Raw genomic sequence first — 57,079 nt, forward strand, 5'->3', positions numbered from 1 at the left:
CTTCAAGAGAAATTGGAGGATTAATGATGCGCCTACTGCTCATTGAAGATGACACCGAACTCATCGATCAATTAAAACCCCAATTGCAAAAAGCGGGCTTTGCAGTGGAGGTGGCCCGAGATGGAGTAGATGGCGAGTTTCTTGCTCAAGAAGAGTCATTTGACGGCATTATTCTCGACCTGGGGTTGCCTAAACGCCCAGGAATTGAGGTGCTATCTAACCTGAGAGGTGCGGGTATTGATACCCCCATTGTGATTCTTACGGCTCGCGACTCCTGGCAAGAGAAGGTGGATGGTCTTAAGCATGGTGCAGATGACTACCTTACTAAGCCTTTCCATTTTGAAGAGCTCCAAGCGCGTATAGAAGCGGTGATGCGCCGTAATCAAGGGCGTGCAGATAACACTTTAGTCTGTCAGGGCGTTTCTTTAAACGTTGATACCCAACAGGCAATTGATGCGTTAGGGCAGAGTATTTCATTGACCGGCAAAGAGTTTCGATTGCTGCGTTATCTGATTACTCATGCAGGAAAAATCGTATCTAAGACAGAGCTGAGTGAACATGTCTATGAAGAGGAGATGCTCAAAGATAGCAACGTGATCGAGGTCTACATCAACCGTCTTCGCCAATATTTTGGGAAAGAGTTCATTGAGACCAAACGTGGCCAGGGATACATCGTTCAGTTGGATGTGAGCGAATAAGATGTTTAAGCAGGGATACTCAATTGAGGCGCATCTCCAGTCTCGCTTAACTAAACTTCTGCTGCTTCTTGCTGTTCTGCTGTTAGTGCCCTTACATCTTACTGTTCGCTCGTTTGTTGATGACATTATCGAACAACGCCTTGGTCATGATGCAGAGACGATTATCACCGCTTTGAGTTTGGATACAAACAGTCAGTGGCAACTGCAACAAGAGCGTATCTCCTCTATTTATCAACGCGTAGAGTCTGGCCACTATTTCAAACTTCAGTCCGAGCAGTTTCAGGCACTCTCTCGCTCTCTTTGGGATCGCGAGCTTAATGTATCGTCAGTTGCCCCTGGCATTGTTGATATTGCGGTGATTATTAATGATGACCAGCGCTGGATGATTCTTACTCAAGGATTTAAAAAATCAGATGTCAATTTTACGCTTGCGGTTGCTGAGGATGTAACGGAGCTCTATCACAATCAGTGGCTGCTAGAACTGCTGCTATTTCTAATCATGGTGGTTGTTTTTGGGGTGGTCGTTTGGCTACAAAGGCGAATGGTTAAATCAGGTTTTGCTAGCCTAGAGCCAGTTCGGCAAGCGATTGAGGCTGGTGACATCAGTTCATCGATTCAATTTCCGAATCAACTTCCTCGAGAGATAGCGCCTTTAGCCTCTGCGCTCAATCGATTATTGGCTCGCTCAGCTGCGCAAATAGAGAGATCACGCACAGGTTTAGGCAATCTAGCTCATGAGCTGAAGCGGCCTATTCAGAAGTTGCGCTGGCTCTCCTCTGAACTAGATTCAAATGAAAACTCTGCCAAGTTAATAGCTCTTAGTGAAGAGTTTCAGCATTTGATGGACCGCGAACTTCGACGAGCTCGTATTTCAGGAACACCAACGCCCGGCAAACTGTTTGCTCCTGACGCTGACTTGACCCCTATGGTTGAGCTCTTTAAACGAATTTACCCCAGTAAGGAGTTACACCTAAAACAACTGCCCCGATATGAACTCCCCTATGATCGAGATGATATGCTCGAGCTTATTGGCAATTTGCTAGATAACGCCCTAAGGTATGCGACTTCAAAAGCTGAGTTATCGATAACCTACTCACGTGAAAATCACCGTTGGATTCTTTTAATAGAGGATGATGGAACAGGGGTGTCGCAAGAGAATATGATTCGACTAACTCAACGAGGCGTTCGTTTAGACGAAGATTCTGCAGTGTCAGGTTCAGGCCTTGGTATCGCCATCAGTAAAGCGGTAGTAGAGAGCTATTCGGGTAATTTAAGCTTTAGTGACGGATTGCTTGGTGGGCTTGGCGTTAAAGTCGAATTACCCATTTAAACGGATTGGTTTTGCTTGGTGAAGGTAGAGATGGCGCGCCCGGGATTACTCGGTCAATCCTGACCTCGGCCTTTCAGGCCCGCACTGGCGTGCGTTCAAAATTGTTCCCGACAATTTTGTCGAACCCCCTTCTTAGAGTCTCAACACTCTCCAATAAACCAAAAGGCCCCGCATACTGCAGTATGCGGGGCCTTTTGGTTTATATGGCGCGCCTAGAGGGATTCGAACCCCCGACCAACAGGATCGGAACCTGCTACTCTATCCAGCTGAGCTATAGACGCTAAACTTCTACTTAATTTTATTAAACCCCCGACCAACGGGGTCGGAACCTGCTGCTTTATCCAGCCGGCCGGCGCTCCGGTGAGCTACGGGCGCGTTGTGTTGTTGAATTGTATATTGCTATCCATCGCCGGGATAGACTCGTTGAATCGCTTAAGCGATTCAACGCCCCTTAGAGCGGGCGCTTTAACTTGAGGCGTGAATCTTACTGATACCGCCTCGCTTTGCAAGTGAGTTCTAGCTTTTCAGCTTCCACTGAACCTCACTTCCGGCCATGAATGGGATGATGGGGCGGCCATTCGGTAGGGTGATGCTCTCTGGTAGTGTCCAGGACTCTTTCACCAGTGTGATGGTGCCAGTGTTCTCGGGTAGATCGTAAAACTTCGGGCCGTGGAGGCTCGCAAAACCTTCCAGTTTATCCAGTGCCCCTAACTCATCAAATACTTGGGTGTATAGCTCAATGGCTGCCCAGGCGCTGTAACAGCCTGCACAGCCACAGGCGGTCTCTTTTTTAGCCTGTTCATGCGGTGCTGAGTCGGTACCTAAGAAGAATTTGTCAGAGCCTGATGCAACGACATCACGTAGCGCTTGCTGGTGGATATTGCGCTTTAAGACCGGCAAGCAGTAGTTGTGTGGGCGAATACCACCGACCAGAAGATCATTACGGTTCAGCATCAAATGTTGCGGTGTAATGGTGGCACCAATGTTACCGCCCGCTGCAAGCACAAACTCAGCAGCGTCTTTGGTGGTGATGTGTTCAAAGACAATTTTAAGGGTTGGGTACTTCTGAGTAATTGGGCCCATGCGTTGATCGATGAACTCTTTTTCGCGATCAAAAATATCAATATGCGAATCAGTGACCTCACCATGGACCAGTAGAAGCATGTTGTTCGCTTCCAGCGCAGCGAACACATCGGCTAAGCCATCGATGTTTGTTACTGCAGCATCCGAGTTTGTGGTCGCACCGGCAGGGTAAAGCTTAACGGCTTTAATGCCCGCTTTAGCCGCTTCATTGATATCTTCAGCGGTGGTTCTGTCGGTGAGGTAAAGCGTCATTAATGGCTCAAAGTTCGAACCCGCTGGTCGTGCAGCAAGGATGCGCTGTTTGTAGGCCTCTGCGTCAGCAGCGTTACGAACCGGTGGTGCAAGATTAGGCATGACAATCGCACGATCAAAACAGCGAGCGGTAGCTGCTACTGTCTCAGCAAGGATATCGCCATCACGAAAGTGAAGGTGCCAATCATCGGGTGTTTTGATGGTGATTTCGTTCATGGGATCGCCCACTCCTTAAAAATTTTCGATCTGAATATTTTACACGGTTTGGTTAGAGGTCGCTGTGCATTTTATAAATTAGTTGCTTGTTTAATTAGTAAAAACTAATATATCGATATTGGTTCTAGTTGAACCACTTAATTTCAATTTTGAGAGGGACGGAACATGTCTGTAGAACGTATGGTATTTGCCTTTGCTGGCTTTATGGTTTTGTTGAGCTTGGCACTGGGCGTAGCGGCTAGCCCACTGTTTGTCAGTGAGTACTGGTTGTGGTTCACAGCCTTTGTTGGTGCGAACCTATTCCAAACAGCCTTTACTGGATTCTGCCCATTGGCAATTATCCTGAAGAAGCTAGGCGGTAAAGCGGGTACAGCGTTTTAAGTTCCGCTAAGTGATTGAAGAGCCGCTCTATTAAGCGGCTTTTTTGTTGCGTTCAAAACCTGCAATCAGTGACCCACCGACAATAGCCAGACAGGCCCAGGCAAGAGTCCAGCTCGGTTCCGCTAATCCAAACAGAACCAACAGCACGACCGAGATCAACGGTGCCGAATAGGCTAGTACCCCCAGCAGTTGAATATTGCCGTGCTTTACCCCGTAATCCCAGGTGAAAAAGGCAATGCCAACAGGCCCTAGACCTAGACCAATCACTCCTATCCATTGAATCAGGTTGGCTGGCATAACAGTCGTCTCCCAAGCTAGATGACAGAAAAAGGCCAATACGGCTGTGGCACCACAAAACCAGCCCGCTGCATCGGTCGGTACATTGGCGGCCAAGCGGCTGGTGACAGAAAAGGTAGACCAGATTAGAGCGCAGGCTAGGGCGATTAGATAACCTGACGTGTATTGCGGTTCGAAGGCATCACTACCCCCTCCAATCAATAACCAACAACCCGTTAGGGCTGATAGAGCACCGACTAGATGCGCCCATCTAAAACGGTGGCCAGGCAGAAGGGTTGAGAACAGAACAATCAGTAGGGGCCAAAGGTAGGCTAATAGACTGACCTGCACAGCCGGTGCTTTCGACATCGCTAGAAAATAGCAGAAGTGGTAACCAAAATAGCCACTCACGCCTAATAGCCAGACAGACTTTTTCTGTTTTGCGTAGCGGACACCCCAGTGACCCTCTTTACGCCATTTGGTTAGCATCAGTAGAAATGCAATGGCGAAGGTCATCGACATTAATTGAAAGGGTGGGATCTGGTTGTCCGTTAACCGAGTTAATAGAGCCAAGGCACCCCATAGCGCTATGGCTGAAAAACCAATCAGTGTCGCGTTACTTCTGTTCATATGAGTCCAGCGTTGAAGAGATCGTATTTAGTTGTTCTTCCAAACTCAGGTTTGGGTCCATTTGGACAGTGGGTATGTTCATTGAACTAAGTTGCTTAATGCATTCATCAGGCAGCAGTTCAGCTCTTTGGTTGAATGTAACCACAGCTTGTACATGATGTCTTTGAGCCAGTGCTTCTATTTCGCTTGGGTATCGAAGCGTGGCTCCAAGCATCTCGGTTTTATGGCTCCATGGCTCATCATCGATAAAGGCTATTATTTTTCCACCTCTCTCAATTAGTGCTTGGGCGAGTTGGTGTTCTACAAAATCGATACCCACGATAATGAAACTTGAGCCTCGCCATTTTGAATTGCGAAATGCATTCAGGATTTTGTCGAGCACTTAGCTCCTCTTTTTACTTGTTGTCGCGTTGGCTAAAGATCACAATAGTGGACCTAATTGAAACGCTATTCTCACTTTTTCCGTCCCATAAGGAAACCTCTGTTGTTTGGTCGTAATAAGCTATTTTGGCAAGGCGCTAGGCGTGGTTTTATCTCGTCGCTCCCTTTCTATATTGTCATGGTTCCATTTGGCACGCTGTTTGGGCTGTTAGCCACTGAAGCAGGTTTAAATGTGCTTCAAGTGATGGGGTTTAGCTTTGCGGTCTTGGCAGGCGCTGCGCAAATTACAGCCGTGACACTTATGGAGGAGAATGCCCCTACCGTCATTATTCTAGCCACCTCGCTTGCCGTGAACCTGAGGATGGGCATGTACTCAGCTGCCCTAGTGCCACTGATTGGGAAAGCGAAACTCTGGCAGCGAGTCCTAGCAAGCTATTGGATTTTTGATCAGTCGTACGCTGTGACAGCGCTAGAGCACAATAAAAACCCCGATCTTTCGTTGGATGAGCGGTTAGGTGTCTTTTTTGGGGTCGCGATTCCGGTATCCTCTCTATGGTATCTCGGCACTTATCTTGGCGCGGTGGTGGGCAATCAAATTCCGTCCGAGTTAGGGCTAGAATTTGCGGTCCCCGTCACCTTTTTAGCCTTGGTTGCACCACTTTTAAGAAGTATTCCACACCTACTTGCAGCATTTACCTCAGTCCTGTTTACCTTGTTATTTGCAGATTTCCCATTCAGTTCAGGACTTTTGGTGGCCGGAGTCATGGCGTTGGCGGTGGGCTATCTATCGGAAGTTTGGCTTGAAAAGCGCCGTTCGAAGGAGGCTGTATGATTCACTCTGATCTGTATGTTTGGATGATCATAGCGGGCTTAAGTCTGGGCAGCTTTGCGATTCGTTTCTCTTTCTTAGGGCTAATTGGTGATCGTCAACTTCCCAAACCGGTTGAGCGAGCTTTGGGCTATACATCGGTGGCTATTTTGCCGGGTATAGCTATGCCTATGGTGTTAAGTAGCAGCAGCGGAGAGTTAGAGCCGACTCGACTGATCGCTGCGTGTTTAACCTTGTTGGTTGGCGCTTGGACGCGAAGCCTACTCTACTCATTACTAGCAGGAATACTCAGCTACTCCCTTCTGATGGCGGTTTTGTAGAACAGATGCCTAATTGGTTTCGCCCGCTATCTTTAGATCGATACAGCGCTTTGTCTGCCTGATTTAAAAGCTCTTCGCCACTCATGAATTCTGTATCAGGTGTCCAGGTGCAACAGCCCAAACTCACCGTGACACAACCAATGGGTGATGCACGATGCGGAATGTTTTTCGATTCAATCTCTTTACGCAGTTTTTCAGCAAGCGCTTGTGCCGCTGGTGCAGGCGTGTCGAAAAGGAGAGCAACAAACTCTTCTCCACCGTAACGAGCGACGGTATCAGTAGAGCGATGAAATATATGACTCATCGCTTGGGTGACACGTTGAATACAGGTATCGCCCGCCTGATGGCCGTAGGTATCGTTGTACGCTTTGAAGTAATCGATATCTAAGATAATAACCGATAGTGGAAGGGCGCTGCGTCGGGCACGATTAAAGTTTTCGACCAAGCTTGCATCGAGGAAGCGTCGGTTATAGATCTGCGTAAGTCCATCTTTTACTGATAGATCTTTTAATCGGTGATTCGCTTTCTCGAGCTCTTTGGTTCGTTGTTTGACCTTCTCATCGAGTTGCGAACTGAGCTCTTGGTACTTATCGAGCAACTTCTGTGTGTTTTCGTTGGCCTCCCTAAATGCCTCTGCTGAAACAGCCAGGGCCGCTATCTCGTCTTTAGAGTGGTAAGTTGGGATGGGTACTTTTCGCTCGCCATTGGATAGTTGATCAAAAATCTCTCTCAGTCTGGCAATGGGTCTCTCTATACTTCTGCCGACGACCATTCCGATAATGACCGTCATCAAGATGAAGAGAATGCAGAGTGCAATTAGCTGCTGTGATAAAGAACTGACTATGCTTGAAGATTGTTCTTGAGTGCTGCTTAGGGCCTGCCTGAACTCTTGAGTTAATTTCTCAGAAAGATATTTAATTTCATAACTCTCGGCCGCCATGACAACATTAATTAAAAAGAGATAGTTTCGGGTGGTTTGAACACCCTCATTGAATGTTGAGTAACCACGAGCCAATGAGTCATGGATGATATCTAAACGGGTGATTTGTGGGGGGTAGCTCTCTAGAATGTAGAGATCTTCTATCAACCCCATTACGTGTTGATAGTACTCATCCACCAGTTCCAGCTCGGCTGGGTTGAGTGACTCAAAATATTGCCCCATGTGTTTTTCGATGATTAATAGGTCTCGCCAAATATTGTTGCTAATCGCTAAAGAGCCGGCCGATATGGTCTGCTTTTGATAGGCTTCGATTAGAGCGCCCCAGCTATTCGTGACACTGGGAAGTGTTGTCTTTACAAGCTGTTGTCGGCGCGATCGCTGAGTTTTAGCTGCCTTAAACGCCTTTTGAAAAGTATGAAGATGTTCATCCACTCGTTTTATGATCGGTTTGGCTGTTTCGCTCTCTAATGACGAGAGCGTTGATAGCTCGTACAGTGCAGATCGGTAGGCATTGTCGACAGAGTCGGCTGCTTGGGTCTGACCAACTCTTAAAAAGGTTTCAGCGCGGCTCTGCATCTCGGCTGCATGAAAACCTAATTGCGTTGCATGTTTTAAATTGCTCGATAGATCGTTTTGTTGATCAAACTGTTTGTTAAGGGTTGTGAGCCCGATAAAAGCAATAATCCCCAGCGCAAGGGTAATCAGCCCCATTAAAAAATAACCGGTGTAAATTCGAGTGGTAAAAGGAACTCTTTGAGCAGGCATTCAACTCCCCTAACTCAGCACAAATTCTTTCCATTTGGGCAGTGTATAGTCATAGGTGTCCATGACACTGTTCCAAACGGCAACATTGCTGAAGCGTTGTTCGTAGGATCCGCCCGTTCTTATGGAACCTTCCGCTACTGAAATCGAGCCATCTGTCCCTTTTAGCGATGTAGCGGCGGGTTTGCCCGCGTACCAATAGTCCCACTCCTCTGGGCTCATAAACTGTTTAGAGCGTTCTGGGTTGGAGATGTAATACCCCTGCCTTGCAATAAAGGCTCCTGGGTAACCCGATAACCACCAATTCATAAATTGGTAAGCTGCGTCCTCTTGCTCGCCCCGCGTTTGGCTGGAGAGACACATGACCCCATGCCATGCTCGATAGCCCTCTTTCGGCGCAGCGTAAATGCACGGGATCCCTTGCCCTTGGAGTGCAGAAGCACCGGGACTGAACATGCTCTCAATGATGACTTCGTTGTTCGCCATCAACTCAACGGAGTGGGGGACGGATGACCATACCCCCCTGAAATGGCCGCGTTTTTTGTAATCAATTGCGATCTCAAACAGCTGATCGATCTCACTGATACTCATGTTACCTATGTCATTAAAGGTCATAAGTCCTTTTGCTTGAGCGGCTAAGGCTAAATCAAATATGCCGATCGTGGGTTCGTTCACAATGGCGACCTTACCGGAATAGTTATCGTTTAAGAGCCAGCCCCAGCTCTCTGTGATGTAGGGTTCGCCAACATCAATGTAGCGTGAGTCATAGCCAAAGGAGTCGGTGTTGTGCACATAGGGTAGGAAACTAACGTTTTGGCTAGGCTCACGGCCTAAAGTTTTATCCTTCTGTACATAGAGAATACGGTGTGGTGCATCGCCGCGGCCGATCTTGGCGCCCTCCGAAATCTGACCGTTTTTCGAGAGGTTATTGATCTCATTCCAGTACTGAATTCGTTGTGTATCGATTGATTGAATCGCACCGGCATTCCATAGAACTCTTATGGAGTTTGACCAATGCTCATACAGATCAAATGAGGAGGGGTTGGTTGTTGCGCGCATGAGTACTTCAGCACTACCGCCTGGGTAGAACTGAATATTAATCCCGAGCTCTTTTTCGGCACGCAGACGTAGCTCTTCCTGCAGGGTAACGTGAGTTCCCATGACACGAATAGTCGGGCGAGCATTCTCTGCTTTTAAAATCGCAGGGAAGCCCCCAATTGCTGCAGGCAGTGCAATACCCGCAGCGTTTTTAATAAATTGCCTACGTCGCAATTTACAACTCCTGAATTCAGTAACTTAACTCTATCTCCTTCAATATAGACCTATTTTTTGAAAGTGGTATTAAATATGGCTAAAAAATATACAGATAAAGGCTGAGTATTTTTCACCAATCGTTGCTATAAAAAGCTACGTGATTGGGGATTTATGAGCTATGGTTCGCCCCATTAAATGGAGAACATTATGGACAAACTGATCGTTGGTTCTGAGGAGTGGTGTGGCCTTCCTCTATTGGGCCTGCCCGCTGTTAAAGCTCGTGTCGATTCGGGGGCAAAAACCTCATCACTGCATGCGTTTAACATTCGTAAATTCACTCGTAATCGAGACACTTGGGTCTCTTTCGAGATCCACCCTCTGCAAAAAAATGATGAGCTAGTTGTTCGTTGTGAAGCTCAGGTAGTTGATCGCCGTACTGTAAAGTCATCAAGCGGAACAGCCGAGAGACGTTACGTTGTAAAAACCAACATTACCCTGGCAGATCAAACGTTTGAGGCTGAGTTAACACTCACTAACCGTGATTCTATGGGTTATAGAATGTTGCTGGGTCGTGAAGCGATGTCAGGTCGCATGATCGTTGATCCTGAAGGTAGTTGTCTGCAGGGTGAGCGCACCATTACTGAGTGTAATCAGATGTACGGTGTGAACCCAACAGCTCGCACTGCTCTGAAAATTGGTGTGTTGGCTAGCAATCCGGATCTCTACTCAAACCGTCGTTTGATTGAGGCGGGTGAGGCGCGCGGACATGAGATGGTCTTCTTGAACATCAAACAGTGTTACATGAAGATGGATGCTGATAATCCAGAGGTTCACTACCGTGGTGGCGCTATCCTGAACGATTTTGATGCCATCATTCCTAGAATTAGACCTTCAATGACGTTTTATGGCTGTGCACTGGCTCGTCACTTTGAGAGTCTTGGCGTCTATGTTCAGAATACGGCAGAGGCGATCACAAGTTCGCGTGACAAACTCTTCTCGCTGCAACTGCTGCAGAAGTCGGGTTTGGATATTCCTACAACAGGCTTTGCCAATTCACCGATGGATACCAATGACCTCATTGAGATGGTCGGCGGTGCACCTTTGATCGTAAAGCTACTCGAAGGCTCGCAAGGTCGTGGAGTTGTGTTGGCCGAAACGGGTAAAGCAGCTGAGTCGGTAATCAACGCGTTTAAAGCGCTTCGAGCTAACTTGTTGGTACAAGAGTTTGTCAAAGAGGCGGATGGCAAAGATCTACGCTGTTTTGTCATTGACGGCAAAGTAGTCGCTTCGATTATGCGTACTGCGGCACCAGGCGAGTTCCGTGCAAACATACACCAAGGCGGTTCGGCCTCTTCGGTTCGCATTTCAGCAGAAGAGCGCAAGCTAGCGATTAAAGCGGCTAAAACCCTAGGTCTGAAGGTGGCGGGTGTTGATATCATCCGTTCTCGCAAAGGCCCTCTTCTATTGGAGGTTAACTCATCCCCAGGTTTAGAGGGTATTGAGGGGGCTTCCGGTAAGGATGTTGCGGGCGCTATGATCACCGCTATTGAGAAACGTTTTGCACGACGTTTAAAAGGGTAAAACCAATAAATAAAAGGGAGAGGTGATGGCTGACCGACAGACGGCTGAGGTACTGGTTGATTCGATGAGTTTGAGAGAGCAAATCTCTCTACTGTCCGGTGAAGATGTTTGGTCAGTTAATGCTATCCCTAGACTAGGAATCCATAAGCTGCGTGTCACTGATGGACCTAATGGTGCACGTGGTGGTGGTTCTCTATTTGGCGGTGTGACGGCAGCCTGCTTCCCCGTTGGTATTGCCTTAGGCGCAACCTGGAACCGAGCCCTGCTTGCGAAGGTGGGTGGCGCTATTGCTGATGAAGTTAAATCTAAATCGGCACACGTGCTGCTTGGTCCGACCATCAATATTCAACGATCTGTGACTAATGGCCGTAACTTTGAGTGCTATTCAGAAGATCCTGAGCTAACCGCTGCACTGGCGGTCTCATACATCCGAGGGCTTCAAAGCGCAGGGGTTGCTGCCACACCCAAGCATTTCATCGGAAATGAATCTGAAATTGAGCGCACAACGGTCAGTTCCGATATTGATGAGCGCACACTGCGCGAGATCTACCTTCGCCCCTTTGAAGCTGCCATTAAAGAGGCGGGTACTTGGGCTATTATGGGCTCATACAACAAGATTAATGGTACCTATGCCGCCGAAAATCACTGGTTATTGACAGAAATTCTTCGCAACGAGTGGGGCTATGACGGCATTGTGATGTCCGATTGGTTTGGTTCTAGAACAACGGCACCAACCATTAATGCGGGTTTAGATTTAGAGATGCCAGGGCCAACCCGAGACCGCGGTGACACATTGCTCAACGCCGTGGATCGCGGTGAAGTGCCTGTTGAACAGGTTCGTCAGCTGGCCGTTAACATGGTTCAGTTGATGGAGCGTTGCGGTGCTATTAATGATGCTTCGCCGTTCAAAGAGATTGCCGATAATCGCCCTGAACACCAGCAGCTGATCAGACGTGCCGGTGTTGAGGCTAGTGTGCTGCTTAAGAACACTGGCTTGCTACCCCTGTCTACTGACCTAAAGAGCGTTGCGGTAATTGGGCCTAATGCCATCGAGGCTCAGATCATGGGCGGTGGCTCCTCGATGCTTAATCCCCACTATTCAGTTTCACCTATGCAGGGATTAACAAACCTTCTGGGTGGCGATGCTATTCATTATGCACAGGGGTGTACTAATCATCGCTGGGAGCCCCTGGTCAACCAAAAGATACGAGTCGATTACTTCGCTAATCGAGATCTTTCGGGTGAGGTGGTTTTCACTGAAGAGGTTGATGAGAGCCAGAGTTTCATTCTGCCCCCTGTTGCGAATGGACTGGTCGATCAACACGCATTTTCTCTGCGAGCGAGTGTTGATTATATAGCAACGGTGACGGGCGATTTTAATATTGGCCTTCACAGTGCAGGCCTTGCCAAGTTCTATGTGAATGGCGAGTTGGTGATCAATGTGTGGGATCACTGGCAGAAAGGTCGAACCTTCTTCGAGGAGGGATGTGATGAGGTCGTTGCCAGTTATCGATTCGAGGAAGGTAAAACCTATACCCTTGAGATGGAGTTTGCTACCAAGGATACGGACAATCTCGACCTTGCCGCTTGGCGCTTTGGTCTATCAAAACCCTTAGGGGATGAGGCAATACAAGCTGCGGTAGAACTAGCAAAAAGTGCCGAAGTAGCCATCCTGTTTGTTGGTCGATCCGGTCAATGGGATACGGAAGGAAGTGACCTTGAAGGCATTAAACTCCCTGGACGTCAGGATGAGTTGGTCGCAGCCGTGGCCAGTGCTAACCCTAACACCCTAGTGGTATTGCAAACGGGTGGACCGGTTGAAATGCCTTGGGTAGATCAAGTATCTGGCATATTGCAGGCTTGGTACCCAGGACAGGAGTGTGGCAATGCGATTGCCGATGTTTTATTCGGCAAACAAGATCCCTCCGGCCGTTTGCCTCAGACCTTCCCAGTCAAGTTGGAAGATAATCCTACCTACACCGATGACCCACTGGTCTACCCTGGACGAGATGGCCATGTGCTTTATCGTGAAGGCGTGTTTATCGGCTATCGTCACTATCAGGCCAACAAGATTGAGCCGCTATTCCCCTTCGGATTTGGCCTCAGTTACAGTGATTACCAACTCGAAAATCTAAGTTGTCGAAAGGTGGCTAATGATTATGTCGAATTGAAGGTGAGTGTTAACAATATTGGTCAGCGACAGGGTCAGACCGTTGTTCAGATTTACTGTGGTGAAGTTAACTCTGACATTGAACGTCCAGAACTCGAGTTGGCCGACTTTGAGAAGCTGGAACTGAAAGCTGGAGAGAGTGCTGATCTAACATTTCATCTACCTCTTCGTCGTTTTGCATACTTTGATATCAAAACAGGGTTGTGGACGGTTGCGGAAGGTGACTATCGAGTGCGGGCTAGTTTCCATGCCAAGGACCCAGGTTGTGAAGCGGTGATTAATTTGTCAGCCAAGACGCTCTGTCCATCAGCCTGATGCACTAACGTTATAGAGAGACTTTTATTTGTGGCAAAAGAGTCTAAATGAATCACTGAGTTTTACAGGTTGTGTCGTTACAATGCAGCCAATTGATAATTTTAAGAGTAGGGTTTAATGATGCGTGCCTTAATGACCTCGTTGGTTACGATTTTATTCACATTTAATATGTCTGCTGCGGTTGCCAACGAAGAGGCGATTGAAGCGATGAACGACTACATGGCTTTTCAAGAGTATGAGTCGGGTATTATGGTCCCTCAGCAGATTGATCAAGTCGTATTTGAAGCATCAACCTTTATCGATACTCGTGATGCAGAGCAGTTCGCAGAAGCGACTATTCCGGGTGCGATCAACATTGAGTGGCGCCAGGTGTTGGATCGCATCGACGAAATTCCAGAGACTGGCAAGGTGATTCTGTTCTGTAATACAGGTTCTCTCTCAGCACAGGCTACTTTTGCACTGCGTGTCGCGGGACGAGAAAATGTTGTGGTTCTGCAGTCTGGTTTTATTGGCTGGCAACAAAACGCCGCCTATAAACCCTAGTCAGTAAATCAAAAATAAAAACGGCGCTTTTGAACGCCGTTTTTGATTCTTAGGGTGTGGCTCTTGTGATTAACCGAACTCAGGCAAGTTCTGGGTCACAACCGGCTTACCTGCCTCTACCCATCCGTCGTAACCGCCGGCAATGGATGTGACATTCAGGTAGCCCATCTCGGCAAGAGATGCAGCGGCAAGAGCAGCACGACCACTGGTCTTACAGTAGATTACGATGTTGGTGTCACGCGACTCTAGAGCCGGCATGCCACCGATTTTAAACTCGAGAAGACCACGCGGAATATTGATAGCACCACTTAGATGGCCCTGTTCATATTCGGCCGGTTCACGCACATCAATAACGATCTCAGCGTCGTGAATGGCACCATCGGCATCTGCAACGCTGACCTCTTTAATGGTCGCCTTTGCGGCCATGACTAGATCTTGTGCTGTCTTCATTGGAACTCCTTTAGCTGTTCGCTATTTCCTGCAGAGCATCTCTGTCAGATATCGTTAACAAGTTCTTTGATTCGCTAATAATGCCTTGGCGTTTCCACTCCGCGGTATGGCGTGAAATGGTCTCGATGGTTAAGCCGAGATACTGAGCGAGATCTCTTCGACTGATCGGGAAGCTGACCGCTTCTGCAGTCTCACCCACCCATTGAAGCAGGAACCAAGCCAAACGAGGTTTGGATTTGAGTAGACCTACCTGGGTTAGGTGATCTTCTGTTTTCATCACCTGCTGCAGTGCACGTTCAATAATGGCTTGGTTGATGGCGCCACTCTGATCACGCAGGTGGTTCAACTTCTCAACCGAAAGCTGGCAGAGCTCGATCGGTTCCAGCGCCTCGGCTGTGTGCATATAGGTGCCACTGCTGATCAGCTTTTCATAGCCAAAGAGATCGCCAGGACGAACTAAGCGAACAATCTGAGCATTGCCCTCATTGTTGAATTTAGTCAGTTTGATATGGCCGGCTCGAAGAGTGTAGATCAGTCCGAGACTCTCGCCCTCATTGTAGATAATGTCGCCCGTCTCAAATTTAATGACACGCGTCTGAAAATCTTCAATCAGCGAAAGCTCGGACTCTTTTAGACATCCAAACAGACTCGACGGCCTAATCGGGCAGGTTAAACAGTGCCCTTGACCAACCAGTGTTCCCATACTCAACGCTCTTATAGTTAATTAGTTCCACTATAATAGTTGGCTAATGAGTCAATTTCACTACTTGTGAGTCTTTGACTTGCTTGTCGCATGACAGAATAGAGATCAGAGTCACGATCACCACTGCGATACATCTCTAACGCACGCTTCAAAGTCTCGGCAGTTTGGCCCGCAATAGCAGGGGTTCCCTTAATACCACCTTGGCCGCTAAGGCCATGACAAGAGGCACAGGCAGTAATCAGTCGATCTTTATCACCCTCGGTTACCAGTGCCGGTGCTGACTGTTGCGCTAGGGTCGGTGCGGGTAGCGATGCGTAGTAGGCTGCAATATCTGACATATCCTGTTCTGACATTAGGTCAGCGACGGCCGTCATGATGTTAGCTCGGTTATCCTCGCTTCGCGCGCCGGACTGATAGTCCAACAGCATCTTGTAAGTGTAGCTCTCCAGCTGTCCTGCAACGGCTGGCCAACGGTTAGTCGGTGGTAGCCCCTCTTTACCGTGACAGGAGCTGCACATCATAGAGTCATTCAGCGCCTTACCACGAGATATATCACCAGTAGGTCTTGAGCTTGTTGCCAAGCGAAGCGAATGAGAAGTCCACTCAGTTGCTTGTGTGACCTGATCTGATGCATAACTTGTTGTGGCTGCTAAAAGAAGGCCTGAAAGTATTAACTTTTTCATGCGAAAGAGTCCTCCGTGAAGGATTTCATCCATGCTTGCTGGTAAACAGCAGCAAGACGATGTTTTGTCTCACTGACATCCAGTGTTTGGAAACCAGGTCTCGGCAGGTTAGCTATCTTTCCATCACGCATTCCGTAGACGCCGATTACCATGAATCCATAATCTTTACCGGCTAGTGCGTAACAGGTGTTTTCCCAAGAGGGCTCCTCAACTGGACGCCCTGCAAATAGATTGATGATGGCATACGCTGCGACTTTGGCCTCATTGTTGGCTGCAAAGCCAGATTTAGGGAGAGGGCTAGCGGATGCTGAATCCCCTAGCACGTGGATATTGGCCACTAGCTTAGATTCAAAAGTATAAGGGTCTACGGGGCACCATCCTGATTGATCGGTTAGTCCGAAAGTTGTGGCAATCTTGCCCGCTTTCATCGGCGGCACAACATTGATGACATCAGCTTTAATGAAGCCTTGCTCTGTTTCAACTTGCATCTTTGCTGCGTCAATCGACAGTGGTCGACCACCGTCAACTTCACGAATCCAATCGATCATGCCAGCTTCACTGTGCTGTTTGAGTGTTGGCATACCCGCTTGAAGATCTTCAGGGACGTTGTAACCATACATTCGGTTCCAGCCTAGACGCATGTCAGGGCCCGTTACGAAATCATTTTTTGGATCGGTAATGATTACTTTTCCGGTTGGATTGTATTTCTGCATCCACTCTGCAACCAGCGCGCCTCGCTCATATGGCCCAGGTGGACAACGATAAGGGTTAGGCGGAGCTACGATCAGAAAGGTGCCACCCTGACGCATGTTTTTGATCTGGTCACGTAACAGAGCAGTCTGTGATCCCGGAATCCAGCCAGAAGGTGCTTTAGTCTCTGCTATCTCCCGAGAATAGCCGTCTAGGCGCTCGTACAGCAGCTCTATACCAGGTGAGACAACTAAACGATCATATGGGAAGTTTGCTCCCGAAGCGGTTGTGACAATGCGTTTATCGGCATCCAGTCCAACTGCTTTATCGATCACAACGTTGACGCCGTATTTGATTCTTAAAGCATCATAGCTGACCTCGAGATCAGACATATCAATGTGTCCATTGAGCACTTCAGAGGATCCGTACGGGCGAATGTAAATTGGATTTTGCTCAATTATGGTGACCTCAATTTGAGGTGCCTTCATCTTCATATATTTAGCGAAGGTTGCACCGCCGACACCGCCACCAATAACGACAACTTTTCCGGTTGCAGCGTGCGCATTTAGTGGCAGCAGACCTGCTGCACCAGCAGTCAAAGCCATGCCAAGGAAGTCTCTACGTGAAATCATTGTTCACCTCCAACTTCAAGTGATTCAAAGTATTTACCCATTGCTGCGATCTCATCGTCACTGTATGCAAGAGCAAGACCTCTCATCAGAGTAGAGTCGCGTTCACCTGTCCGGAAATCCAACATGGTTTTAACAAAGGTCTCGGCACTCATTCCTGCTAACGGCATGAACGCTGAATTTTCAACCTGTCCATTGGTGCCGTGGCACACAGCGCAGGGGTTCGCCATAATTTCCGCTCGCTCATCGGCAAAAGCTGAAGTGGATAGGAGTAGGGCGCTTAAAATCATTACTTTTTTCATCGTCATCTCCTTACTGTGCCCATACCCAGAATCCGACGGCAAAGTAGTGCACGATCCAGATTAAGATGATGTAAATGGTCCAGTTACCCAGGCGAGAGATAGCCACAGATGGTGTGTAGGTGCCTTCTGTTTGTCCCGCCTGCCATGCAACCGTGATTAGGTAGGTGCAGGCCATGCCACCGACAACTGCGAAAGTCGCGAAGAACAGAATGGTGCTGTACCAATCCATGTTAATTGGGTAGTCCATTGGGTTGTAGCCAGACTCAACGACTAGGGCAACCCAGCGAATGATTTCACGATCAACCGCGACCAGTGCGATCACTACAAAGGCGACCGCTACTAACCAGTAGGCGGTGTAGCCGTTGTTAATTTTGCTGCCAAACAGAGTCGGCACCATCGCTAAAGCGATCAATGCTAGGGCTGTGATGTAGAGCATCGGGTTGGTTAAAAACTCAATTTGGTTCTCTGGCAGGCTAACCATCCAGATTGCACCAATAAGAATCGATACCACAGAGCCTTGAGCAAGCAGTTTACGCGCCAGATTATGAACAAACTCAAGGTAACCCGAGTCGCTACCAGGACGAACGCTGATGTAGTGGCGGTAGCCGTAAAGCCAAGCGCCGGTCACAGGTGCTGCGAGAGCGATCATAAAGATGAAACGAGCCCAGTTGATGGAGTGTAACTGAGTGCCGCTGGCATCGATTTGACCCTGTGGTGCGTACCACTCCATCCACTGATCAGGGGATAGCATCTGGTTGGTAAGGGTGTGCATGATCAGACCCACAACAATGAACAGCGCGAGCGATAGAATCATGCTGCCGGGGCATTTTGTCTTATTCAGAGTCAGATCTTCATTTTTAAAGTAGAAGAGGTAGATCAACAGATAAGCGACCGACAGTATGATGATGAATCCAATGACCCACCAAGCGGACAGCACATTAGAGGTGTACCAGAAAGGATCATAGATCACCTGCACAAACAGCAGAGGCGCAACGCCGATAACCACGGCAACCGACACCGCAATCTTTGCGGTCGATAGCATGGCATTTGCAAGCTGGCGCCAGTAGCTATCTTGGCTCAATGCTCCACGAATGGTTAGCGCTGCACCGCCCAACATAACGTGAACCGCAAACATATGAAGAGCAAAGGTGACGACACCTAACACTAAAAATAGAATCGGATGTGAGGGAACCCCAGCCACATCACGAAGTGCGTATAAAGAGTCTACATTCATCGTGATACTCCTTAGTGAGACTGAGACACAGTGATCGGATTACCCTGATCAGCCGCGACAGCAATAGATCGATCTTTCAACTGACGAATAAAGCTAGCCAAGGCCACTGCTTCATCTTGTTGAAGTGGAATTTGTGGCATATAGAGCGTTGTACCACTCGACAGTGCCGCTCTTAAGTAGGCCGCAATATCCGACTCGCTAGAGTCGTCACCAAAGTAATTTGCCAGTGGGCGAATCCCTGTATCGGTCAGTGAGTGGCAGTTTGAACAGGTGTTCAACGCCAGAGCTTGACCAACCGCCTCTTTATTAGAGTCAGTCACCGTGCGCAGCTCCTCGGGAAGGAAGATCAGAGCGTTAGTGAAGCCATGCTCTTCAATGGTTGGGATTTCACTTTGAATGCCAAGCCCCGGAACATCACGACCAATAACCTGGTTAGAGTAGACGTATCCACCTGCAACATAAGGCTTACGAATCGACTCACGCGCAACCTCTTCTGGCCAAAGTCCGAACACCAAAATGACGACCGTCATGACGCCCGCAATGGCTGGTTTTAGCAGCTTTGGTGCGGCCAGAGTGGCTGCGAAATAGGCCATGATGCCGCCCATTACAGAGATTAGAGCGGGTGTGAAGTACTCCGGTAGACGATTCTCCATCACCAATTCAGCGGTCGCTGGAATCGTTGATAGGTACCATTTGAATAGACCAAGACCGGCTGCAGTCGCAACCAAACCTAGAATCGCCAGACGACGAACCATCTCTTTGCGGAAATCGATATCTTTAATTGAAGAGGCAACAATGCCTCCGACTACCGCTGTCATGGTGAACATAAACGCCGTTCGCATAGCCAATTGCGCAAAGGTGTTGGCGCCATAGAAACCGTTCAAGTAACCGCCTTCGGTGTACCAGTTTTCATTACCAGGCATCAGCATGAACGACAGAATACCGATAATGATTAGCATGGTGGTGTAAGAGGCTAGGCCAAAGATGATACTGATGCGCAGGTGTGTTTTCTGATCCACCTTATTCACCAAGTAGACGATCATGTAGACACCGATGACCTCGATGACAAAGAAGACCCACTCGGTTGCCCACTTCCAGACAAAGCTATGAATCAGTGCAGAGATACCACGCGGACTGCCGACCGTAGTTGAGAACCAGATGCCTGGTCCGGTAATCGAACCTAAGACATAAGAGAAGACCAAAAGAAACAGGCCGTAACGACGAATGTAGTCGAGAAGCTCTGGGCGGTTCTTACGGTAAGCGACCACCGCAAGGTAAGAGAAGACCAGTGCTGCACCCACAGATGTGTGTGAAAACAGAACGTGTATGGTCGCAATGATACCGATGATCCAACCTGAACCGAGTGTCGGTTCAAACCAGACTGGATAGAGTCCTAGCATCTCCATTGAATAGTTCCCCTTGAAGACGATACGTTTTGGGGAGTACCTCCCCGCTCAATGGTCGAGTCATCTCGACCAGCTTGGCGAGCAGTATCTATTCATGCAGAGATCGTCGCATTGAGAATCCGCAACCGGATTTATAGGTTTTTGCGATAAATCAAAAGAGGGTAAATAATATGTATATTAGGTATTGCTAATTTAGCTACACTCTAATATATTAGAAAAATCTAATATATTATGGTTTAACTAATTAGGAGATCTCCCATGTTTAGAAGAGACTCAACTCAGCCTTGGCATCCAAGCTTTTTCCTAGCGGCACTTGGCGCTGGCGGCATGTCTGTCGCGTTCTTTATGTATTTAATGTGGATGGTGCCTCATAAGGGTTACCCGATGCCGACTTGGGAACATTGGACGACTGCCTGGAGTGCAGACATTGCCAGTGGTATCCCAATGCCGTTAATTATTGGCTTTGCGATTGCCGGTGTTGTTATTTTTGGCTTGTTGCACATTGCGCTGTTGGTTTGGAATATCCGCGAATACAACGCAGTCAAAGGCACTGACGCCCACGAGAAGATTTTGAACTCACCCGCTGAAGTTCAAATGATGGCCTTGCCTCTGACCTTCTCCATGACAGTGAACGTGATGTTTGTATCGGGTGCGCTATTTGTTCCGGGTCTATGGACGATTATTGAGTGGATGTTCCCCGGCGCGCTGATCGCCTTTTTGATCATCGGTTACTACGCGCTAAAAATGTACGGACGTTACCTTGGTCGTATGTTGACGCAGGGGGGTTACCGCAGTGAAGAGCACAACCACCTTTCACCTCTAATGGCTGCATTTACCTTCTCAATGTTATCGGTTGGCTTTGCAGCGCCTGCAGCGATGTCGCACATCCCAGTTGTTATTACGATTGCCTCAGTGTTCTCGTACCTGTTCCTAATTGCCGCTGTATTGGTTGTTCTGGTCGTTCTGGTGTCGGGCGTCAATGCGATGATGCAGCACGGCCTTCAGGAGCAAGCGACCCCAAGTTTATGGATGTTGGTACCAATTGTGACACTGCTCGGTATTGAGTGGTTACGTATGGAGCACGGTATTGCCCACCTAACCGGTGGTGCATTGGATGCTGGCGATAACTTCCAAATGATGACGTTGATGGTTACTCTGCAAGCCGTGATCTTGATGGTTGGATACCGCGTGATGAAGCTAAACGGTTACCTAGACAAGTATCTGCATGGTGGCGAGCACAGCCCAGTGGCCTTTGGCCTTGTCTGTCCTGGCGTTGCCTTCTTTGTACTCAACCTTTTCTGGTGGCACGTTGCGATTGTCGGCACCGGTATTGTCGCTAAGTTTGGCTTAGTCTACTGGTTGGGTATCGGGGTTATGTTCTTGATTCAGGCCGCGACGATTTATGCGATTGTCCGCCTTACAAAGAACATGCTTCGCCACCCAGAGTTAGTGGTTGAACCTGCAGTATAAACAGTAGGAGCGATCTCGATGAGGTCGCGATTAACTGAAAAACCCCATGAAATGTCGTTATTTCATGGGGTTTTTAGTTGACGGCTCCGCAATATCAATCAGCTCCTTAAACGTGTTCTCGATAAACTCTTTGCTGACGTTTTGCGTGATAAACACTAATCGTGTTCTCTGATCATCGTTTGGCCAAGCTGGTAGAGGAACGGGTGGGTGAAACAGTTGCTGTACCCCATGAATGACCAAGGGTTCTTCAACGCCTTCAATATTTAGTAAGCCTTTGATACGTAGGATGTTGCTGCCGACTAGACTCATCAATAACTGCATCCAATCTTGAAGCGCCTCTTTGCTAATCGGCTTTTCAACGGTCAGGCAGAAGGATTCGATGTTGTCACCATGACGTTTGGCATGATCATGATCGCAGCCATGCTGATGGCAATCATGGTCATGGTGGTGATCATGTTGTTCAGAATAGGCCTCCTCTTTTAACCAGGCCTCTACATCGGTTAGCTTACCCTCAGTAGTGAACAATCCTAGGTTGAGCAGCTGATTAGGGTCTGCTTGACCGCTGGCCACCTCAAGCTTACGCGCACTGGGGTTGATTTGGGTAAGTCGGCTGATTAACGCCTCCTTTGCCACTTCATCGGCCATATCCCCTTTGGTGAGTAGCAGCAGGTCTGCCAAAGCAGCCTGTTTTACGGACTCTTTGTGCTGATCTAAGGTGTGTGACCCCGTAGCCAGATCGACCGTCGTGACAACACCATCTAATTGATAGGCTTCAGCAATCCAGCGATCGGTCATCAGAGTGTGAATGATGGGCGCAGGGTCTGCCAACCCAGTAGTCTCAATGATGATGCGTTTGAATTGTCGACCCTCAGGCTCTGACATTTGTGCGGTTACTTCGTGAAGCGTGTTGACCAGATCACCCCGCACCGTGCAACACATGCACCCGCTGTCCATCTCCATCAAGACGTTCTCGTTGCTCTCAGCCACCAGCAGATGATCCAAGGCGATTTCGCCAAATTCATTGATGATCACCAGCGTATCGGACAGCTCTGGCTGGTTGATAAGATGATTCAGCAGTGTGGTTTTTCCACTGCCTAAAAAGCCTGTTAGGAGTGTAATAGGGGTTTTCATAACAATATCTCACTACAGCTGGTGTAAGGCGTCCTGCGAAGCTCGTTGCTCAAGATCATGTGATACCAGAATAACCAGCTTATGTTGCCAAAGATCTCGTAGCGAATTGACGATGGTGGATTGAAGCTCAGCATCCATTCCAGCGAAGGGCTCATCTAACAGCAGGATGTCAGCCTGTTTCAGAAGCAGACGCGCCAAACCAATGCGTTTTAACTCACCGCCAGATGGCTCCCATTCACCTGGTCCAATCCAAGTGTCGAGTTGCTTGGGTAGTGATTCGACCCATTCGCCTAGCTCTACTTTTTGCAGTGCACTGATAATCTCTTCGTCGCTTCTTTGGCCAGTGAAGTCTAGGTTGTGACGCAGTGTAGAGCGAACAATCTGTACTCGTTGAGGTAGATAAGCGATTTGAGATAAGGCGGTACCTTCAACGATCAGGCTGCCCTGCTGTAGCTCAAGTTCACCGGCAATTAATCGAAGTAGGGTGGTTTTGCCTCGGCCACTCTGTCCGGCAATCCAGTTTAAACCTAGCTGATTAAACTCAACAGATCGCGCTTCGAAGACGCTCTGTGCACTCCCCTCATAAGCGTATGAGAGCTCTTTGATTGAGATACCAAAATAGGGCTTTTCTATGCATATAGTGCGTTTTTCTTCGAAGTTTTGCTGATTTTTACTACTTTTGCCTAAGCGACTTAAAGCGCGTTGGCCTAACAGAAGGTGCGAGATGGCTCCATTTGCAGCGGCAAAGACCTCAATGGTTCCGAGAGATAACAGCAGCAACATAAAGATTAATGCGCCGGCCAGTTCACCCGTGAGATAGGCCTGCAGAGCCATGAGCAGTGTTAAGCCGACCAAAGATAAATTAATCAATTGCGATAGAAGGTTGATGAGTTGCTGGCGCTTTAGGGCTTGGAGTTCGAATAGATCCGACTGTCGGCTCTGCTGGCGCAACCTATTGCCCTCATGTTCAAGCTGCTGCGACAGGGTGAGCAGGCGCAAGCTTGAGAAGATACCGCTGGCGCGTGACCAGAGTGCATTTCGACTCAGATGCAGCTCAGACTCGGGCTCCAGAACCGCTTTAGCATAGAGCCAAGGAATTCCGATCAAAGCTAATAGAATTAATGGCAGGCTAGCTATCGCTAGACCGGGTAGAAACAGAGCCGTAACCAGAATAAACCCAAGCGCTGAAAAGAGAGCGGTAATGGCAGGCACGAGCGAATGCAGATGGATCCCTTCAATGTTTTGAATATCCTGCAGCATCTGACTCGCACTGTCGTGTCGATTCATCCGTGCACTGATGTTTTGGCTGTTGGCTAATCGAGAGAAGATATCGCGTCTTAGCGTCGATATGAGCCTAAAGGTTGCTTCGTGGTTGGCCAATCGCTCTCCGTAGCGACCAGCCGTTCGCGCAATGGAGAGGCCACGAACAATGGCACCCGGAGTGAAAAAGTTAAATGCATGAGCGGCGGCTGCCGTCACGCCTGCTAAGGCTGCAGCACTGATAAACCAACCAGAGACTGCCAATAGAGCAATACCGGCAAATGCAGTGACAATGGATAGGGTTAAGCCGAGTAGAAAGACGCCTCGCTCTGCTAGCAGTAGAGACCAGTAGTGTCGTTTCATGCCTCTACCTCCGCCTTAGCTAAAGTAAGTCGTTGCGTGAAGTTGAAGCGATTGGTGCGGTGACTGGCCATGATGATCATGCCACCCTGTTCAACATACTGGTTTAGAGCATTCATAAACAATTCGGCGGTATCAACATCTAAGTTCGCTACAGGTTCATCAAGAAGCAGTAGTTTAGGTCGATGCAGAAGCGCTCGCGCAATCGAAAGACGTTGTGTCTGACCTCCCGATAGAAAGTGCCCAGAGTCCGTGATGAAGTAGTCCAAACCCTGCGGAAGTTGCTTAACGACGGTTTCTAATTGAGCCGATCCTAGGGCAGCCCAAATGTCATCATCAGAGTAACTCTTACCTAAGCAGAGGTTCTCCCTTAACGAACCATAGATCAGTTCTGGGTGCTGGGTTATGTATCCAATGGTCTGCTGCCAGTGAGGGTTGTTGTAGGGTTCGATTGTTATTTCGTCAGCAGATACGGCCCCAGATAGTGGGGGACGAAGCCCTGCTAGGGTATCGAGTAAGCTCGTTTTTCCTGTGCCTGAAGGTGCTTCAATCAGAAGTGATTCACCGGCTTTAAGCTCCACAGAGACTGGTTTATGAATGGCTTGATCACTACCTGATACTAAGCCTTCGATTTTTATCGATGCTTTAAAAGAGCCTGCTTGTGAAGCTTCACTACCTACACTTGACGGTTCAGCGGCCTGTTTGAGTTGCTCAATTTGCTCGGCGACAGCCCGTGCGTTCGATTTTGCGTGGTATAGCGCGCCCATCTTACGCAGGGGTAAGTAGTATTCGGGCGCTAGCATCAATAGAAAGGCACCTTCAGCAAAACTGATGTCTGTTCCCCATGCACCGAGAGAGTATTTGTCCAAAAAGAAGAGTCCTAAATAGACTGCGACCAGTGCCACGCTGATCGCGGCAAAAAACTCCAAGAGCGTCCCGGACAGAAACGCCAAACGCAGAACTTTCATCGTGCTAATACGGAACTGATCCGATTGATGATGCAACGCCTCGGTCTCTCTATCGACGGCTCTCTCTTGCTGAAGCAGATCGACGTTACGAAGACGATCTTCGAGTAGATGGCCAAGCCGATTGAGCTGCTCTAAGTTGTTGCGTGACGCTTCCCCCGCTTTATTACCGACAATGATCATAAAGATCGGAATCAAAGGCGTGGTCAGCAACAAAATCAGCGGCACTAACCAGTTCACAAAGCTAGCGGCAATTAGAATCAAAACGGGAGTCCATACAGCCATCTGCTTTTGAATCTTAAACTCTGCGTAATACTCTTTGAGCTTGTCGACTTCACTGGTCAGCAGGTTGGCCAGTTGTGCCGGCTTGAAAGCAGGGAAGAGCGAAATCCCAGTTTTAAAACTGAGGCTAAGAATCTGCTCTCGCAAGCGATCGCGGATGGTGACTGAGTTGCGCAGATTGATAGTCGATTGCCAGAGTGATGCAGCCGCTTTAACGGCAAGAATGAGGAAGGCCGCAGCGACTAAAAGAAGCGGGCTGTGATCTAAGCTGCCCTGAGTTAATACCTGATCGATCAACAGAGCGACCCAGTAGGCGAATCCAATAGTACAAAGCGTTTGAATCACGCCCAATAGCAGCGACAGGCGCATGGAACCCTTCAGATCAAACTGGTGCTGATCGAGGATTGCGGTCGGGTTGGATTTTCGTTGTCTGGCCAACTTAACACTCACTAAGATTTACAAAAAAAGGGGCTCGAAAGCCCCTTGATTACGTACAGCTAGAGCGTACAGATTAATCGTCTGCGCGCTGCTCCTCTTCAGCATCCAACCACATCGCGTTGATGATGCCGAAGCTGCAGGCTAGGAGTACGCCAAGGATCCAAGCAAAATACCACATCTTCTTAATCTCCTAGTAGTTTGAAACGCTGTTTTGTTCGATGAACTCAGGTTCAATTCGACGCCACATTTTGTAGTAGCCCCAGAAGGTGTAACCCAAAATGATCGGTACAAAGAACAGAGCCACCCAGAACATGATCTCAAGTGTCAGTTCACTCGACGTCGCATCCCACAGCGTTAGAGCGCTGGCTAGATCAGTCGATGAAGGCATCACGAATGGGAATAGGGTGAAACCGGTCATAAGAATGATCGCTGCGATCGCCAGTGAGCTCAACGTAAAGGCAAAACCACTTTTACCCGCTTTAGCCATTAAGCTTGTTAGCAGAGGGAGTGCCACAGATGCCGCTACCAATGTCCAAAGGATTGGGTAATCGGTGTAGTTACCGAACCAGTTGTCAGTGGTCGTTACGGTTTTGCTCAACGGGTTAGAAGGAGCATCACCCACGACAGCAGAGCTGATTTCGTAACCAGGAATACCGTAGTACAACCATGCACCCGCAACCGCTAAGAGTACCGTTAGAACCGGACCTAGCAGAGTTGCCATAGTTTGAGCGCGGCCTTGAACCTCACCGCCGGCACGCATCTGCAACCAAGTTGCACCCTGCAGAGCAAGCATTACCACGCTGGCTAGGCCACAGACAATGGCGAATGGGTTCAACAGAGCCCAGAAAGAACCGGTGTAGATTGGGCGGGTAAACTCGTCAAAGTAGAAGGGCACGCCTAAGAATAGGTTGCCGAATGCCACACCAAAGACCAGTGATGGAACAAACGAGCCCACTGCCAGTGCATAGTCCCAGTTGCGACGCCAAGCGACAGAGTCCTTCTTAGAGCGGTACTCAAATCCGACAGGACGGAAGAATAGTGCGAACAGTACCAGTAGCATGGCCCAGTAGAAGCCAGAGAATGCTGTTGCGTAAACCAGTGGCCAAGCGGCAAAGATGGCACCACCGGCAGTGATTAACCACACCTGGTTACCGTCCCAGTGAGGCCCGATGGTATTGATGATGACGCGGCGCTCAGTGTCCGTTTTACCCAATACAGGGATCATCATAGCAGTACCCAAATCCATGCCGTCTGCAATGGCAAAACCAATCAGCAGTACACCAACCAGCAGCCACCAAACAAGTCGAAGCGTTTCGTAATCAAACATCATTAAGCTCCTTGAGTCGCTGTGTTCTGTTCAAAGTGGTAACGGCCAGTCTGCAAGGCGCTTGGGCCTTTGCGGATGTATTTCACCATCAGGTAGATCTCGATGACCAAGAACAGAGTGTAGAGTCCAATAAAGCCCGCCAAGCTCATCCACAGATCCGTCTCAGTTAGGTGAGAGGTTGCGACATAGGTCGGAAGAATTTCACCGATCGCCCAAGGTTGACGGCCAAATTCAGCAACGAACCAACCCATCTCACTGGCAATCCAAGGAAGCGGTAGAGAGAGCAGTGCGAACCACTGCAACCAACGTGTCTGGTAAGCCTTACGCTTAGCGGTGTAGTAGAAGGCTAGGACAAATAGAAGCAGCATCGTAAAGCCTGCACCGACCATGACACGGAAGGTCCAGAACATCGGAGCCACCTGTGGAATGGTGTCCCGAGCCGCCAGTTTGATCTGCTCTTCGGTCGCGTCAACAACCGCCTGCGTGTAACGCTTCAACAGCAGACCGTAGCCCAGATCAACGCTGACTTTAGAGAACGCAGCACGATTTTCAGGAGTGTCTTCACCGTTACGCAGTTTCTCTAGAAGGCCATAAGCGACAATGCCGTTGCGAATGCGATCTTCAGCATGAGCCACTAGATCTTTAATACCGGTAACCTCCTCATCCAAGGAGCGGGTTGCAATTAGACCCAAGGCGCCCGGAATTTTCAGAGCGTAGTCAGTTGTCATGGTCTCTTCATTGGGAAGGCCGACAACGGTAAAGGCTGCAGGTGCTGGGTGTGTATCCCACTCCGCCTCGATCGCTGCCAATTTAACCTTCTGCACTTCGCCCACTTCGTAGCCAGATTCGTCACCTAACACGATGACAGAGATCGCAGAGGCTAAACCGAAGGCTGAAGCGATCGCGAATGAACGACGTGCAAATGGAATGTCACGGTTACGCAGCATGAAGTAGCTGCTGACGGCTAGAACGAAGATAGCGCCCGTTACATAACCTGCAGAGACAGTGTGAACAAACTTAACCTGCGCCACTGGGTTTAGCAGGACTTCCGCGAAGCTGTCCATCTCCATGCGCATGGTTTCAAAGTTGAAGTAGGCCCCAACAGGGTTCTGCATCCAACCGTTGGCGATCAAAATCCACAACGCAGAGAAGTTAGAGCCCAGTGCGACCAACCAGGTCACAGCAAGGTGCTGTACCTTGCTCAGGCGATCCCAACCGAAGAAGAACAGGCCGATCATAGTGGATTCAAGGAAGAAGGCTACCAGACCTTCAATCGCCAGCGGTGCACCAAAGACGTCGCCCACGTAGTGCGAGTAGTAGGCCCAGTTGGTTCCAAATTGGAACTCCATGGTCAAACCGGTGGTCACACCTAGCGCGAAGTTAATACCGAACAACTTACCCCAGAATTTGGTCATATCGCGGTAGATCTGCTTGCCGGTCATGACATAGACAGATTCCATGATGGCCAGCAGGAAGGATAGACCGAGGGTCAGTGGTACAAATAGAAAGTGATACATCGCGGTAATAGCAAACTGCCAACGCGATAGTTCCACAACCGATTCTGAAATCATCGGGGATGCCTCCAGTAGACAAATTAAGCACAAAAATTATGTGCACTGCACAAAGTTTCAGAATTGTAATCGGTTATATAGTCAAAAGTAATTGATATATATCTAAAGTCTTAACGATAAATGCTCACGACTAGTTGAGAAAATCTCAACCTTGGCAGCGGTTAGAGGGGCAGATGTTGACCGATTTTATGATCAGAACGCAGGGATCGCCGATCTTGAGGTTTAGATTGTTAAGGGAGCGTTTGGTGATGTGTGTTGAGACGATATCTGTTGCAATGCACACGTTAATAAGTACATCACTCGATGAAGTCGTTTCAATGGATTCAACCCTTCCGGAAACCTGATTCAAGGCAGAGATGCCTGCCACTTTTGCGGTCGATAGGATTAGATCGTTCGCGACCAGTTCAAGGCAGACCGCTGAACCTATGGGTGCATCAAGGGTCGGCACATAGAGTGTTTCGCTGGCCACTTGAAGCTCGGACAGTCCATCGGGGTGTTGTGCCACTAACTGGGTTGTCAGTGTCGACTTGATCGCACGATTGGCGGTTCGCGCGACCTTGCTGTTGGCCATCACCTCTCGCGCAGGCCCTTGAGTCACAATGCGGCCCTGCTCCAGTGCGATGACATGGTCAGCCAGCTCTAATACCTCTTCGGGTGAGTGGGTTACGTAGAGCATAGGAATACCCAATTCCCGGTTTAATTTTTTGAAGTAGGGGAGTAGCTCCGCTTTTCGGGCGCCATCGAGTGCTGCAAGGGGTTCATCGGCCAGAATAAGATCTGGTGCGCTTAATAACGCACGACCAATCGCAACACGCTGTTTTTCACCACCAGAGAGTGAATTTGGCGTTCGCCTAAGTAGGGGTTTTATACCTAAAAGTTCGACGATCTGGTAAAAATCGACGCTTTTGTCGACCTTATTGAAGCGTTTCGCGTAATTTAGATTCTGCTCTACTGTCAGATGTGGAAAGAGTCGGCTCTCTTGAAAAATGTAGCCAATGTTGCGTTGATAGGGCTTTAAGCTCGTGTTTGAAGCGCTATCAAATAACACCCGATCGGACAGAGTGACGCGGCCTTGGCTGTTGCTTTGCAAGCCGGCTATCGCATTGATTGTGGTGGTTTTCCCTGAACCTGACTCGCCAAATAGAACCGTGATGCCACTGGGGGCTTCAAAGGCTATATCAAGCGAGAAGTTTGGCATCGACTGCTGCAAAGTGACTGACAGTGTCATGACTGCAACCTCCGGCTCATACGACGTGACAGCCATTCAGAGGCAAGAAGTGCACTCATCGCAATGATAATAGAGATGATCACCAGTTTGGTCGCAGAGCTTTCACCACCGGGTACCTGAAGAAACGCATAGATAGCCGAAGGGAGTGTCTGAGTCTGACCTGGAATATTCGATACAAAGGTGATGGTGGCTCCAAACTCACCCATCGCTTTGGCAAAGCCCAGAACGGAGCCGGCGATCACACCAGGAAGCATTAAAGGTAGGGTGATGGTGATAAACACCCAGCGCCTTGAGGCACCCAGGGTTGCGGCCGCTTCCTCTAATTTAGGATCAATGGCTTCAATGGAGAGACGAATAGCGCGAACCAGTAATGGAAAAGCCATGATGGCTGCTGCTAATGCGGCACCGCTCCAGCGGAAAGCAAACTCAATTCCCCACTCAGCAAGGAATGATCCGACAGGCGTGCGTTTTCCGAAGGTCATTAACAGCAGATAACCCGTTACAACGGGCGGTAAGATCAAGGGTAGATGGACAATTCCGTTGAGAAGCTGTTTCCCTGCAAACTCCTTTTTCGCCAGAAGATAGGCAACGCCAATGGCCACAGGCAGGCTAAGCAGTGTTGCCCAAAAAGCTACCTTAATTGATAGGAGAACTGCCGCCCACTCGTTGGGGCCTAGCCAATCAGTCACGTTGTTGCGAATCCATTAAAAAGCCGTTGCGCTCTAGTATCGCCCTAGACTGCTCTGAGCGCAAAAACTCTAAAAATGCCGCGGTTGATTTATCACTCTCTGTAACAGCCGCAACCGGATATAGAATTCTGTCATGGGACTCTGTAGGGAAGGTGGCAGCTATTGAGACCTTGGGTTCAGCCACCGCATCCGAGTGATAGACGATCCCTAAAGGTGCTTCACCTGAAGCAACTAATGCAAGTGCAGACCGCACATTGTCTGATTGAGCGACTTGCTGCTTAAGGGGGTCCCAAAGATCAAAATAAGTAAGTGCTTGCTTACCGTAAATGCCAGCAGGTACAGATTCCACAAGACCCATGGCCAGGTATTCATTGTCCAGCCAATCGAGCAGTTCTTGCGACCTGGTGAGGGTGAGTTTTGCGTCTGGAGTATGACTTATCAGTACCAACTGATTACTGGCAAGGTTGAAGCGAGTCGGTTCATTAATTAGCGCCCTATCAGATAGGTAATCCATCCAGGCAGTGTTGGCAGAGATGAAAATATCGGCTGGTGCGCCCATCTCTATTTGACGTGCTAAGGTGGCAGACCCCGCATAAGAGACAACAATCGAGTCTGAATGGTCTGCCTCGTAATGTTCTGTGATCTCATCGATCGCATTTTTTAAGCTCGCTGCTGCAAACACAGTAAGTGTGTTTGCAACGGCTTGTGAGGATGCAAAAGCAGCCAGACTCAGCGTGAGTATTGATCTAAGTAGGACTGCTTTAAACTGCATAAGTTATGCGCTGATTCCGTATTCGTCACGGTAGGCTCGAATGGCCGTTAACTCAGCATCACGACCACCTTGCTCTTCAAGGTACTCAACGAGATCATCTAAGGAAATGATGCTAGCAACTTGCATGTTGTAGTCACGCTCAACTTCCTGAATGGCGGAAAGCTCACCTGTACCTCGTTCCATACGGTTCAGTGCGATCACCGTGGCGGCTGGTGTTGCACCATTTTCGTCGATCAGCGTCATCACCTCACGGATAGCGGTACCCGCGGTAATGACATCGTCGATGATCAGAACACGGCCAGCGAGTGGTGCGCCCACTAGGTTGCCACCTTCACCGTGATCCTTAACCTCTTTGCGGTTAAAAACATAAGGAACGTCTTTACCGAAATCATTTGCCAGTGCAACGACGGTCGTTGTTGCAAGGGGAATGCCTTTGTAAGCAGGCCCAAGCATGACGTCGTAATCGATCTTCGCGTCTTCAATTGCCGCTGCATAGAAACGACCCAGTTTTGCTATGGCATCACCGGTATTGAAAAGGCCTGCGTTAAAAAAGTAAGGGCTAGTTCTACCCGATTTTAGGGTGAACTCACCAAATTTAAGAACGCCTTTTTCGATTGCGAATTCGATGAACTCACGCTGGTAGCTTTGCATAATAGTGAAATCCTTAGAACTGGGTTTAATCCGCGTAGGATACCTGAACAGAGTTCAACTCCCAAACCAACTTCTTTCAGCTTTAAAAAATTCCGTTTTTATGAATCTATCGCTACAATTGCAATCTTTAGTCTAACAACAATAGTTATACGGAGCGCTTCGAACTCATGCGCGTAATTACTTTTAATACTCAAGGCATTGTTCAAGCCGCTGATCGGGGCTTTTTCGATTGGATGGTTAAGCAGGATGCGGATGTTGTCTGCTTGCAAAACATTCGTGCACGTGAGTATCAATTAGATGATTCTCGCTACCACCCTGAGGGTTACGAAGCCTACTTCTTTGAAGCCTTTGATGATGACTACAGCGGTGTAGCGATCTACACCCGCCGTCTACCTAAAGCGATTATGATCGGCTTAGGTTTTGAACAGTGCGATTTCCAAGGCCGTTATATTCAGGCTGACTTCGAACGATTCAGCGTCGGTTCTTTTAATGTTCCATCGGGTCTCAAAGGACCAGACGCTCAAGCAGAGAAAGAGAAGTTCATTGAGCAATTTGAAAGTCACTTTGAGAAGACTCTTCGCAAGCGTCGTGAATTCATCTTCGCCGGTAGCATGAAAATTGCGCACAAACCGGTCGACTTGAGTAACTGGTATGCCAATCAGACCGTATCTGGATTCCTTCCAGAAGAGCGTGAGTTCATGGAGGAGCTATTCGGTGAAATGGGCTACGTCGACACAATGCGTGAGTGTACAAAAGCGGATCGCGAATACACTTGGTGGCCAGACTACAACCGTGCCCGTGAGCTAAATGAAGGTGCGCGCTTGGATTACCAGATTACGACTCAAGGTCTGCGTAAAACCATTCAGCACTGCAGTATCTACAAAGGTCAGCAGTTCTCTGAGCATGCACCCTACATCGTGGATTACGATCTCGATTTTTAATTGAGAATTGGATTTTAGAAACCCTCTTTACGAGGGTATTTTATTGTTAGCGCGAGAAGAAAGCTAACATCATGATCTGAATCGCTGCGAGCCAAGAGCAGGCTACCCTGACGGCAATTCGTGAAAAGGTTGCGGGCAGCTTTTCCAGTAGTAACTCACCGGTTGCGGCGCCAAGCATCACTGGCAATATCGCCCCAAGTGTCACACCGACATAGATGGAGACGCTTAACTCCATCCAGACATGCCCCTCCAAAGAGACCATCTGGACAAGCAGGCCAGTAAACAGTGCAAGGATCAGTGTTAGCGGTTTGAACTGCTGGTTCAAGCTAGCACCCAGGGTTGCAGTGATAGCGCCGACAACCGTAGCCCCCATCATCACCCAGGTGGTTACTGAAGGCGCCAGTAAAAAGCCCAAGACTAACCCCACAACAAAGAGGGGAAGGGCTTGAACCACACCGCGATTCTTCCACAGTGCAATCATTAGGCCTAAAGAGAGGGTGGCAAATAGAGTGACTTGATCAAAGATCACCACGCTGGCCCCTTCAACAAAACTAGCAAATTGATCGGTGCCAGCCCCAAAACTATGCGCTACTGCCAGGTTAGGCAGTAACACTGAGGTCAAAAGAAGCAGTATTGAGCGTGATGGATAGACCATACGTTAAAGCACACCAAATAGGTAGCCAGCACCAACTAATGCAATGATCGCCCCACCTAGACGAACCAAACTCGCACCAAAATCGAGTTTGGTTAGGAAGCCGAACGCGATACCGATAAGGTGCAGTAGACCAGTCGCAATAACAAATCCAACGGCATAACCGTAAGCGTTAAACTCTGTTGGGAACTCTGTGCCGTGAGCGTGACCATGGAAGATCGCAAAGATGCCCACGATCACAGCGGCTATCCATAGCGGTGCCTTAACAGCAAAGACAATCAGCAGACCAAGAACCACACCCGAAAGCGCAATACCCGTCTCCACTGCAGGAAGCGGCATACCGGCAATGCCTAAAGCACCGCCAATTGCCATGACCAGTGGAAAAACGACCGGAAGTATCCAGATGGCGGGTGCGCCTAAAAAAGCACCCCAAAGGCCGACTGCAACCATTGCAACGACATGATCCCAACCCATGATGGGGTGCCAGAAGCCAGATGCAAAACCTGTGTTGATACCTTCACCAGTATGGGCAAACGCCATGCTGCTGAAAATCATCAAAGATAGAGCTGTAGCGAGTTGTTTGATAGTCATTCTTAGTTCCAGGAAATTAAATTTTAGTTGCTTACGCCAGTGAGGCTTTTTGGATTGCTGTGAGCTCTTCAATGCCTTTCTTAGCTAAGGTTAGCAACTGATTCAGTTCATCTTGAGTGTAAGGAGCACCTTCTGCTGTGCCTTGGACTTCAACAAAACCGCCGGTTTCAGTCATGACGACGTTCATATCAGTTTCGGCTGTTGAATCTTCTGCATAATCCAAATCCAATACCGCTTGGCCTTTATAGATGCCCACCGAAATAGCTGCGACTTGGTTTTTAATCGGGTTGCCTTTAAGTGCGCCGTTTTTGTCTTTTTTCAGTTCGTTGATCGCATCAATCAGCGCAATGTACGAACCGGTAATTGAGGCTGTACGAGTACCACCATCTGCTTGCAGAACATCACAGTCGATGGTGATGGTGTTCTCGCCTAGCTTATCTAGATCAATCGCAGCACGCAGTGAACGGCCGATCAGGCGCTGAATCTCAAGCGTGCGTCCTGACTGCTTACCGCGCGATGCCTCACGATCGGTGCGGCTATTGGTTGCACGAGGCAGCATGCCATACTCAGCGGTTACCCAACCTGAGCCTGATCCGCGCAACCAGCGAGGTACACCTCGAGTAACTGACGCATTACAAAGGACTTTTGTATTGCCAAACTCGATCAAAACCGAACCTTCTGCATGCATTGTAAAATTACGAGTGACTTTAACGTCGCGCATTTGGTCTGGTTGACGCCCACTTGGGCGCATTGCATCTAAACCTAGGTTTTTCAATTGATCAGAGAGTGGAGAGCTCATGTAGGTACCTTAAAAGTGCCGGCATCGGCTGTTATAGTGACAATCAATCTATGGTAATCGAGTTTGACAGTATATGACACAGAGTATGACCGCTTTTGCCCGTTCAGAAGCTGAATTTTCATGGGGTACCTTGGTTTGGGAAATTCGTTCGGTTAATCAGCGTTTCTTAGAGCCTCATTTCAAACTTCCAGACTTTATGCGTCAGCACGAGATAGCCATTCGCGACAAGCTGCGCAAACGCCTGGCCCGCGGCAAAGTTGAATGTTCGCTTCGGTTCCATGAATCGGTGGGTCAGCAGAGTGTTCAAGTGGATCAAGTGCGGTTGCAGCAGATTAATGAAGCGCTACAGCAGATTAAACTCAGTGGTGCTTCAGAGGGAAGGGTTGATCCTTTGGCTCTGCTTCAATTCCCGGGCGTGATGAACAGCACTTCAGCTGATCCTAGTGAAGTGGGCAAAGCCGCGCTTTCACTGTTTGATGACGCATTGGCCCAACTCATTGAGGGTCGTCAGCGCGAAGGGGTTGAGCTGGCCGGTTTGATTGAGGAAAGGTTACAATCTATTGCGTCGATCGTCGGCGAAATAAGATCAAAAATGCCACAAATCATTGAAAATCAAAAAGCGAATCTGGTCGAAAGAGTGTCGCAGTTAGGTGTCGATCTTGACGCCGAACGTCTTGAGCAAGAGGTGGTGCTGTTAGCACAACGTGCCGACGTTGCAGAAGAGCTGGACCGTCTAGATACCCATGTCACGGAAGTGAGACGCATCTTAAAAGAGAAGGGGCCAATCGGTCGTAAGCTGGATTTTCTAATGCAAGAGTTGAACCGTGAGGCTAACACACTGGGCTCCAAATCCGTTGTCGTCGCAACGACTCAAAGCGCGGTTGAGCTTAAGGTTTTGATCGAACAGATGCGCGAGCAGATACAGAATATCGAATAGATTAAAATTCTATTGCCTACACTTACTGTCTCTCCTTCGTTGTTATTTATGCACTGTAATCAAGCATCGGTTGTCTCGAACATGTAGGCCAGGTACGTGGTTGAGCAAACGGCTACTGTATTGCAACGTCTCTGAGTGGCCAGTAACGATTTTATTACCGTGGATATCTACCATACGCCGCATCCCCATATCACTGATAGTGCAACTCCAAAGCCTTCCGCTTTCATCTTGCGAGAAGGATTTCTCATCTTGAAGATGAGGAGCACCTGGTTTTTTAGAAACTGGCATTTCAGGATGAGACTTAGAAACATCACTTTTTTTATGTGTCTTGTTATCAGTTGGTTTCGATGGATGCTGTTTCACTATTGAAACTGTTTTATGTAGCCCCTTTGAGCCTTTGCTAGTTTGCATCAGATGGTAAGCCACCACTTTACTGTTAGTAGAAGCAATCTTATGCGTTTTCGCAGGTAAAGGCTTTGGAGCAGCAACTGGAGTAGGCTTTGGCGTTGGTACAGTCTGTGCAGCAGGTTTGGGTGGGACTTTTAAACCTCCTGACGCCCCAACTATATCAGGCGCTTTTCCAGCTATTGGTCCAACGCCTGAAGGTCCTTTGCCATAGTTTAAAGACACAATAATTGGAGTAACCGGTGGCGAAGGTGCCTGAACAGCAGGATTTAGAGTCATCATAGGTGTTGCAGGTGTTACAGGTGGTGCAGTTTTATCAATTGCTGCAGATACCGATTCACTACCATCAGGTGCCGCGATATAAAACCTTGGTAGTGTCTTTCCTCCTTGGCCCCAGGCTAGCTTTGCTTCATCAAGTACACCCAGTACTAAATCAAAAAATTCCTTATCTGTTTGTTTGGTCAGTATATCTTTAATCAGCATGTGCTCTGGCTGATTGCTAGTGATACCTCTTCCCTGTCCACCGAATTGGCTCTCTAAGCCCATTCGCTGGTAGGTTGCAAAATCAATATCAAGATGAAGGTGTTCGTAATCCCATTGATCCTTGGTGATGAGGCCTTTGTTGAGTGCATCGTTCAGCACTTCAATGACTTTAGTACAAACATCCTGTCTATCTGCAGGACAGACTCCATCACCAGCGAAACTAGGCATAACGTTTAAAAGAATCAGTGTGAGGGATAAGTTTTTAAGTGTTTTCATGTTTACCACCCCTTAGTAATTCTTAGGTAAGCCGCCGGAGATGGTGTTTTACCATCTCGCCCCTCAAGTAACGGCACGCCAATTGATGCATCAATATAGAAACCGTATGCACTCATGCGCGAGCCGACACCGATGCTCGCAAGCGAATCATTTTTAGGTCTCTGATTTCCTGAACTTCTATGGTTATTAACGTATCCAACATCAAAGAATGCGAAGGGCGTTATTTGTGTAATATTTTCTGTTGGTCCTACATGGAGTTGGCCTATTTCGAATAGTGCTTTAATACCTGACTCGCCAGCAAATTCAGAACTTGCATAACCTCTCAAATAATCTGTCCCACCCAATAAGAAGAGGTGTGTATGAGGTGTCGAAGAGCCACCAAATTGGGCATTCACTTCAACCTTCAATTCCGTTGAATCTGATATCTCACGCAGCTGGAAAACCCTTCCGTATTCGCCACGAAGTAGGGTGAAATCATTCTCTAGTTTTGAGTGTCCACTGACTAAAGAGATTGAGTTGGTTGAAGAGTTTCCATCAATATCATGTAGATGTTTAAGTAATATGACTTCGCCGCTAGTGACGATGTCATCACCCGCCGAGCTTGGTGAACTGCTTTCGTTAATATGATTTAAATCCACAAGTAAATAATCGGCAGTGCTGTGTGAGCGTTCAAGAGGAAAGCCTAAAAGTGCACCATAGGATTTACCTGAATATGAATTGCCGTTTTGTGTTTCAAAGTCTGAGTAGTCTAGCTCTATATATGAACCTGATGCAGAGATGGGTAGCTGGTAAGAGAGATCAAGGTTTGTGCTGTCTGGGTTTTTGCCATTTACACTCGCTATATCAAACCTTAAAGCATCGCCGCCCTGAAAAACGCTGTAGAAATCTTGTGAAAGAGTTGTTCGAGTTTTTTCACCTAATTCTCTAGGAATGTTATCAATCGTGATGTGCCCTTGCTGCTTTATCTCTTCCCCTAGGATAGAGAGCAAAAAGCCAGAGGCATCCGGCATAGGCTCAAAAGCAAAGCTAGCCTTTAGTCCCGGTAGATCATTGATGACCTCTTGTGCGTAATCAAATTCTGCAATTTGGTTAGCATGGCGATCAATCAGCGGCTGGATAATATTCGCAATCGCATTGCTGTTTTTCCCATCAATACCCTGAATCCTTACCTCAGCAACATAGCCAAGATCCACATCCATAGTAGCTTCACCTGTAAGGTGAACAGTTGCTAGAAAATATCCCCTTGATTCAAGTTGGTGCTGTATTGACTGTTCGAGGTCAATCGTCGAACCATCTGTGATGATCGTTAGTTGATTAAGCAAATCTTGTGAGATGCCAGATACTGTAATTTCAGAATCTGCAAATACGTGTTGAGAGGCTAAAAAGCAGAGCGCGTAACTAATTGATGCTGAACGAATTGTTCTGATGAGGCTCATAAAAGCATTACTTTTAATTGTGTGGATATTGAATCCAGACTAGCTGATTTAGCGTTTTCAGTACAGCAAGCAAAATATCGTACATAAGATCCTGAATACCGACAGCTGCGTAACTGATAGAAACAGTTAAGAGTATTTCGCGTGATTAAGTTAGCACACCGCCTGGGTTACGCCGGGTTGATCCCTTTCGTCGGATTGGCTTTTCAGTTTGAAGATGCAGCGTCTGTCTCGGCTTTTATGAGTTATTCCGCTGTGATCCTCTCGTTTTTAGGAGGGATTCACTGGGGAGTTGCTATGCGGGATAGCAACTTTGCTTCTGATGCTCGTTTGGCCATTTGCATGCTCCCTTCACTTTTAGCCTGGTTGGCACTTTTACTCCCCCTCTATTTAGGTTTGTGGGTTGGGTTAATTGCCTTTTTGGTTTGGTGGGCCTGGGATCATACTCAGATTGAAGATGGCGATTATCGGAGATTGAGAACTCATCTAACGGTGGTCGTTTCGCTATGCCACATCTGGTTGATTGCTCATTTAAATTAGTTGACTATTTTGGCGCGTAAATACCGCCTTTAACTCCCGCGCTGGCGCGAAATACCAAAAGCGAACTATCGAATGTTTGGCGTGTTTCGCCATGCTGGTTGATGGTTTTAGCATGAATCTTCACCACCCCGCGATCTGGTTTCGACTTAGACGGGATTACCTCTAATATCTCTGTCTCAACGTGTAGTACATCTCCAGGACGCGTTGGTGTTAGCCAGCGAAGGGTGACTCCACCACCAATAACCCCTGAGGCAATCGGCAAGGATTTGGCAATCAGACGCATAGTGATAGAACCCACCTGCCAGCCACTTGCTGCAAGGCTCTCAAAGAAGGAGTCCTGCGCAGATTCATCTGATAGATGGAAGGGTTGTGGGTCATAGTGCTCAGCAAAGGCTACGATATTTTCATCAGTGATCTCATAGCTTTCACTCTCAAATCTATCTCCGGCATTCAGGTCTTCAAGGTAGAGCATTGATATATCCTAGTCTTAATAGATAAAAAAGGCCGACAAAATGTCAGCCCTTGTGAGAGTAACTTAAATTGTTAGAAGTTACGCTCTTTGAATTTTTTGAATTGGCCAACAATACCTGCGCGGAATGCAAGTACACAGATAACAAACACCGCACCCATAATGATGTGAATGTAGTTACCTAGGTCGCCTGTAGATAGGTAGTTTTGCATTGTTACTATGACACCTGCCCCCACCACTGGTCCCATGAGAGTGCCTACACCACCAACTAGAGTCATCAGGATAACTTCACCCGACATGTGCCAGTGAGCATCGGTAAGTGACGCTAGGTTGAAGACAATAGTCTTGGTTGAACCCGCTAGTGCTGCAAGTGCAGATGAGATAATAAATGCCAGCCACTTGTAGTTGTTAACGTTGTATCCCAGAGAGATTGCACGTGGCTCGTTCTCGCGGATAGCTTTAAGAACCTGGCCAAAAGGCGAGTGCACAGTACGCTGAATGATCGCAAACCCAATCAGGAAGATGACAGCGACGGTGTAGTACATCGCGACATTATCTGTAAGGTCGATGAGGCCAAAGAGGTTACCGCGGGGAATGCCCTGCATGCCGTTCTCGCCACCTGTGAAATCAGATTGCAGGTATACGAAGAAGGTTAACTGAGCGAGAGCAAGGGTAACCATTGCAAAGTAGATGCCTTCGCGCTTGATTGCCAATTTGCCGTAAATTGCCCCAAGTAGTGCGCCAGCTAGGGTACCCATAAGAATACCAATCTCAGTTGATACGCCAAGATTCATCATCGCCCATCCGGTAATGTAGCCGCCGGTACTTAGGAAGGCTGCGTGGCCAAAAGAGAGGATGCCAGCATAACCAAGAAGTAGATTGAATGCGGCTGCAAATAGCGCAAAGCAGAGAAGTTTAGCCAAAAAAACTGGGTAGAGTAGGTAGGGCGCCACGCCAAGCACTACTACGGCAATAATTAGATTTCGAATATTGGTATTCATCTGTTATGCCTCTTTTCCAAATAAACCAGCAGGTTTAAACATCAGAACCAGCATCATCACAACAAAAATGACTGTAGTGGATGCTTCTGGGTAGAAGTATTTAGTTAGACCTTCAACAACCCCCATGCCTAAACCGGTAGCGATAGCGCCACCGATGGAGCCCATGCCACCAATGACTACGATGGCAAATACAATAATCAAAATGCTAGAGCCCATATCCGGTGATACAGAGTAGACAGGTGCTGCAAGAACACCGGCTAAACCAGCTAGAGCCACACCAAAACCAAAGGTTAGTGTGACCATCAAGGGTACGTTAATACCAAAGGCTTGAAGGAGTTTAGGGTTCTCAGTACCTGCGCGAAGGTAAGCTCCAAGTTTGGTCTTTTCAATCATGAACCAGGTGCCTAGGCAGACCACAACTGATGCAACAATGATCCAAGCGCGGTAAGTAGGCAGGTACATGAACGGTAGTTTAATACCGCCTTTTAGTTCAGCTGGCACAGGGTAGCTCTGACCAGATGAACCGAATATGTGGGTAAAAGTACCCTGCAGCATGAGAGCGATACCGAAGGTTAAAAGTAGACTGTATAGATGGTCTAAATTAGCGATCGGACGGATTAAGAAACGTTCGATAAGTATGCCCAATACACCGACAGTTACTGGCACGACAACAAGTGCTGCCCAGTAATTCAAACCGGTCCATTTGAATGCTAATAGCGCAGCAAAAGCACCAAGCATATACATTGCGCCCTGAGCGAAGTTGATGATTCGCAACAGACCAAAAATGATGGCAAGACCTAAACTTAAAAGGGCGTAGAAAGAACCGTTTATCAGTCCTACCAGCAGTTGCCCGCTTAACGCCATAATATTGATATCGAACATGCTATTACCGATCTCAAACTGAAAGATGGGGAGCGCCAAGCACTCCCCCTTTATTTAACCGCAATTACTTAGCAGAGAAATCACACTCTGGGTTCATTGGGTTGTAAGCTTCGTTACCTGGGATAACTTTTACGATGTCGTAGATGTCATCTTCAGATTTACGGTTTGCAGGATCTTTGATCTCTACTAGAAGCATGTCGTGAACCATACGACCGTCGCCACGTAGAGACGCGTTACGAGCGAAGAAGTCAGTTGGGTTAGCAGACTTCATCTTAGCCATAACAGCGTCAGCATCGTCGGTACCTGCTGCTTCAACAGCTTTCAGGTAGTTCATAGTTGCTGAATAAGCACCTGCGTGAACCATTGTTGGGATTGAGCCGTGGATCGCTTTGAAGCGGTTGCTCCATTCACGAGTCTGCTCGTCCATATCCCAGTAGAAACCAGTTGTTAGACGCATGCCTTTAGCAACATTGCCGTCCATCGCTTTAGTATCTGTTGCGAAAACAAGCAGACCTGCGATATCAGACTGTTCTGTTAGACCGAACTCGATAGCAGCTCTTAGAGCGTTAGTTGTGTCGTTACCTGCGTTAGCAAGTGCTACAACTTCAGCGCCAGAAGCCTGAGCCTGTAGTACGTAAGAAGAGAAGTCTGTTGTACCTAGTGGAGCACGAACTGCACCTACTACTTCACCGCCGTTCGCTTTGATTACGCCGCTAGAAACACCTTCAAGCGCGTGGCCGAAAGAGTAGTCAGCAGTGATGAAGAACCACTTCTTCTTGCCTGCAGCAACCATGTTCTTAACAGTACCGTTTGCAAGAGCTGCTACGTTGTATGTCCAGTGAGCGATGTATGGAGAACAAACACCTGCTTTAGCTGTGAAAGAGTGTGAAGCTGAACCAGTGATCAGTGCGATGTTTTTGTTCGCAGAAGTCACCTGAGTTACAGCGCCTGTTACAGCTGAAGATACTAGGCCGCCGATGGTGTCTACGCCTTCGTCTTCAACCCACTTACGAACGATTGAAGAGGCAACGTCTGGCTTAAGCTGTGAATCTGCTGAAACAAGTTCGATTGGCTGACCAAGAACTTTGCCACCGAAATCATCGATAGCCATCTGAGTAGCTTCGGTCATACCCTTGCCGCCAACGTCAGCGTATACGCCGCCCATGTCGCCAATTACACCGATTTTAACTTTGCCGTCTACAGTTGCTGCAGTCGCTGTTGCTGCCATGCTAGCTGCGATCATTGAAGCGAGTAGTGTTTTACGCATCATCTTTTCTCCACATTGGATTTTTTTGTTATCTGACTATCTTCGGCTGTTTAATTAGACGCCTAGGTAGCTGTTTAGAAGCTCTGTTTTTGCTTCCAATTCATCTGCTTGAATCTCTTCAACTATGTGTCCGTGCTCCATCACGTAGTGACGGTCAGCTATCGGAGCCGCAAAGCGGAAGTTTTGTTCAACAAGCAAAATTGTTAAGCCGCGCTCTTTAAGCTGTACAAGAACATCGGCAAGTTTGTCGTTAATAACCGGTGCAAGACCTTCAGTGATTTCATCAAGTAGAAGGATGTTGGCACCTGTTCTTAGAATGCGAGCAAGCGCAAGCATCTGCTGCTCACCACCTGATAAGCGCGTGCCCTGACTCATTCGGCGCTCATATAGGTTAGGGAACATCTCAAAAATTTCATCGACGCTCATCCCGCCAGAGCGAACATTTGGAGGAAGCATCAAATTTTCCTCTACGTTCAAGCTTGCGAAGATGCCACGCTCTTCGGGACAGTAGCCAAGTCCCAAATGGGCAATGCGGTGTGAAGCCATGTTGATGGTTTCATTGCCATTAATGACGATCTGACCGCTACGTTTGCCTACCAGGTTCATGATCGCTTTTAAGGTTGTAGAGCGCCCTGAACCATTGCGCCCTAACAGGGTGACAAGCTCTCCCTCCATAACATGAAGGTCGATACCGTGCAGGATGTGACTTTCACCGTAGTAAGCGTGAAGGTTGCTAATGCGAATCTTTTCTCGATGACTATGGCTCATTAGTGTGCTCCTGCTGCATCTGCTTCGCGGCCCATGTAGGCTTCGCGAACTTGTGGATCTGCAGATACAGTTGCGTAATTACCCTCTGTAAGGATCTGGCCGCGTTGCAGAACGGTTATTTGATCGGCTAGGGTCGAAACTACCTTGAGGTTATGTTCAACCATAAGAATCGTGCGATTTTTGCTTACCTGTTTGATTAGATCCGTAGTGCGACCAACATCCTCATGTCCCATACCCTGAGTTGGTTCATCAAGGAGCATCAATTCAGGATCTAGTGCGAGTGTTGTGGCAATTTCTAGGGCGCGTTTACGGCCGTATGCCAGGTCAGTCGTAACTGTGTTTGCAAACTCTTTAAGACCTACTGATTCCAGTAGTTCCATGCAACGGTCATTAAGGCCGTTAAGAATTTTTTCTGAGCGCCAGAAGTGCATGCTGTGCCCCTCTTTACGCTGCAAAGCAACACGGACATTCTCAAGTACCGTCAGGTGTGGAAAAACTGCAGAGATTTGGAATGAGCGGATAATACCCATTCGCGCAATCTCAGCTGGCTCTTTTCGAGTAATGTCATGCCCATTGAATGTAATGACGCCCGAAGTTGGCTGAAGGAACTTAGTCAGCAGGTTGAATACTGTGGTTTTACCTGCTCCGTTTGGACCAATAAGCGCGTGGATATTGCCGCGTTTAACATTCAAGTTAACATCAGAGACGGCGGTAAAGCCTTTAAACTCTTTCGTCAAATTTTTGGTCTGGAGAATGAATTCTGACTGATTTGAAGCCATTACTTTTATTATCCCTTGGTTTCCACTTCATTTAGTGGTTCTAGCTTTTCATCCAAGGTTAAGTAGTAAGCTTGTCGTAACTATTAAGAGAATGCGACGAATTGTGTTTTGCGGGGCGGTCTTTTCAACATTTGTGACACAATTTAAATAAATGCATATTTTTCAGATGCTTAGATAATATTATCCATTGGTATTAGAGCGCTTTTTAGACAAAAAAATGCCCTGCTGTGACAGGGCAAAAGATTTAAGTCTGAAATTTAAAATTGACTGATTTCGAACTTAAATAGGGAGTTAAGACCTTTTTGTGCCAGACCTAGGTGGGTTTGAGCACGTGGAAGTAGATACTCTATGTAGAATTGAGCGGTAGCTAACTTAGCTGCAATAAAGTCGCTAGAATAGCTGTCGGTTGAGCTCGTTTTTGCTGCCGTAGCCGAGCGCGCAAGCATCCACCCGCCGCAAAGGTAACCCATGCCCATGAGGTAATCGAAGCTAACGGCCGCACCCTGGTTTAGATCTGATGCTGTTATAGCTTTTACAGCGGCTTGAGCCTCTTTCACTGAGTTGGCAAGCGCTTCCCCGATTACAGATAAACCCTCAACTTGGGCAGTTTCTTGTGCTGTATTTAACACTTCTGCTAGGAAGTTGTTCACTGTAGCGCCCTGATCTAGAAGCGTTTTGCGTCCCACTAAATCAAGCGCCTGGATTCCAGTTGTTCCTTCGTATATTGGAAGAATTCGTGCATCTCTAAAGTGTTGCGCGGCACCTGTCTCTTCAATGAAGCCCATGCCGCCATGAATCTGCACATTAAGTGAGCATACCTCCTGGGCAAGTTCAGTCATCCAGCCTTTAACAATAGGTGTGTATAGTTCAACGCGCTTTTGGGCTTCTATGTTGTCCGCGTCGTGGTGTGCACGATCAATCTCTGCAGCTGCTTCAAGGACAAATGCGCGCATCGCCTCAGTTGCAGCTCTTTGCATCAGAAGCATGCGACGAACATCAGGAAATTCGATGATGGCAAGTTTGTCGCCATTTTTTGAGCGGCCTTGGATACGATCGCGGGCATAGCTAACAGATTGTTGGCGAGCGCGCTCAGCGATTGAAAGGCCCTGTAATCCGACAGATTGGCGAGCGTGATTCATCATTGTGAACATGTACGCTAAGCCTTTGTTTGCTTCCCCAATTAGGTAACCCACTGCGCCGCCCTGATCACCAAAACTCATGACACAAGTTGGACTAGAGTGGATGCCTAGCTTGTGCTCAAGGGCTATGGCATGTGCATCATTTCGTTGTGTGTAATTACCCGACGCGTCTTTAAGAAACTTAGGCACTAAGAATAGTGAAATCCCTTTTACGCCTGCTGGAGCATCTGGAAGGCGTGCTAATACCAAGTGGACAATATTATCTGTCATCTGGTGATCGCCCCAGGTGATGAAGATTTTTTGACCTTTAACTAGGTAGTGATCGCCCATAGGTGTTGCTGTTGATCGAATGGCAGCCAGATCTGAACCTGCATCTGGTTCTGTAAGGTTCATGGTGCCCGTCCACTCACCTGTAACCATTTTTTCTAGGAACTCTGCTTTAAGTTCTTCGGAAGCGTGTTCTGTTACTGCTGCAACAGCACCCTGGTTTAGTAGAGGGCAAAGTGCAAATGCTAGATTGGCGCTCTGCCAAATTTCGTTCACAGCGGTACCTAATACATTGGGTAGATTTTGACCCATGTACTCCTCTTTAGAGGTGAGGCCGTTCCATCCGCCTTCTACAAATTGTGCATACGCCTCTTTATATCCCGCTGTCTCTTGGACGCCGTTAGAGTCCAGTTTTGGTGGGTTTTTATCACCAATAGAGTTTAATGGTGCCAATAGTTGGCTGCCTAGTTTTCCTGCTTCGTTTAAAACTATAGCGCCTAATTCGGAGTTGCACTCTTCAGCGCCAATCGTATTGCAAAGCTGATCAAACCCAATCACTTCATTGAGTACGAAAAGTGCATCATCTTGTGGGTGTTGGTAGTCACTCATGGATAATACTCCTATTAGTAAAATGTTCTGTTTTCGGTCGCGCGAGCGATGAAGCTTTCAGTTGTTTGGTATAGCGCGCCTAGCGAGGCATATTGCACTACCTTTGCTTGGAACTCTTTAATGCCTACTAGGTCGATATAACGTAGCGCACCGCCTCGGAATTTTGGAAAGCCTAGTCCGAGTATTAAACCCATATCTGCTTCGGCTGCAGATGAGACGATTCCATCTTCTAAGCAGCGAACGGTTTCCATGCACAAAGGAATCATGAGGCGATCAATGATCTCTTGATCGGTAAAGCTGCGCTGATCCGATGCATGCTCTGAAATGAGCGTAAGCGTGCTTTCTGCTGGACGTTTGAAACGATTACCATTTTCATCTTTGCCATAACTATAGAAGCCTGAGCCACTCTTCTGTCCTAGCTCACCTTTTGCAAGCAACGACTCAGCAATGACAGTACCGTCATGCCCCATGCGATCAGGGAAGCCTTGCTGTAGAACCTGATCAGCATGTACTAACACATCGATGCCAACAACATCGGCAAGGTAAGCAGGTCCCATCGGCCAGCCGAACGTCTCCATTACACGATCAATCTGCTCGAAATCTGCGCCATCTAGAAGTAGGCGGTTAAATGCATTGAAGTAGGGAAATAGAATTCGGTTAACTAAAAAGCCTGGACAATCATTTACAACAATAGGTTTCTTACCCATGGCGAGTGCGTAATTTACTGCACGAGCAACTGTTGCTTCGCTGGTTTTTTTGCCGCGAATAACTTCAACTAGAGGCATCGCATGTACGGGATTGAAAAAGTGCATACCGCAAAATTGCTCTGGACGCTTAAGCGATTCTGCCAAGCTTGTAATTGAGATGGTTGATGTATTCGAAGAGAGTACAGCGTCATCCCTTAACACACTCTCTACATCACTCAATACCATCGCTTTAACTTTTGGATTTTCGACCACAGCTTCAACAACCATATCGACATCACCAAAGCCTTCGTAATCGAGCGTTGGATTGATTTTAGTGAGTGTTTCAATCTTCTGTGCTTCGGATAGCTTACCCTTCTTAATTTGGCGATCGAGTAGTACGGTTGCTGTCGAAACACCGAGATCTAATGCAGGTTCGTTGATGTCTTTCATCTCAACCGGAATGCCGCTGATTGCAGACTGGTATGCAATACCACCGCCCATGACGCCGGCGCCAATAACTGCACCCTTGCTTACAGAACCGCCTGCTTTCGCAAAACGTTTAGCTTGAGTTTTAATGAATTGATCACTCGCAAAGAGGCCGCTTAATGCCTTGCCGGCATCGGATTGCATCAAAGTTGCAAAGCACTGAGCCTCAGCCTCGAGTGCTGAAGTGAAGTCTAATTGAGCTGTGTTACTGATTAGTTCGATGATCTCATTTGCAGCGGGTGTATTTGCATCCAACTGGGATCCAAATTTATTTAGAGCTGCAGCTTTGATGGCTTCACTGGTTTGTTCTGATGCTAGGTGTTTACGCAGACGTTGACTCTCTGTCTTTTGCTTGTTGCTGCTTAAGATTAGTGAGTTGGCGGTTTCAATTCCCGCATCATCAACAATCGCATCAACTAATCCTATCTCACGGGCTTTATCTGCCTTTAATGGTCTGCCAGATAGGATCATCTCAAAAGCCTTGTCTGCTCCAGCTAATCGAGCAACTCGAATATTTCCACCCCAGCCTGGGCAGAGACCTAGAGTAATTTCGGGTAGACCAATAAGTGCGTCCTGGGTAGCTACACGAAAATCGGTAGTTAAAGCGATCTCTAAACCACCGCCCAGCGCCATGCCGTTAATGATACTGACTGTTGGGAATGGCAGGTTTTCAATTGAATTAAAAAGGGCATGGGTTTCGTCAAGCATCTCAAGTATTGCAGCCTTCGGCTGTTTCTGTAGCTCGATTAGCTCAAGTATATTTGCACCTACAACAAAGGAAGATTTACTGCTGCGAATAATTAAGCCCAGCGCACTGCTTTCAGATTTGATCGTTTGAATCGCAGTTTTCAGTTCAGATAAAACAGCGGCGCTTAATGTGTTTACACTTGCATTATTCGAGTTGATGACAAGCTCAATTATAGAGTCTTTGCGTTGAATAACTTGGATATGTTCGCCTGTATACATCGTTCTTTTACCTTATAAAAAATGGCGGGTGAAATTCACCCGCCTAAAGACACTTCAAGGGTGATAGTGTCGAGCGAAAATTGATTAAGTTCGTTCTATTAGTGCAGCTATTCCTTGGCCGCCACCGATACATAGGCTAATGATTGCAAAGCGGCCTTGGGTGCGCTCAAGTTCGTAAAGTGCTTTTGTCGTGATGATGGCGCCCGTCGCACCAATTGGGTGTCCTAGAGATATCCCGCTTCCGTTTGGATTTAGACGATCCATAGGTAGTTTTAGCTCTTTAGCAACAGCCAAAGCCTGTGCTGCAAAGGCTTCATTGACTTCATATAGATCGATGTCATCTACAGAAAGGTTCTGGCGCGCAAGGATCTGTTGAATCGCAGGCACTGGACCAATTCCCATGTAGGCTGGGTCTACACCAGCAACGCTGTAATCGACCAGTCGTGCCATCGGTTTTAGGTTGCGACGCTGAGCCTCTTCTGCAGACATCATGACTACAGCAGCTGCCGCATCATTCAGTCCCGATGCATTACCTGCAGTTACCGTACCCTCACGTTTAAATACAGGTTTTAAATTGCTCATGTCAGTTAATGCGCAGTTGTGGCGAACATGCTCATCGGTATCGAATAGTTGTTCACCTTTACGGGTTTTCAATGTTACCGGTACGATCTGCTCTTTGAAGAAGCCATTTTCTATCGCCTTCTGAGCTCGATTATGGCTTGTGACTGCCAGTTGATCCTGCTCTTCACGGGAGATGTTGTATTTTTCTGCAAGATTCTCTGCAGTGACACCCATGTGTACTTTATTGATGGGACAGGTGAGTGCTCCCACCATTGCATCAACCATTATTCCATCCCCCATACGTTGTCCAAAACGTGCCGAAGGAAGGTGGTATGGAACTCGGCTCATCGATTCGGCACCGCCAGCGACCACTGTTTTGCAAATGCCTAATTGAATCTGTTGGGCTGCAGTTAGAATTGCCTGTAATCCACTACCGCAAAGGCGGTTTACTGTTAGTGCAGGTGTTGTTTCTGGGATGCCTGCGCCGATAGCAGCCACGCGCGACATGTACATATCTGCAGCTTCACTATGGGTCACATTTCCTATGACAGCCTGTTCGATGTCAGAGCTTTCTACGCCAGCGCGTTTAATCGCTTCGTTTATCACAAGTGCCCCAAGTTGTGTTGGTGCTTGATCCTTAAAAGAGCCGCCAAAGGTACCGATAGCTGTACGGGCAGCGCTTAGAAAAACTACTTCTTGCATGAAAAACTCCGACTTTGAATTGTTACAAAGGACACATTTTACGGATGTTAATAGGGGTTAGAATTGCAAAAACAGATCATAAATTAGCAAAAACGGACATGCTTATATAAAATAATTGCTCACTTATTACGGAATAGAAAAAGCATGAAATCTGTTCAGCAAACTATCTCCATTCACTTCGTTCATGAATTGATAAGCGCTTTGGATGATACGAGTATTGATGTGCCAATGTTACTCAGTAAGGCGGGTATAAATCCCCGTCTTCTTACTAGTCGGTTGTCACGTGTTACGCCAACGCAATTTTCCCGTTTTATTTTGTCTATTTGGCGTTCCATGGATGATGAGTTTATGGGAATGGCCAATAAAAAAGCCAGGTTTGGCTTGTTCATGCTAATGGCTAAACACGCCGTTCACTTACCTGATCTTGGCTCTTTATTGCGATATTTATGTGACTTTTATGTGCTTACTGGTAGCGCAATGAAGCTGGATATAGAGGAGGATGCTGAGTGGGTGCGCCTAACACTGAAAGTCGATCCAAGTGACCACTACACAGGTCACACTTTAGAGGAGTTTTATCTGATGGTTTGGCATCGATTTGGTAGTTGGTTAGTTGGGAAAACAATAAATCTTAAAGTTATTGAATTTGCATTTTCGGAACAGCAGTATTTTTCTGAATATCAGCTCATGTACCCCTGCCCAGTTGTGTTTAATAAAACCGCTAATGCTTTGGTTTTTAAGCGCAGTCAGATGTCACTTCCTATCGTTCAAGATGAAGGTAGTTTGGATCAATACATAAGGCGCTTACCGTACGACTGGTTTACAAAGCAGGCGTATCAGCAAACATTTACTAAAAAAACCTATGACTATTTGGTGCGGGTTGGGTTTGCTGATGCATCAATTGAGCATTTGGCGAAAGAGCTGTACCTAACTTCCCGAACTTTGAGGCGCAAACTGACGGATGAAAAGAGCAGTTTTCAATCTATTAAGGATCGCGTAAGGCTTGATCAGGCAATTACATTGCTTGGCCAGAAAAAACTCTCAATCCATAACATTTCTATTGAGTTAGGTTTTTCTGATGCTCCCTCTTTCTCTCGTGCATTCAAGAACTGGACTGGCGTTTCGCCACATACGTTTAGAGCGAAAAGTTAAATGGCAACGTATAGAGGAATATCGCTCTCACCCCCGACAACTTCAAGCTTCTGCTGTGCAATTTGATAGTTGATATAGGACCTGGTTTCTCCGTAAGCAAGGTGGTGTTCGAACGGCGAAAGTTCGCGAGGAAATAACGCTCTTAAAAGCTCTTCGACGGTGCTAGGCGTTTTACAAAAACGAGTGATTTTGTGTGCATTTTCAAGATAACCCTCAACTAGCTCATCAATTCGAGCTGAAAGATTAGTCATGGATTTTTCATGGGAAGGTAGCACGAGCGTGCTAGGCGGAAGTTCTTTAAGCTTCAGTAATCCATCGATCCAAGTTTTTAATGGATTACCGTTGGCATCACCAAATCGAACGCTAACGTTAGAGCTTATTCTCGCCAGTACCTGGTCTCCCGAAATGAGTATATTTCTATTTCGATTGAACAGAGATACGTGGGCTACGGTGTGGCCATCATTTACAAAAATATCCCAGGTCTCGTTTTTGATGGTGAGGGTGCCTGATTCAAGTACTTTGTATGTGCTTGGTAGGGGATAAAAGGCCCGTTGAAAGCCCAATAACCCTTTAATGATTAGCTCGTACTCAGACTCGGGAATCCCTCCTTGATGGTAAAACTCATTCAGACTCTTAGAGAGGAGGGAATCTTCAGCGGGGTTCATTGCTAAAAATTGATTTATCCCATCGTACTCGGGCTTGCTTACCCAAAGTGGTACTTTCCATTTGTCACAGATCCATCCAGCCACGCCGATGTGGTCTACATGAGCATGAGTAGCTAGTACGGCCTTTAAAGGTCTTGATTCAGGCAGTTTACCTAGGATGTTTTCTAGTATTTTTTGCGACTTTTCGCTTTTAATACCTGTATCAACAAGGATCCACCCGTCGGAATCTTCGACTAGGTAAACGTTAATATGATCCAGTGCAAAGGGTAGGGGTAACCGAATTTGGTAGATGCCTTCTGCGACCTCTGTGGGAATACCCAGCAGGTTGTCTTCGGATATTGATTGCACTGAATTCATATTGTCCAAGTTTTCCGTTGTTATACGTTTGCGCGTATTACCTTTTTGTCGATTTTACCGACACTTGTTTTCGGAATCGACTCAACAATTTGTACTTGCTGCGGTATGGCCCACTTATTGATGCGGCCACTCTCTACAAACTGCATTAAGTGTTGTTGGATTTCAGTTGGCTCTATAGTTGTATCGGCAGCAGCTACGATGAGTGCAAGCGGGCGCTCATCCCACTTTTCATCTGGTATGCCAACTACAGCGACTTCGTTCACAGCTGGGTGTTGGCTAATTAGATTCTCAAGTTCTAAGGAAGATATCCACTCGCCGCCAGTTTTGATGACATCTTTGATACGGTCTTTTATCTGCAAGAAACCGCGACCATCAATTGAGCCGACATCTCCCGTATGCAGCCAGCCGTTACTCCACAGCTCTTCGCTTCGTTCGGGCTCTTTTACATACCCTTGTGTTAACCAAGGTGCACGAACCACTACTTCACCCATAGCTTCGCCATCGTGCGGAACATCGTTGCCGTTAGGGTCTACGATGCGCAGGTCAACAAGACCCATTGGAACGCCTGTTTTGATACGCGTGCTCATCTGGTTTTCGATAGACAATTCACGTGTATCGGAGTGCAGGTAGGTTATGGTCAGTAGAGGACAGGTTTCTGACATGCCGTATCCGGTATGGAATTTAATTCCTTTGGCAGCCATAGCATTTGCTAGGCCAAGTGTCGGTGCACTGCCTCCGGTCATTAATTTCCAACGCGATAGATCGGTTGTTTTGGCCTCTTCAGACTCAAGAATCATCTGGAGCACAGCAGGAACGCCGTGCGAGAAGGTTACACCCTCTTCGCGGTATAGGCGGACCAGTTTGTTTGGCTCATAACGACCAGGGTATACCTGCTTAATGCCTTTCATTGTTGCTACGTATGGGATGCCCCATGCGTGAACGTGGAACATAGGCGTCATAGGCATGTAGACGTCATCAGAACGAAGCAGTGGAAGTGCGTCGTATGCCCCCATAGTGACAGCAGCATTAAGTGTGTGCAGTACCAGTTGTCGGTGTGAGAAAAAGACCCCTTTAGGGTTTCCGGTTGTGCCGGTCGTATAGAAGGTTGTAGCTACAGAATTTTCATCGAAATCAGGGAAATCATATTGTTCAGAAGACTCTGCAAGTAACGCTTCATATTCGCCAAGTGTCGCAAGCTTTGTGGATTTTGCACTCTCTTCATCTGTCAATTGAACCACCGCTTTCACAGATGGAACCTGGGAGGCAATGTCTTCAAAGAGTTCTACAAAATCATCATGTACTAAGACCATGTCATCTTCTGCATGGTTCATCGTGTAAGTAATTTGATCCGGGCTTAGACGAATATTTACATGGTGCAAGATTGCACCAATCATTGGTACGGCAAAGTACGCTTCTAAGTAGCGATGGCTATCCCAGTCCATTACAGCAACAGTATCGCCCGCACCTATGCCAGCTTTCGTAAGCAGGTTCGCGAGGCGAGCAATACGTTTATTAAGTTCAACGTAGTTGTATCTAACCTTATCGCCGTAAACGATCTCCTGGTTAGGCTCATATCTGACACCTGAAAGAAGTAGACTCTTGATTAGAAGGGGGTATTGGTAAGCACTTTCCGTTGGTGCCAGTATTTTTGTTGTTTTCATCGGTGTTTGCTCTTCTTTAAAATTTGTTGCTGGGACAAGTTTTAATGGGATTTAGTGAGTCTCTATTAAATATCTTAAGGTTTGCGCAGTTCTGTCTAAATTCCACCGAAATGTGACTGATGCAGAAATTAACTCCCATAACGAATAGACTAGCTCCTTTGGTGATGAATATTTGATTTCATGAAACAGAATAAGATTCGAAATCGCTCCATACTGCTCATCTTGGCGATGCTTGGAATGACCTTTATTGGTATCTATAGCTACTCCGTGCCTCTTATTCGTGCGGAGGTTTACAAGATTGAGCGTAACTCTGCTCGTTTGGCGCTGGATAATGTCTATCAGCTGGCGGACAAGATGTTCTCGAGTGTCGATACTTATAGGCTACAGGCACTTGAATCACGTAAAGCTTCTTTGCGTACCATCGTTGATCTAGTGGGCGCACAGTTAAGTCGCTCTGTTGTAGCAGGCGGCGATCCAAGAGCGATTATTAAACTGTTCGAACAGCTTCGATATGACGAAGAGGGTTATATCTGGATAGCGGATCGCAACGGTGTGCTCCTATCACACCCCAACCCTGAGTTAATTGGTAAGCCAATCTCCGATAGTTCTGATGGTCAGCTCGCTAAACTCGCGAAAATACACCGCGAAGTAACAGAGAAAGGCGAGGCTTTCATTAGCTATCCTTGGCAGCCAGTTGGCAGTGAGACCTCTTCTGAAAAACTATCCTTCATCCGCTTTTTTCCTGATCTAGGTATCAGTATTGGTACCGGCGTGTTTATGGCTGATATTGAGCGACAAGTGGTTGAACGGCGCCAGCAGTTGGTTGATGAGCTCCGTTCAGCGTTAATGGAGATTAAGATAGCCAGCACTGGCTACATGTTTATTTTTGATTCAGCGGGCTATTTGGTTTCGCACCCTAACTCTAATATAGATAAGACTAATGCTACCAATTTAAAAAATCCCACCACGGGAAGGTCGATTATTTTCGATCTGAAATCAGTTGCTGACACTGGAGAAGAGCTTGTCTATGCCTGGGACTCGCCTGCTGATCCGGGTAACTATGTGCATGAGAAGATCTCGCTTGTTCGCAAATTAGAAGGCCTCGACTGGTATATCTGTTCATCTGTTTATGTGGATGAATTGCAAAGTAGCGCTTTCACTCTAAGCCAGCGAATCCTGTTGATTGCGCTTACCACAATTCTTATAGCCGTCATTGTCGGCTCTTTTGCTATTGACCGAATTCTTTCGCCTCTTCGTCGCCTTGCATCCGCTGCCCAGCTTGTAAAAGATGGTGATTTTAGAGTTCGATCAGGTATTCAGCGTGATGATGAGCTCGGTATTCTTGCCTCTACTTTTGACAGTATGGTCGCACGTATCGGGCATAGTGTGGATGCTCTTGGCCAAGAGGTTGTGCGCAAATCCAACATGGTCGAACAATTAGAGGAGCGACAAACACTTATTCTGGATGCCCTCCCTGCTCAGGTTGCTTATCTAACTAGCGATCTACGTTTCCTTTTTGTTAACCGTGAATATGCGGCGTTTTATGGATTGAACAAGGAGGGCATTATTGGTCGCAGATTAAGGGATGTTATTCCGGGATCTATGCAGGTAGAAATTGCCTCTCACATTAATCGCTGCCTCTCTGGTGAGGATGTTGTTTTTGAGTATGTTTCCGAAGGGCCAAAGGGAGAGTTAATAACGCGTCGTCGATTCATTCCTGAGTTTGATGCTGCTGGAAACGTTGTTGGCATTTTCAACCTATCACTCGATATCACAGATGAGAAAAATTCAGAGCGAAGGATGCTTGAGGCCTCTCGCATGACTGCTGCCGGCCAGTTGGCGGGCGGTTTGACGCATGACTTTAATAATTTGCTTACAGTTATAATCGGGAACCTTATAGCAGCTAAAGATCATAATGAGTCAAAGAGCATTGAGGCCAATCTATCGCCTGCGTTGAGAGCGGCCTATCGTGGGGCTGATATTATTAGGCGCTTGATGACTTTTGCTCGTGCACAGTCTCAAGAGCTAGTCGTTGTGGGAGCGGCAGATGCTATTAATGGGGTTTCAGAGCTTATAAAAAGTTCTTTGCCAGCTTCTATAGATTTTAAAGTCACAAGTATTTCTGATGCTTTAATAGAAGTTGACTTGTCGCAGTTTGAAAATGCCCTAATCAATTTAGCGCTCAATGCGCGCGATAGCATGCCCGATGGTGGTCAAATTGAAATTCGAGTGGTCAACAGTGCCAACGCATCCCTTAATGGTTTTGATGAGGCGGTTGTCCCAGGGGACTATGCACTAATAGAAGTAATAGATACCGGTTCTGGATTTAGTGGTGATGCAGTTCAGAGAGCATTTGAGCCGTTTTTTACGACCAAGAAAGGTCGTGGCTCGGGGCTTGGTTTAAGTATGGTCTATGGCTTTGCTAAGCAGTCAAATGGTTACATTAGCATTCGGAATAATCCAGATGTGGGTTCGACGATCGCTATTCTTTTACCTTTGGCAGAACAGAGTGGGGTAGAGGTGCATCAGCTCTCTGGGGATACTGAGAAATTATCGCCAGTACTGAAGGACGGGCTTTTACTGTTAGTTGAGGATGATCTTGATGTGCGTCAGGTTGTGCGTGATCAATTAACCTCTTTGGGCTTAAGCGTAGTAGAAGCCTCGGATACTGATGAGGCGCTTTTATTGATAGATGCCATTCCTGATATTGGCACCCTAATCAGTGATATTGATCTTCCGGGACGTTTTAATGGCATTGAGCTTGCTAATCATCTATGTGGTAATAAGGGTGTTGAACGTATTTTATTAATGACGGGTAACTCTGAGTATGCAGGCGAACGCTCAACTGCGGCCTGCTACGAAATATTACTTAAGCCATTTACACGAGAACAGATTGTGACTGCCCTTAATAGGACGGTAGCAAAAGGATAACGATATATGGAAAAGAATCTGATCTACGTGGTCGATGATGAGTCAGATATTTGTGATCTGATTAGATTAGAGCTAGAGAAATTTGGTTACCAAGTAGCGACCTTTAACACGGGCGCTGCAATTCTTAAAGGACTTAAGCAGCAAAGACCAGAACTCTGTGTTGTCGATTTGGGTTTGCCAGACATGGATGGGCTGACGCTGGTCGGAGAGATGGTGAATCAGTTCAACGTGGGGGTTTTGATCCTGTCAGGTCGTGGCAGTCTTCCCGACCGTGTGCTTGGTCTAGAGTTAGGTGCTGATGATTACCTCACTAAGCCTTTTGAACCGCGTGAGTTGGTCGCAAGGGTCAAGAGTCTATTGCGTCGAATCCATCGTGACGATGTGGCTAATGCTGTACGTATAGCTCGTTTTTCAGGCTGGAGTTTTGATTTGGATTCATTAACTCTTACATCACAAACAGGCGAAGAGACGATTT

54 protein-coding genes, 1 tRNA gene and 1 pseudogene (2 of these 56 cut by a window edge) are annotated in these 57,079 nt (G+C 47.5%); 17 read left to right on the forward strand and 39 right to left on the reverse strand.

Annotated elements, in window-relative coordinates; all coding sequences use genetic code 11:
• The 3 genes in view from XMD579_RS08055 to XMD579_RS08065 are tightly spaced (at most 2 nt apart) and all read left to right on the forward strand, a layout consistent with a single transcriptional unit that may run on beyond the window.
• On the forward strand, positions 1–24 hold the end of the coding sequence (locus tag XMD579_RS08055; RefSeq protein ID WP_173489352.1) for a PepSY domain-containing protein. 234 nt of this gene lie to the left of the window's left edge; the window shows 24 of its 258 coding nt (coding positions 235–258); its start codon lies off the left edge, out of view; it ends in the stop codon at positions 22–24.
• A gap of 2 nt (positions 25–26) precedes the next feature.
• Positions 27–698, forward strand: a complete 672-nt coding sequence (locus tag XMD579_RS08060; protein ID WP_173481961.1) for a response regulator transcription factor — start codon at positions 27–29, stop codon at positions 696–698.
• Position 699: 1 nt separating this feature from the next.
• Positions 700–2,028, forward strand: coding sequence for a sensor histidine kinase (locus tag XMD579_RS08065; protein WP_173506187.1), 1,329 nt, complete (start codon positions 700–702; stop codon positions 2,026–2,028).
• A 204-nt stretch (positions 2,029–2,232) separates the two neighbouring features.
• On the opposite strand, the gene XMD579_RS08070 is transcribed toward XMD579_RS08065, so the two are convergent.
• A tRNA-Arg gene (locus XMD579_RS08070) sits at positions 2,233–2,309 on the reverse strand.
• A gap of 235 nt (positions 2,310–2,544) precedes the next feature.
• Positions 2,545–3,579 carry a dihydroorotase gene (gene pyrC, locus XMD579_RS08075; RefSeq protein ID WP_173506188.1) on the reverse strand — a complete coding sequence of 345 codons (1,035 nt, stop codon included), beginning with the start codon at positions 3,577–3,579 and terminating at the stop codon, positions 2,545–2,547.
• A 165-nt stretch (positions 3,580–3,744) separates the two neighbouring features.
• Here pyrC and XMD579_RS08080 point away from each other — a divergent pair, with 165 nt between their 5' ends.
• Positions 3,745–3,960, forward strand: a complete 216-nt coding sequence (locus XMD579_RS08080) for a DUF2892 domain-containing protein (protein ID WP_173481920.1) — start codon at positions 3,745–3,747, stop codon at positions 3,958–3,960.
• Positions 3,961–3,990: 30 nt separating this feature from the next.
• Here XMD579_RS08080 and XMD579_RS08085 read toward each other — a convergent pair whose 3' ends face one another.
• Both XMD579_RS08085 and XMD579_RS08090 read right to left on the reverse strand, forming a co-directional pair.
• Positions 3,991–4,866: a DMT family transporter gene (locus XMD579_RS08085; protein ID WP_173506189.1), complete on the reverse strand. Its 876-nt coding sequence runs from the start codon at positions 4,864–4,866 to the stop codon at positions 3,991–3,993.
• Entirely contained in the window at positions 4,853–5,248 is a 396-nt protein-coding gene (locus tag XMD579_RS08090; RefSeq protein ID WP_173506190.1) for a nucleoside-diphosphate sugar epimerase/dehydratase, read from the reverse strand. The genes XMD579_RS08085 and XMD579_RS08090 overlap by 14 nt, the downstream gene beginning before the upstream one ends.
• A 102-nt stretch (positions 5,249–5,350) precedes the next feature.
• Here XMD579_RS08090 and XMD579_RS08095 point away from each other — a divergent pair, with 102 nt between their 5' ends.
• Entirely contained in the window at positions 5,351–6,079 is a 729-nt protein-coding gene (locus XMD579_RS08095) for an AzlC family ABC transporter permease (protein ID WP_217364105.1), read from the forward strand.
• Entirely contained in the window at positions 6,076–6,396 is a 321-nt protein-coding gene (locus tag XMD579_RS08100) for an AzlD domain-containing protein (protein ID WP_173484136.1), read from the forward strand. The genes XMD579_RS08095 and XMD579_RS08100 overlap by 4 nt, the downstream gene beginning before the upstream one ends.
• On the opposite strand, the gene XMD579_RS08105 is transcribed toward XMD579_RS08100, so the two are convergent.
• Positions 6,365–8,101, reverse strand: coding sequence for a diguanylate cyclase (locus XMD579_RS08105; RefSeq protein WP_173506191.1), 1,737 nt, complete (start codon positions 8,099–8,101; stop codon positions 6,365–6,367). The genes XMD579_RS08100 and XMD579_RS08105 overlap by 32 nt on opposite strands.
• 9 nt (positions 8,102–8,110) lie before the next feature.
• A complete protein-coding gene (locus XMD579_RS08110; RefSeq protein WP_254443780.1) occupies positions 8,111–9,370 on the reverse strand; it encodes a PotD/PotF family extracellular solute-binding protein in 1,260 nt (419 codons plus the stop codon).
• A gap of 189 nt (positions 9,371–9,559) precedes the next feature.
• Here XMD579_RS08110 and XMD579_RS11285 point away from each other — a divergent pair.
• From XMD579_RS11285 to XMD579_RS08125, 4 genes and pseudogenes are all read left to right on the forward strand, one after another.
• Positions 9,560–9,964, forward strand: a pseudogene (locus XMD579_RS11285) (ATP-dependent zinc protease); the annotation flags it as partial.
• A 75-nt stretch (positions 9,965–10,039) separates the two neighbouring features.
• Positions 10,040–10,933 carry a 30S ribosomal protein S6--L-glutamate ligase gene (gene rimK / locus XMD579_RS11290; protein ID WP_217362114.1) on the forward strand — a complete coding sequence of 298 codons (894 nt, stop codon included), beginning with the start codon at positions 10,040–10,042 and terminating at the stop codon, positions 10,931–10,933.
• A 25-nt stretch (positions 10,934–10,958) separates the two neighbouring features.
• The gene (locus tag XMD579_RS08120; RefSeq protein WP_173481926.1) at positions 10,959–13,418 is read left to right on the forward strand and encodes a glycoside hydrolase family 3 protein; all 2,460 of its coding nucleotides are present in this window, start codon (positions 10,959–10,961) and stop codon (positions 13,416–13,418) included.
• A gap of 117 nt (positions 13,419–13,535) precedes the next feature.
• Positions 13,536–13,961 carry a rhodanese-like domain-containing protein gene (locus tag XMD579_RS08125; protein WP_173488778.1) on the forward strand — a complete coding sequence of 142 codons (426 nt, stop codon included), beginning with the start codon at positions 13,536–13,538 and terminating at the stop codon, positions 13,959–13,961.
• Positions 13,962–14,030: 69 nt separating this feature from the next.
• Here XMD579_RS08125 and XMD579_RS08130 read toward each other — a convergent pair whose 3' ends face one another.
• The 7 genes from XMD579_RS08130 to XMD579_RS08160 are packed head-to-tail and all read right to left on the reverse strand — an operon-like array spanning position 14,031 to position 20,058.
• Positions 14,031–14,411: a rhodanese-like domain-containing protein gene (locus XMD579_RS08130; protein WP_173481928.1), complete on the reverse strand. Its 381-nt coding sequence runs from the start codon at positions 14,409–14,411 to the stop codon at positions 14,031–14,033.
• 10 nt (positions 14,412–14,421) lie between these two features.
• Positions 14,422–15,114 carry a Crp/Fnr family transcriptional regulator gene (locus XMD579_RS08135; RefSeq protein ID WP_173481929.1) on the reverse strand — a complete coding sequence of 231 codons (693 nt, stop codon included), beginning with the start codon at positions 15,112–15,114 and terminating at the stop codon, positions 14,422–14,424.
• 17 nt (positions 15,115–15,131) lie between these two features.
• A complete protein-coding gene (locus XMD579_RS08140) occupies positions 15,132–15,797 on the reverse strand; it encodes a cytochrome c (RefSeq protein WP_173482607.1) in 666 nt (221 codons plus the stop codon).
• Positions 15,794–17,119 (reverse strand): NAD(P)/FAD-dependent oxidoreductase, encoded by a 1,326-nt coding sequence (locus XMD579_RS08145; RefSeq protein WP_217363692.1) that lies wholly within the window; start codon positions 17,117–17,119, stop codon positions 15,794–15,796. Before XMD579_RS08145 ends, XMD579_RS08140 begins: the two co-directional genes overlap by 4 nt.
• Complete coding sequence (locus tag XMD579_RS08150; protein ID WP_173481931.1) at positions 17,116–17,418, reverse strand: cytochrome C; 303 nt, start codon at positions 17,416–17,418, stop codon at positions 17,116–17,118. The genes XMD579_RS08145 and XMD579_RS08150 overlap by 4 nt, the downstream gene beginning before the upstream one ends.
• A gap of 10 nt (positions 17,419–17,428) precedes the next feature.
• The gene (locus XMD579_RS08155) at positions 17,429–18,652 is read right to left on the reverse strand and encodes a hypothetical protein (RefSeq protein WP_173506192.1); all 1,224 of its coding nucleotides are present in this window, start codon (positions 18,650–18,652) and stop codon (positions 17,429–17,431) included.
• Between the two features lie 11 nt (positions 18,653–18,663).
• Positions 18,664–20,058: a cytochrome ubiquinol oxidase subunit I gene (locus XMD579_RS08160; RefSeq protein WP_173506193.1), complete on the reverse strand. Its 1,395-nt coding sequence runs from the start codon at positions 20,056–20,058 to the stop codon at positions 18,664–18,666.
• Positions 20,059–20,316: 258 nt separating this feature from the next.
• Between XMD579_RS08160 and XMD579_RS08165 the strand changes: the two genes are divergently transcribed.
• Entirely contained in the window at positions 20,317–21,528 is a 1,212-nt protein-coding gene (locus tag XMD579_RS08165) for a hypothetical protein (protein ID WP_173506194.1), read from the forward strand.
• Between the two features lie 57 nt (positions 21,529–21,585).
• Here XMD579_RS08165 and XMD579_RS08170 read toward each other — a convergent pair whose 3' ends face one another.
• The 10 genes from XMD579_RS08170 to pyrE form a co-directional block, all read right to left on the reverse strand.
• Positions 21,586–22,659: a GTP-binding protein gene (locus XMD579_RS08170; RefSeq protein ID WP_173506195.1), complete on the reverse strand. Its 1,074-nt coding sequence runs from the start codon at positions 22,657–22,659 to the stop codon at positions 21,586–21,588.
• A 12-nt stretch (positions 22,660–22,671) separates the two neighbouring features.
• Positions 22,672–24,282, reverse strand: a complete 1,611-nt coding sequence (locus XMD579_RS08175; protein WP_173506196.1) for an amino acid ABC transporter ATP-binding/permease protein — start codon at positions 24,280–24,282, stop codon at positions 22,672–22,674.
• A complete protein-coding gene (gene cydD / locus XMD579_RS08180; protein ID WP_173506197.1) occupies positions 24,279–25,964 on the reverse strand; it encodes a thiol reductant ABC exporter subunit CydD in 1,686 nt (561 codons plus the stop codon). The genes XMD579_RS08175 and cydD overlap by 4 nt, the downstream gene beginning before the upstream one ends.
• Before the next feature lie 73 nt (positions 25,965–26,037).
• Complete coding sequence (gene cydX, locus XMD579_RS08185) at positions 26,038–26,142, reverse strand: cytochrome bd-I oxidase subunit CydX (protein ID WP_173481938.1); 105 nt, start codon at positions 26,140–26,142, stop codon at positions 26,038–26,040.
• A 12-nt stretch (positions 26,143–26,154) separates the two neighbouring features.
• Positions 26,155–27,291: a cytochrome d ubiquinol oxidase subunit II gene (gene cydB, locus XMD579_RS08190; RefSeq protein ID WP_173499170.1), complete on the reverse strand. Its 1,137-nt coding sequence runs from the start codon at positions 27,289–27,291 to the stop codon at positions 26,155–26,157.
• A gap of 2 nt (positions 27,292–27,293) precedes the next feature.
• Positions 27,294–28,862 carry a cytochrome ubiquinol oxidase subunit I gene (locus tag XMD579_RS08195; protein ID WP_173481940.1) on the reverse strand — a complete coding sequence of 523 codons (1,569 nt, stop codon included), beginning with the start codon at positions 28,860–28,862 and terminating at the stop codon, positions 27,294–27,296.
• Positions 28,863–29,007: 145 nt separating this feature from the next.
• Positions 29,008–30,090, reverse strand: coding sequence for a molybdenum ABC transporter ATP-binding protein (gene modC, locus XMD579_RS08200; RefSeq protein WP_173481941.1), 1,083 nt, complete (start codon positions 30,088–30,090; stop codon positions 29,008–29,010).
• Positions 30,087–30,779, reverse strand: a complete 693-nt coding sequence (gene modB / locus XMD579_RS08205; protein WP_173481942.1) for a molybdate ABC transporter permease subunit — start codon at positions 30,777–30,779, stop codon at positions 30,087–30,089. Before modB ends, modC begins: the two co-directional genes overlap by 4 nt.
• Positions 30,772–31,551, reverse strand: coding sequence for a molybdate ABC transporter substrate-binding protein (gene modA / locus XMD579_RS08210; protein WP_173481943.1), 780 nt, complete (start codon positions 31,549–31,551; stop codon positions 30,772–30,774). Before modA ends, modB begins: the two co-directional genes overlap by 8 nt.
• A 3-nt stretch (positions 31,552–31,554) precedes the next feature.
• A complete protein-coding gene (pyrE, locus tag XMD579_RS08215; protein WP_173481944.1) occupies positions 31,555–32,202 on the reverse strand; it encodes an orotate phosphoribosyltransferase in 648 nt (215 codons plus the stop codon).
• Positions 32,203–32,369: 167 nt separating this feature from the next.
• Between pyrE and XMD579_RS08220 the strand changes: the two genes are divergently transcribed.
• Positions 32,370–33,143, forward strand: coding sequence for an exodeoxyribonuclease III (locus XMD579_RS08220; RefSeq protein ID WP_173481945.1), 774 nt, complete (start codon positions 32,370–32,372; stop codon positions 33,141–33,143).
• A 46-nt stretch (positions 33,144–33,189) separates the two neighbouring features.
• Here XMD579_RS08220 and XMD579_RS08225 read toward each other — a convergent pair whose 3' ends face one another.
• From XMD579_RS08225 to rph, 3 genes are read right to left on the reverse strand one after another with little or no spacing between them, the layout of a single operon-like run.
• Entirely contained in the window at positions 33,190–33,798 is a 609-nt protein-coding gene (locus XMD579_RS08225) for a hypothetical protein (RefSeq protein WP_173506198.1), read from the reverse strand.
• A 3-nt stretch (positions 33,799–33,801) separates the two neighbouring features.
• On the reverse strand, positions 33,802–34,386 hold the full coding sequence (locus tag XMD579_RS08230) for a HupE/UreJ family protein (protein WP_173481947.1): 585 nt from the start codon (positions 34,384–34,386) through the stop codon (positions 33,802–33,804).
• A 31-nt stretch (positions 34,387–34,417) separates the two neighbouring features.
• Positions 34,418–35,185 (reverse strand): ribonuclease PH, encoded by a 768-nt coding sequence (gene rph, locus XMD579_RS08235; RefSeq protein WP_305792178.1) that lies wholly within the window; start codon positions 35,183–35,185, stop codon positions 34,418–34,420.
• An 85-nt stretch (positions 35,186–35,270) separates the two neighbouring features.
• Between rph and XMD579_RS08240 the strand changes: the two genes are divergently transcribed.
• A complete protein-coding gene (locus XMD579_RS08240) occupies positions 35,271–36,122 on the forward strand; it encodes a YicC/YloC family endoribonuclease (RefSeq protein ID WP_254443781.1) in 852 nt (283 codons plus the stop codon).
• 42 nt (positions 36,123–36,164) lie between these two features.
• On the opposite strand, the gene XMD579_RS08245 is transcribed toward XMD579_RS08240, so the two are convergent.
• Positions 36,165–37,286, reverse strand: coding sequence for a hypothetical protein (locus XMD579_RS08245; RefSeq protein ID WP_173506200.1), 1,122 nt, complete (start codon positions 37,284–37,286; stop codon positions 36,165–36,167).
• A gap of 2 nt (positions 37,287–37,288) precedes the next feature.
• Complete coding sequence (locus XMD579_RS08250; RefSeq protein WP_173506201.1) at positions 37,289–38,722, reverse strand: ShlB/FhaC/HecB family hemolysin secretion/activation protein; 1,434 nt, start codon at positions 38,720–38,722, stop codon at positions 37,289–37,291.
• 141 nt (positions 38,723–38,863) lie between these two features.
• Here XMD579_RS08250 and XMD579_RS08255 point away from each other — a divergent pair, with 141 nt between their 5' ends.
• The gene (locus XMD579_RS08255; RefSeq protein WP_173481664.1) at positions 38,864–39,259 is read left to right on the forward strand and encodes a DUF3429 domain-containing protein; all 396 of its coding nucleotides are present in this window, start codon (positions 38,864–38,866) and stop codon (positions 39,257–39,259) included.
• Between the two features lie 4 nt (positions 39,260–39,263).
• Here XMD579_RS08255 and XMD579_RS08260 read toward each other — a convergent pair whose 3' ends face one another.
• From XMD579_RS08260 to bktB, 9 genes are all read right to left on the reverse strand, one after another.
• Complete coding sequence (locus XMD579_RS08260; protein ID WP_173506202.1) at positions 39,264–39,731, reverse strand: MaoC family dehydratase; 468 nt, start codon at positions 39,729–39,731, stop codon at positions 39,264–39,266.
• 71 nt (positions 39,732–39,802) lie between these two features.
• Positions 39,803–40,729, reverse strand: a complete 927-nt coding sequence (locus XMD579_RS08265; protein ID WP_173481666.1) for a branched-chain amino acid ABC transporter permease — start codon at positions 40,727–40,729, stop codon at positions 39,803–39,805.
• 3 nt (positions 40,730–40,732) lie between these two features.
• Positions 40,733–41,611, reverse strand: a complete 879-nt coding sequence (locus XMD579_RS08270) for a branched-chain amino acid ABC transporter permease (protein WP_173506265.1) — start codon at positions 41,609–41,611, stop codon at positions 40,733–40,735.
• A 64-nt stretch (positions 41,612–41,675) separates the two neighbouring features.
• Positions 41,676–42,881: an ABC transporter substrate-binding protein gene (locus XMD579_RS08275; protein ID WP_217364106.1), complete on the reverse strand. Its 1,206-nt coding sequence runs from the start codon at positions 42,879–42,881 to the stop codon at positions 41,676–41,678.
• 51 nt (positions 42,882–42,932) lie between these two features.
• Positions 42,933–43,646 carry an ABC transporter ATP-binding protein gene (locus XMD579_RS08280; protein WP_173481667.1) on the reverse strand — a complete coding sequence of 238 codons (714 nt, stop codon included), beginning with the start codon at positions 43,644–43,646 and terminating at the stop codon, positions 42,933–42,935.
• Positions 43,646–44,425 (reverse strand): ABC transporter ATP-binding protein, encoded by a 780-nt coding sequence (locus tag XMD579_RS08285; protein ID WP_173481668.1) that lies wholly within the window; start codon positions 44,423–44,425, stop codon positions 43,646–43,648. Before XMD579_RS08285 ends, XMD579_RS08280 begins: the two co-directional genes overlap by 1 nt.
• A 257-nt stretch (positions 44,426–44,682) precedes the next feature.
• Entirely contained in the window at positions 44,683–46,440 is a 1,758-nt protein-coding gene (locus XMD579_RS08290) for an acyl-CoA dehydrogenase (RefSeq protein ID WP_173481669.1), read from the reverse strand.
• Between the two features lie 14 nt (positions 46,441–46,454).
• Positions 46,455–48,578, reverse strand: a complete 2,124-nt coding sequence (gene fadB / locus XMD579_RS08295; protein WP_173481670.1) for a fatty acid oxidation complex subunit alpha FadB — start codon at positions 48,576–48,578, stop codon at positions 46,455–46,457.
• Positions 48,579–48,662: 84 nt separating this feature from the next.
• Positions 48,663–49,841, reverse strand: a complete 1,179-nt coding sequence (bktB, locus tag XMD579_RS08300; RefSeq protein WP_173481671.1) for a beta-ketothiolase BktB — start codon at positions 49,839–49,841, stop codon at positions 48,663–48,665.
• 144 nt (positions 49,842–49,985) lie between these two features.
• On the opposite strand from bktB, the gene XMD579_RS08305 reads away from it, so the two are divergent.
• Positions 49,986–50,990, forward strand: coding sequence for an AraC family transcriptional regulator (locus XMD579_RS08305; RefSeq protein WP_173506203.1), 1,005 nt, complete (start codon positions 49,986–49,988; stop codon positions 50,988–50,990).
• Here XMD579_RS08305 and XMD579_RS08310 read toward each other — a convergent pair.
• Together XMD579_RS08310 and XMD579_RS08315 are read right to left on the reverse strand one after the other, a co-directional pair.
• On the reverse strand, positions 50,987–52,012 hold the full coding sequence (locus XMD579_RS08310; RefSeq protein WP_173506204.1) for an MBL fold metallo-hydrolase: 1,026 nt from the start codon (positions 52,010–52,012) through the stop codon (positions 50,987–50,989). The two genes, XMD579_RS08305 and XMD579_RS08310, sit on opposite strands and share 4 nt — an antisense overlap.
• Positions 52,013–52,032: 20 nt before the next feature.
• A complete protein-coding gene (locus XMD579_RS08315) occupies positions 52,033–53,673 on the reverse strand; it encodes a fatty acid--CoA ligase (RefSeq protein WP_173506205.1) in 1,641 nt (546 codons plus the stop codon).
• Positions 53,674–53,853: 180 nt separating this feature from the next.
• Between XMD579_RS08315 and XMD579_RS08320 the strand changes: the two genes are divergently transcribed.
• Positions 53,854–56,604, forward strand: a complete 2,751-nt coding sequence (locus XMD579_RS08320; RefSeq protein WP_173506206.1) for a cache domain-containing protein — start codon at positions 53,854–53,856, stop codon at positions 56,602–56,604.
• 6 nt (positions 56,605–56,610) lie between these two features.
• A protein-coding gene (locus XMD579_RS08325) for a response regulator transcription factor (RefSeq protein WP_173481676.1) crosses the window boundary here: on the forward strand, positions 56,611–57,079 show its 5' portion. Its footprint extends 230 nt past the window's final position; 469 of the gene's 699 nt are visible here — the first part of the coding sequence; its start codon is at positions 56,611–56,613; the stop codon falls past the right edge of the window.

It is taken from the genome of Marinobacterium sp. xm-d-579, assembly GCF_013282935.1.
Lineage (GTDB): Bacteria > Pseudomonadota > Gammaproteobacteria > Pseudomonadales > Balneatricaceae > Marinobacterium_E.

What these genes read in the sequence shown, in the direction of transcription:
- XMD579_RS08065 (WP_173506187.1), top strand. Translation starts at nt 700, where the DNA reads ATGTTTAAGCAGGGATACTCAATTGAGGCGCATCTCCAGTCTCGCTTA.
- pyrC (WP_173506188.1), bottom strand. Translation starts at nt 3,579, where the DNA reads ATGAACGAAATCACCATCAAAACACCCGATGATTGGCACCTTCACTTT.
- modC (WP_173481941.1), bottom strand. Translation starts at nt 30,090, where the DNA reads ATGACACTGTCAGTCACTTTGCAGCAGTCGATGCCAAACTTCTCGCTT.
- bktB (WP_173481671.1), bottom strand. Translation starts at nt 49,841, where the DNA reads ATGCAAGAAGTAGTTTTTCTAAGCGCTGCCCGTACAGCTATCGGTACC.
- XMD579_RS08175 (WP_173506196.1), bottom strand. Translation starts at nt 24,282, where the DNA reads ATGAAACGACACTACTGGTCTCTACTGCTAGCAGAGCGAGGCGTCTTT.
- XMD579_RS08305 (WP_173506203.1), top strand. Translation starts at nt 49,986, where the DNA reads ATGAAATCTGTTCAGCAAACTATCTCCATTCACTTCGTTCATGAATTG.
- XMD579_RS08270 (WP_173506265.1), bottom strand. Translation starts at nt 41,611, where the DNA reads ATGTTCGATATCAATATTATGGCGTTAAGCGGGCAACTGCTGGTAGGA.
- XMD579_RS08280 (WP_173481667.1), bottom strand. Translation starts at nt 43,646, where the DNA reads ATGAGCCATAGTCATCGAGAAAAGATTCGCATTAGCAACCTTCACGCT.
- modA (WP_173481943.1), bottom strand. Translation starts at nt 31,551, where the DNA reads ATGCAGTTTAAAGCAGTCCTACTTAGATCAATACTCACGCTGAGTCTG.
- XMD579_RS08105 (WP_173506191.1), bottom strand. Translation starts at nt 8,101, where the DNA reads ATGCCTGCTCAAAGAGTTCCTTTTACCACTCGAATTTACACCGGTTAT.
- fadB (WP_173481670.1), bottom strand. Translation starts at nt 48,578, where the DNA reads ATGTATACAGGCGAACATATCCAAGTTATTCAACGCAAAGACTCTATA.
- rph (WP_305792178.1), bottom strand. Translation starts at nt 35,185, where the DNA reads ATGAGCTCTCCACTCTCTGATCAATTGAAAAACCTAGGTTTAGATGCA.
- XMD579_RS08165 (WP_173506194.1), top strand. Translation starts at nt 20,317, where the DNA reads ATGTTTAGAAGAGACTCAACTCAGCCTTGGCATCCAAGCTTTTTCCTA.
- XMD579_RS08145 (WP_217363692.1), bottom strand. Translation starts at nt 17,119, where the DNA reads ATGATTTCACGTAGAGACTTCCTTGGCATGGCTTTGACTGCTGGTGCA.
- XMD579_RS08240 (WP_254443781.1), top strand. Translation starts at nt 35,271, where the DNA reads ATGACCGCTTTTGCCCGTTCAGAAGCTGAATTTTCATGGGGTACCTTG.
- XMD579_RS08080 (WP_173481920.1), top strand. Translation starts at nt 3,745, where the DNA reads ATGTCTGTAGAACGTATGGTATTTGCCTTTGCTGGCTTTATGGTTTTG.
- XMD579_RS08315 (WP_173506205.1), bottom strand. Translation starts at nt 53,673, where the DNA reads ATGAAAACAACAAAAATACTGGCACCAACGGAAAGTGCTTACCAATAC.
- XMD579_RS08225 (WP_173506198.1), bottom strand. Translation starts at nt 33,798, where the DNA reads ATGGTCTATCCATCACGCTCAATACTGCTTCTTTTGACCTCAGTGTTA.
- XMD579_RS08085 (WP_173506189.1), bottom strand. Translation starts at nt 4,866, where the DNA reads ATGAACAGAAGTAACGCGACACTGATTGGTTTTTCAGCCATAGCGCTA.
- XMD579_RS08060 (WP_173481961.1), top strand. Translation starts at nt 27, where the DNA reads ATGCGCCTACTGCTCATTGAAGATGACACCGAACTCATCGATCAATTA.
- pyrE (WP_173481944.1), bottom strand. Translation starts at nt 32,202, where the DNA reads ATGCAAAGCTACCAGCGTGAGTTCATCGAATTCGCAATCGAAAAAGGC.
- XMD579_RS08250 (WP_173506201.1), bottom strand. Translation starts at nt 38,722, where the DNA reads ATGAGCCTCATCAGAACAATTCGTTCAGCATCAATTAGTTACGCGCTC.
- XMD579_RS08160 (WP_173506193.1), bottom strand. Translation starts at nt 20,058, where the DNA reads ATGGAGATGCTAGGACTCTATCCAGTCTGGTTTGAACCGACACTCGGT.
- cydB (WP_173499170.1), bottom strand. Translation starts at nt 27,291, where the DNA reads ATGTTTGATTACGAAACGCTTCGACTTGTTTGGTGGCTGCTGGTTGGT.
- XMD579_RS08100 (WP_173484136.1), top strand. Translation starts at nt 6,076, where the DNA reads ATGATTCACTCTGATCTGTATGTTTGGATGATCATAGCGGGCTTAAGT.
- XMD579_RS08220 (WP_173481945.1), top strand. Translation starts at nt 32,370, where the DNA reads ATGCGCGTAATTACTTTTAATACTCAAGGCATTGTTCAAGCCGCTGAT.
- XMD579_RS08310 (WP_173506204.1), bottom strand. Translation starts at nt 52,012, where the DNA reads ATGAATTCAGTGCAATCAATATCCGAAGACAACCTGCTGGGTATTCCC.
- XMD579_RS08265 (WP_173481666.1), bottom strand. Translation starts at nt 40,729, where the DNA reads ATGAATACCAATATTCGAAATCTAATTATTGCCGTAGTAGTGCTTGGC.
- XMD579_RS08150 (WP_173481931.1), bottom strand. Translation starts at nt 17,418, where the DNA reads ATGAAAAAAGTAATGATTTTAAGCGCCCTACTCCTATCCACTTCAGCT.
- XMD579_RS08170 (WP_173506195.1), bottom strand. Translation starts at nt 22,659, where the DNA reads ATGAAAACCCCTATTACACTCCTAACAGGCTTTTTAGGCAGTGGAAAA.
- XMD579_RS08230 (WP_173481947.1), bottom strand. Translation starts at nt 34,386, where the DNA reads ATGACTATCAAACAACTCGCTACAGCTCTATCTTTGATGATTTTCAGC.
- XMD579_RS08130 (WP_173481928.1), bottom strand. Translation starts at nt 14,411, where the DNA reads ATGAAGACAGCACAAGATCTAGTCATGGCCGCAAAGGCGACCATTAAA.
- XMD579_RS08125 (WP_173488778.1), top strand. Translation starts at nt 13,536, where the DNA reads ATGATGCGTGCCTTAATGACCTCGTTGGTTACGATTTTATTCACATTT.
- cydX (WP_173481938.1), bottom strand. Translation starts at nt 26,142, where the DNA reads ATGTGGTATTTTGCTTGGATCCTTGGCGTACTCCTAGCCTGCAGCTTC.
- XMD579_RS08195 (WP_173481940.1), bottom strand. Translation starts at nt 28,862, where the DNA reads ATGATTTCAGAATCGGTTGTGGAACTATCGCGTTGGCAGTTTGCTATT.
- XMD579_RS08135 (WP_173481929.1), bottom strand. Translation starts at nt 15,114, where the DNA reads ATGGGAACACTGGTTGGTCAAGGGCACTGTTTAACCTGCCCGATTAGG.
- XMD579_RS08275 (WP_217364106.1), bottom strand. Translation starts at nt 42,881, where the DNA reads ATGATGCGTAAAACACTACTCGCTTCAATGATCGCAGCTAGCATGGCA.
- XMD579_RS08140 (WP_173482607.1), bottom strand. Translation starts at nt 15,797, where the DNA reads ATGAAAAAGTTAATACTTTCAGGCCTTCTTTTAGCAGCCACAACAAGT.
- XMD579_RS08285 (WP_173481668.1), bottom strand. Translation starts at nt 44,425, where the DNA reads ATGGCTTCAAATCAGTCAGAATTCATTCTCCAGACCAAAAATTTGACG.
- XMD579_RS08245 (WP_173506200.1), bottom strand. Translation starts at nt 37,286, where the DNA reads ATGAAAACACTTAAAAACTTATCCCTCACACTGATTCTTTTAAACGTT.
- XMD579_RS08120 (WP_173481926.1), top strand. Translation starts at nt 10,959, where the DNA reads ATGGCTGACCGACAGACGGCTGAGGTACTGGTTGATTCGATGAGTTTG.
- XMD579_RS08260 (WP_173506202.1), bottom strand. Translation starts at nt 39,731, where the DNA reads ATGCTCTACCTTGAAGACCTGAATGCCGGAGATAGATTTGAGAGTGAA.
- XMD579_RS08155 (WP_173506192.1), bottom strand. Translation starts at nt 18,652, where the DNA reads ATGAATGTAGACTCTTTATACGCACTTCGTGATGTGGCTGGGGTTCCC.
- XMD579_RS08290 (WP_173481669.1), bottom strand. Translation starts at nt 46,440, where the DNA reads ATGAGTGACTACCAACACCCACAAGATGATGCACTTTTCGTACTCAAT.
- XMD579_RS08320 (WP_173506206.1), top strand. Translation starts at nt 53,854, where the DNA reads ATGAAACAGAATAAGATTCGAAATCGCTCCATACTGCTCATCTTGGCG.